Origin of the sequence: Fictibacillus sp. NRS-1165, from assembly GCF_050468105.1 — a bacterium.
In the GTDB taxonomy this organism is placed as follows: domain Bacteria; phylum Bacillota; class Bacilli; order Bacillales; family Fictibacillaceae; genus Fictibacillus_C; species Fictibacillus_C terrinigri.
On the sequence record NZ_JBDPNU010000004.1, the window covers coordinates 112,458 to 170,128 of the forward strand.

General features: G+C 44.3%; 54 protein-coding genes and 2 riboswitches (2 of these 56 cut by a window edge). Of the genes, 36 read left to right on the forward strand and 18 right to left on the reverse strand.

Annotated elements, in window-relative coordinates; genetic code table 11:
• The 4 genes from ABHN01_RS01810 to ABHN01_RS01825 form a co-directional block, all read left to right on the forward strand.
• On the forward strand, nt 1–524 hold the end of the coding sequence (locus tag ABHN01_RS01810; protein ID WP_290399868.1) for a metallophosphoesterase family protein. Its footprint begins 652 nt before the window's first position; the window shows 524 of its 1,176 coding nt (coding positions 653–1,176); its start codon lies off the left edge, out of view; it ends in the stop codon at nt 522–524.
• The gene (locus ABHN01_RS01815; protein ID WP_429874138.1) at nt 521–3,925 is read left to right on the forward strand and encodes an AAA family ATPase; all 3,405 of its coding nucleotides are present in this window, start codon (nt 521–523) and stop codon (nt 3,923–3,925) included. Before ABHN01_RS01810 ends, ABHN01_RS01815 begins: the two co-directional genes overlap by 4 nt.
• 171 nt (nt 3,926–4,096) lie before the next feature.
• Nucleotides 4,097–4,771, forward strand: a complete 675-nt coding sequence (locus tag ABHN01_RS01820) for a hypothetical protein (protein WP_429874139.1) — start codon at nt 4,097–4,099, stop codon at nt 4,769–4,771.
• Nucleotides 4,772–4,785: 14 nt separating this feature from the next.
• Nucleotides 4,786–5,943 (forward strand): efflux RND transporter periplasmic adaptor subunit, encoded by a 1,158-nt coding sequence (locus ABHN01_RS01825; RefSeq protein WP_429874140.1) that lies wholly within the window; start codon nt 4,786–4,788, stop codon nt 5,941–5,943.
• 16 nt (nt 5,944–5,959) lie between these two features.
• On the opposite strand, the gene ABHN01_RS01830 is transcribed toward ABHN01_RS01825, so the two are convergent.
• Nucleotides 5,960–7,735: a B12-binding domain-containing radical SAM protein gene (locus tag ABHN01_RS01830; RefSeq protein ID WP_429874141.1), complete on the reverse strand. Its 1,776-nt coding sequence runs from the start codon at nt 7,733–7,735 to the stop codon at nt 5,960–5,962.
• 149 nt (nt 7,736–7,884) lie between these two features.
• Between ABHN01_RS01830 and ABHN01_RS01835 the strand changes: the two genes are divergently transcribed.
• The 4 genes from ABHN01_RS01835 (at nt 7,885) to ABHN01_RS01850 (ending at nt 11,413) form a co-directional block, all read left to right on the forward strand.
• On the forward strand, nt 7,885–8,178 hold the full coding sequence (locus ABHN01_RS01835; RefSeq protein WP_290399863.1) for a 4a-hydroxytetrahydrobiopterin dehydratase: 294 nt from the start codon (nt 7,885–7,887) through the stop codon (nt 8,176–8,178).
• 24 nt (nt 8,179–8,202) lie between these two features.
• A complete protein-coding gene (locus tag ABHN01_RS01840) occupies nt 8,203–9,099 on the forward strand; it encodes a fumarylacetoacetate hydrolase family protein (RefSeq protein WP_429874142.1) in 897 nt (298 codons plus the stop codon).
• A 65-nt stretch (nt 9,100–9,164) separates the two neighbouring features.
• On the forward strand, nt 9,165–10,589 hold the full coding sequence (locus ABHN01_RS01845; RefSeq protein WP_429874143.1) for an NAD-dependent succinate-semialdehyde dehydrogenase: 1,425 nt from the start codon (nt 9,165–9,167) through the stop codon (nt 10,587–10,589).
• A gap of 35 nt (nt 10,590–10,624) precedes the next feature.
• A complete protein-coding gene (locus ABHN01_RS01850; RefSeq protein ID WP_429874144.1) occupies nt 10,625–11,413 on the forward strand; it encodes an SDR family oxidoreductase in 789 nt (262 codons plus the stop codon).
• A 256-nt stretch (nt 11,414–11,669) separates the two neighbouring features.
• Here the strand turns inward: ABHN01_RS01850 and ABHN01_RS01855 are convergent, their stop codons facing one another.
• Nucleotides 11,670–12,863: an ornithine--oxo-acid transaminase gene (locus tag ABHN01_RS01855; protein ID WP_429874145.1), complete on the reverse strand. Its 1,194-nt coding sequence runs from the start codon at nt 12,861–12,863 to the stop codon at nt 11,670–11,672.
• Nucleotides 12,864–13,012: 149 nt separating this feature from the next.
• On the opposite strand from ABHN01_RS01855, the gene ABHN01_RS01860 reads away from it, so the two are divergent.
• Complete coding sequence (locus tag ABHN01_RS01860; RefSeq protein WP_429874146.1) at nt 13,013–13,375, forward strand: DUF1516 family protein; 363 nt, start codon at nt 13,013–13,015, stop codon at nt 13,373–13,375.
• Between the two features lie 90 nt (nt 13,376–13,465).
• On the forward strand, nt 13,466–15,238 hold the full coding sequence (locus tag ABHN01_RS01865; protein ID WP_429874147.1) for an EAL domain-containing protein: 1,773 nt from the start codon (nt 13,466–13,468) through the stop codon (nt 15,236–15,238).
• A gap of 18 nt (nt 15,239–15,256) precedes the next feature.
• Here ABHN01_RS01865 and mtnA read toward each other — a convergent pair whose 3' ends face one another.
• The 3 genes from mtnA to ABHN01_RS01880 form a co-directional block, all read right to left on the reverse strand.
• Complete coding sequence (gene mtnA / locus ABHN01_RS01870) at nt 15,257–16,312, reverse strand: S-methyl-5-thioribose-1-phosphate isomerase (protein WP_429874148.1); 1,056 nt, start codon at nt 16,310–16,312, stop codon at nt 15,257–15,259.
• A 5-nt stretch (nt 16,313–16,317) separates the two neighbouring features.
• Nucleotides 16,318–17,529, reverse strand: a complete 1,212-nt coding sequence (gene mtnK / locus ABHN01_RS01875) for an S-methyl-5-thioribose kinase (protein WP_429874149.1) — start codon at nt 17,527–17,529, stop codon at nt 16,318–16,320.
• Nucleotides 17,530–17,610: 81 nt separating this feature from the next.
• A riboswitch (SAM riboswitch) is annotated at nt 17,611–17,768 on the reverse strand.
• A 175-nt stretch (nt 17,769–17,943) separates the two neighbouring features.
• Nucleotides 17,944–18,729, reverse strand: coding sequence for a carbon-nitrogen family hydrolase (locus tag ABHN01_RS01880; RefSeq protein WP_429874150.1), 786 nt, complete (start codon nt 18,727–18,729; stop codon nt 17,944–17,946).
• 97 nt (nt 18,730–18,826) lie between these two features.
• On the opposite strand from ABHN01_RS01880, the gene ABHN01_RS01885 reads away from it, so the two are divergent.
• The 5 genes from ABHN01_RS01885 (at nt 18,827) to ABHN01_RS01905 (ending at nt 23,384) form a co-directional block, all read left to right on the forward strand.
• Nucleotides 18,827–19,999 carry a pyridoxal phosphate-dependent aminotransferase gene (locus ABHN01_RS01885; RefSeq protein ID WP_429874151.1) on the forward strand — a complete coding sequence of 391 codons (1,173 nt, stop codon included), beginning with the start codon at nt 18,827–18,829 and terminating at the stop codon, nt 19,997–19,999.
• Nucleotides 20,000–20,083: 84 nt separating this feature from the next.
• Nucleotides 20,084–20,192, forward strand: a riboswitch (SAM riboswitch).
• An 88-nt stretch (nt 20,193–20,280) separates the two neighbouring features.
• A complete protein-coding gene (mtnW, locus tag ABHN01_RS01890; RefSeq protein ID WP_429874152.1) occupies nt 20,281–21,522 on the forward strand; it encodes a 2,3-diketo-5-methylthiopentyl-1-phosphate enolase in 1,242 nt (413 codons plus the stop codon).
• Nucleotides 21,519–22,181 (forward strand): 2-hydroxy-3-keto-5-methylthiopentenyl-1-phosphate phosphatase, encoded by a 663-nt coding sequence (locus ABHN01_RS01895; protein WP_429874153.1) that lies wholly within the window; start codon nt 21,519–21,521, stop codon nt 22,179–22,181. The genes mtnW and ABHN01_RS01895 overlap by 4 nt, the downstream gene beginning before the upstream one ends.
• Nucleotides 22,178–22,819, forward strand: a complete 642-nt coding sequence (locus ABHN01_RS01900; protein ID WP_429874154.1) for a methylthioribulose 1-phosphate dehydratase — start codon at nt 22,178–22,180, stop codon at nt 22,817–22,819. Before ABHN01_RS01895 ends, ABHN01_RS01900 begins: the two co-directional genes overlap by 4 nt.
• A 28-nt stretch (nt 22,820–22,847) precedes the next feature.
• The gene (locus tag ABHN01_RS01905; RefSeq protein ID WP_290399849.1) at nt 22,848–23,384 is read left to right on the forward strand and encodes a 1,2-dihydroxy-3-keto-5-methylthiopentene dioxygenase; all 537 of its coding nucleotides are present in this window, start codon (nt 22,848–22,850) and stop codon (nt 23,382–23,384) included.
• A gap of 104 nt (nt 23,385–23,488) precedes the next feature.
• Here ABHN01_RS01905 and ABHN01_RS01910 read toward each other — a convergent pair whose 3' ends face one another.
• Nucleotides 23,489–24,628, reverse strand: a complete 1,140-nt coding sequence (locus tag ABHN01_RS01910; RefSeq protein WP_429874155.1) for an AI-2E family transporter — start codon at nt 24,626–24,628, stop codon at nt 23,489–23,491.
• 148 nt (nt 24,629–24,776) lie between these two features.
• Here ABHN01_RS01910 and asnB point away from each other — a divergent pair, with 148 nt between their 5' ends.
• On the forward strand, nt 24,777–26,633 hold the full coding sequence (asnB, locus tag ABHN01_RS01915) for an asparagine synthase (glutamine-hydrolyzing) (RefSeq protein ID WP_429874156.1): 1,857 nt from the start codon (nt 24,777–24,779) through the stop codon (nt 26,631–26,633).
• A gap of 296 nt (nt 26,634–26,929) precedes the next feature.
• Here asnB and ABHN01_RS01920 read toward each other — a convergent pair whose 3' ends face one another.
• The gene (locus ABHN01_RS01920; protein ID WP_429874157.1) at nt 26,930–28,681 is read right to left on the reverse strand and encodes a glycoside hydrolase family 13 protein; all 1,752 of its coding nucleotides are present in this window, start codon (nt 28,679–28,681) and stop codon (nt 26,930–26,932) included.
• Nucleotides 28,682–29,021: 340 nt separating this feature from the next.
• Here ABHN01_RS01920 and ABHN01_RS01925 point away from each other — a divergent pair, with 340 nt between their 5' ends.
• The 4 genes from ABHN01_RS01925 to ABHN01_RS01940 all read left to right on the forward strand — a co-directional run bounded on the left by ABHN01_RS01925 (nt 29,022) and on the right by ABHN01_RS01940 (nt 33,874).
• On the forward strand, nt 29,022–30,287 hold the full coding sequence (locus ABHN01_RS01925; RefSeq protein WP_429874158.1) for an extracellular solute-binding protein: 1,266 nt from the start codon (nt 29,022–29,024) through the stop codon (nt 30,285–30,287).
• A gap of 130 nt (nt 30,288–30,417) precedes the next feature.
• On the forward strand, nt 30,418–31,698 hold the full coding sequence (locus tag ABHN01_RS01930; RefSeq protein ID WP_429874159.1) for a carbohydrate ABC transporter permease: 1,281 nt from the start codon (nt 30,418–30,420) through the stop codon (nt 31,696–31,698).
• A 5-nt stretch (nt 31,699–31,703) separates the two neighbouring features.
• Entirely contained in the window at nt 31,704–32,540 is an 837-nt protein-coding gene (locus ABHN01_RS01935) for a sugar ABC transporter permease (protein ID WP_429874191.1), read from the forward strand.
• A gap of 290 nt (nt 32,541–32,830) precedes the next feature.
• Nucleotides 32,831–33,874, forward strand: a complete 1,044-nt coding sequence (locus ABHN01_RS01940; RefSeq protein ID WP_290400433.1) for a LacI family DNA-binding transcriptional regulator — start codon at nt 32,831–32,833, stop codon at nt 33,872–33,874.
• A 252-nt stretch (nt 33,875–34,126) separates the two neighbouring features.
• On the opposite strand, the gene ligD (ABHN01_RS01945) is transcribed toward ABHN01_RS01940, so the two are convergent.
• From ligD (ABHN01_RS01945) to ABHN01_RS01960, 4 genes are all read right to left on the reverse strand, one after another.
• Nucleotides 34,127–35,044, reverse strand: a complete 918-nt coding sequence (gene ligD / locus ABHN01_RS01945; RefSeq protein WP_429874160.1) for a non-homologous end-joining DNA ligase — start codon at nt 35,042–35,044, stop codon at nt 34,127–34,129.
• Nucleotides 35,014–35,970, reverse strand: coding sequence for a non-homologous end-joining DNA ligase (ligD, locus tag ABHN01_RS01950; protein WP_429874161.1), 957 nt, complete (start codon nt 35,968–35,970; stop codon nt 35,014–35,016). The genes ligD (ABHN01_RS01945) and ligD (ABHN01_RS01950) overlap by 31 nt, the downstream gene beginning before the upstream one ends.
• A 6-nt stretch (nt 35,971–35,976) precedes the next feature.
• Complete coding sequence (locus tag ABHN01_RS01955; protein ID WP_429874192.1) at nt 35,977–36,804, reverse strand: Ku protein; 828 nt, start codon at nt 36,802–36,804, stop codon at nt 35,977–35,979.
• 98 nt (nt 36,805–36,902) lie between these two features.
• Nucleotides 36,903–37,772 (reverse strand): SDR family oxidoreductase, encoded by an 870-nt coding sequence (locus ABHN01_RS01960; protein WP_429874162.1) that lies wholly within the window; start codon nt 37,770–37,772, stop codon nt 36,903–36,905.
• Nucleotides 37,773–37,933: 161 nt separating this feature from the next.
• Between ABHN01_RS01960 and ABHN01_RS01965 the strand changes: the two genes are divergently transcribed.
• Both ABHN01_RS01965 and hmpA read left to right on the forward strand, forming a co-directional pair.
• Nucleotides 37,934–39,088 carry a histidine kinase N-terminal domain-containing protein gene (locus ABHN01_RS01965; protein WP_429874163.1) on the forward strand — a complete coding sequence of 385 codons (1,155 nt, stop codon included), beginning with the start codon at nt 37,934–37,936 and terminating at the stop codon, nt 39,086–39,088.
• Between the two features lie 159 nt (nt 39,089–39,247).
• Complete coding sequence (gene hmpA, locus ABHN01_RS01970) at nt 39,248–40,477, forward strand: NO-inducible flavohemoprotein (RefSeq protein WP_429874164.1); 1,230 nt, start codon at nt 39,248–39,250, stop codon at nt 40,475–40,477.
• Nucleotides 40,478–40,513: 36 nt separating this feature from the next.
• Here the strand turns inward: hmpA and ABHN01_RS01975 are convergent, their stop codons facing one another.
• Together ABHN01_RS01975 and ABHN01_RS01980 are read right to left on the reverse strand one after the other, a co-directional pair.
• Nucleotides 40,514–40,651: a DUF3941 domain-containing protein gene (locus tag ABHN01_RS01975; protein ID WP_290399838.1), complete on the reverse strand. Its 138-nt coding sequence runs from the start codon at nt 40,649–40,651 to the stop codon at nt 40,514–40,516.
• 45 nt (nt 40,652–40,696) lie between these two features.
• Nucleotides 40,697–41,563: a DegV family protein gene (locus ABHN01_RS01980; RefSeq protein WP_429874165.1), complete on the reverse strand. Its 867-nt coding sequence runs from the start codon at nt 41,561–41,563 to the stop codon at nt 40,697–40,699.
• Nucleotides 41,564–41,725: 162 nt separating this feature from the next.
• On the opposite strand from ABHN01_RS01980, the gene ABHN01_RS01985 reads away from it, so the two are divergent.
• Nucleotides 41,726–42,577 carry a YitT family protein gene (locus ABHN01_RS01985; protein WP_429874166.1) on the forward strand — a complete coding sequence of 284 codons (852 nt, stop codon included), beginning with the start codon at nt 41,726–41,728 and terminating at the stop codon, nt 42,575–42,577.
• Between the two features lie 43 nt (nt 42,578–42,620).
• Here the strand turns inward: ABHN01_RS01985 and ABHN01_RS01990 are convergent, their stop codons facing one another.
• Together ABHN01_RS01990 and ABHN01_RS01995 are read right to left on the reverse strand one after the other, a co-directional pair.
• Nucleotides 42,621–42,878 (reverse strand): NifU N-terminal domain-containing protein, encoded by a 258-nt coding sequence (locus ABHN01_RS01990; RefSeq protein WP_429874167.1) that lies wholly within the window; start codon nt 42,876–42,878, stop codon nt 42,621–42,623.
• 18 nt (nt 42,879–42,896) lie between these two features.
• Complete coding sequence (locus ABHN01_RS01995; RefSeq protein ID WP_429874168.1) at nt 42,897–43,349, reverse strand: GNAT family N-acetyltransferase; 453 nt, start codon at nt 43,347–43,349, stop codon at nt 42,897–42,899.
• 131 nt (nt 43,350–43,480) lie between these two features.
• Between ABHN01_RS01995 and ABHN01_RS02000 the strand changes: the two genes are divergently transcribed.
• Nucleotides 43,481–44,068: an SGNH/GDSL hydrolase family protein gene (locus ABHN01_RS02000; protein WP_429874169.1), complete on the forward strand. Its 588-nt coding sequence runs from the start codon at nt 43,481–43,483 to the stop codon at nt 44,066–44,068.
• Nucleotides 44,069–44,107: 39 nt separating this feature from the next.
• On the opposite strand, the gene ABHN01_RS02005 is transcribed toward ABHN01_RS02000, so the two are convergent.
• The 3 genes from ABHN01_RS02005 to ABHN01_RS02015 all read right to left on the reverse strand — a co-directional run bounded on the left by ABHN01_RS02005 (nt 44,108) and on the right by ABHN01_RS02015 (nt 45,466).
• Entirely contained in the window at nt 44,108–44,371 is a 264-nt protein-coding gene (locus tag ABHN01_RS02005) for a DUF3813 domain-containing protein (RefSeq protein ID WP_290399832.1), read from the reverse strand.
• Nucleotides 44,372–44,375: 4 nt separating this feature from the next.
• Nucleotides 44,376–44,519 (reverse strand): hypothetical protein, encoded by a 144-nt coding sequence (locus ABHN01_RS02010; protein WP_429874170.1) that lies wholly within the window; start codon nt 44,517–44,519, stop codon nt 44,376–44,378.
• A 128-nt stretch (nt 44,520–44,647) separates the two neighbouring features.
• Nucleotides 44,648–45,466, reverse strand: a complete 819-nt coding sequence (locus ABHN01_RS02015) for a Cof-type HAD-IIB family hydrolase (protein WP_429874171.1) — start codon at nt 45,464–45,466, stop codon at nt 44,648–44,650.
• A gap of 136 nt (nt 45,467–45,602) precedes the next feature.
• Between ABHN01_RS02015 and ABHN01_RS02020 the strand changes: the two genes are divergently transcribed.
• The 12 genes from ABHN01_RS02020 to ABHN01_RS02075 form a co-directional block, all read left to right on the forward strand.
• On the forward strand, nt 45,603–45,878 hold the full coding sequence (locus ABHN01_RS02020; protein WP_429874172.1) for a hypothetical protein: 276 nt from the start codon (nt 45,603–45,605) through the stop codon (nt 45,876–45,878).
• An 88-nt stretch (nt 45,879–45,966) separates the two neighbouring features.
• Nucleotides 45,967–46,731, forward strand: coding sequence for an alpha/beta fold hydrolase (locus tag ABHN01_RS02025; protein WP_429874173.1), 765 nt, complete (start codon nt 45,967–45,969; stop codon nt 46,729–46,731).
• 33 nt (nt 46,732–46,764) lie between these two features.
• Complete coding sequence (locus tag ABHN01_RS02030) at nt 46,765–48,045, forward strand: molybdopterin molybdotransferase MoeA (RefSeq protein WP_429874174.1); 1,281 nt, start codon at nt 46,765–46,767, stop codon at nt 48,043–48,045.
• Nucleotides 48,009–48,536, forward strand: coding sequence for a molybdopterin-guanine dinucleotide biosynthesis protein B (mobB, locus tag ABHN01_RS02035; RefSeq protein ID WP_429874175.1), 528 nt, complete (start codon nt 48,009–48,011; stop codon nt 48,534–48,536). Before ABHN01_RS02030 ends, mobB begins: the two co-directional genes overlap by 37 nt.
• Nucleotides 48,533–49,003: a molybdenum cofactor biosynthesis protein MoaE gene (locus ABHN01_RS02040; protein WP_429874176.1), complete on the forward strand. Its 471-nt coding sequence runs from the start codon at nt 48,533–48,535 to the stop codon at nt 49,001–49,003. Before mobB ends, ABHN01_RS02040 begins: the two co-directional genes overlap by 4 nt.
• Entirely contained in the window at nt 48,996–49,232 is a 237-nt protein-coding gene (gene moaD, locus ABHN01_RS02045; RefSeq protein WP_429874177.1) for a molybdopterin converting factor subunit 1, read from the forward strand. The genes ABHN01_RS02040 and moaD overlap by 8 nt, the downstream gene beginning before the upstream one ends.
• Before the next feature lie 268 nt (nt 49,233–49,500).
• Nucleotides 49,501–50,538, forward strand: coding sequence for an N-acetyl-gamma-glutamyl-phosphate reductase (argC, locus tag ABHN01_RS02050; RefSeq protein ID WP_429874178.1), 1,038 nt, complete (start codon nt 49,501–49,503; stop codon nt 50,536–50,538).
• Between the two features lie 16 nt (nt 50,539–50,554).
• Nucleotides 50,555–51,784, forward strand: coding sequence for a bifunctional glutamate N-acetyltransferase/amino-acid acetyltransferase ArgJ (argJ, locus tag ABHN01_RS02055; RefSeq protein WP_429874179.1), 1,230 nt, complete (start codon nt 50,555–50,557; stop codon nt 51,782–51,784).
• Between the two features lie 12 nt (nt 51,785–51,796).
• Entirely contained in the window at nt 51,797–52,546 is a 750-nt protein-coding gene (gene argB / locus ABHN01_RS02060; RefSeq protein WP_429874180.1) for an acetylglutamate kinase, read from the forward strand.
• Nucleotides 52,543–53,697, forward strand: coding sequence for an acetylornithine transaminase (locus ABHN01_RS02065; RefSeq protein WP_429874181.1), 1,155 nt, complete (start codon nt 52,543–52,545; stop codon nt 53,695–53,697). Before argB ends, ABHN01_RS02065 begins: the two co-directional genes overlap by 4 nt.
• A gap of 67 nt (nt 53,698–53,764) precedes the next feature.
• A complete protein-coding gene (locus ABHN01_RS02070; protein ID WP_429874182.1) occupies nt 53,765–54,841 on the forward strand; it encodes a carbamoyl phosphate synthase small subunit in 1,077 nt (358 codons plus the stop codon).
• Nucleotides 54,834–57,671: the 5' portion of a carbamoyl phosphate synthase large subunit gene (locus tag ABHN01_RS02075; RefSeq protein WP_429874183.1), read on the forward strand. The gene runs 309 nt beyond the window's last position; only the first 2,838 of its 3,147 coding nucleotides appear in the window; it begins with the start codon at nt 54,834–54,836; its stop codon lies beyond the right edge, outside the window. Before ABHN01_RS02070 ends, ABHN01_RS02075 begins: the two co-directional genes overlap by 8 nt.

Consider the following 57,671-nt stretch of genomic DNA (forward strand, 5'->3'; position numbering starts at 1 on the left):
TGGGGCATCTCCACCGGCCCCAGAACGTAAGGAGAGCCAAAACGGCCGCACGCTATTCCGGATCACCGCTGAGCTACAGTTTTTCCGAAGCAGGCCAATCAAAATCCGTGACCATAATTGATGTTGAACCGGATCAAGCTCCCGAGATCAAAGAGATTCCGCTGTCATGCGGAAGGCCATTGGTCGTTTATCAGGCAAATGGAGTCGCGGAGGTATACCGATGGCTGGATGAAGGGCTAAACAGAAATGCCTGGGTGGATCTTTCTATCTCCGTAAAGGACAGCATTGCGATGGAGGACATACAAAACATCCGAAAAGCCCATAAAGGCATCATTCATATCAAACCCCTTTTTGAAAACAGCCCTTCACAGGAAACGGCTGTTCAAAAGAAGCTGCCGATCGACGAGCTGTTCAGCAAGTTTTACGAACGCCAGACAGGGGGAGGAACACCGGACGAAAAGGTATTGTCCCTTTTTCTTGAGCTGATTTCCGATGAAGAAGAGGAAAGGAGTGCTGCAGAATGAGACCGATATTATTGCAGGTCGCAGGTTTGCAAAGCTTTCGCGAAAAACAGAGCATCGATTTTGATGCGCTTTGCGGCGGAGGGGTCTTTGGAATTTTTGGACCCACCGGCAGCGGTAAATCAAGCATTCTGGATGCCATTACTCTGGCTCTGTATGGAAAAGTGGAACGAGCAGCCGGCGGAACACAGGGGATACTGAACCATGCGGAGGACACTCTCTCTGTTTCATTTACATTTGAACTTGGAGGAGGTTCCGCTCCTTCCCGCTATAAAATTGAACGGAACTATAAACGGACAGGTGAACACACGATTCGTACGAGCACGTGCCGCCTGCTGGAAAAAGCGGCCGACGGCTGGGTTGTCCATGCGGACAAAGAACGTGATGTAACACATCAGGTGCAGCAGCTTCTGGGGCTGACCATTGAAGATTTCACGCGTGCAGTTGTTCTGCCACAGGGGAAATTTGCCGAGTTTTTATCGTTAAAGGGAGCAGAACGAAGACAGATGCTACAGCGGCTGTTCCAGCTTGAAAAGTATGGAGACCGTTTAAACCAAAAAATAAAAAAACGTGTGGAAGAAGCAAAAGGGGTCTTGGATCATCTGTCTGCAGAGCAGGCTGGTCTTGGCGATGCCTCCAAGGAAGCACTCAAGGATGCTGAGGCGGCCTGGAAGCAAGCTCAGCAGGATGTATTGGTAAAGAGGAAAGAGGCAGAGGCACAGGAACAAATCTACGAAACAAACAGAAAGATCTGGAGCGCACAGGAGCAGCTGAAAGCTTTGGAAGAGGAAGAAGCCCGTCTTAAAGCTAATGCGGCCAGGATCCATACCATTGAACATACTCTGGAGAACGCAAGGATCGCAGATCTGCTGTTGCCCTATGGTGACGCAGCCGAAAAGGCAGAACAGGAATCGGCGTACTATAAAAAAAGAGAAGTAGATCTGCGAGCTGAGACGTCACAAGCAAAAACGCGCTCGGATGAAATCGATCAAAAGTATGAAGAAACCAAAAAAGTAAAAGAAAATCAAGAACCGCTTCTGATCGCAAGAAAGGAACAACTGCTGACAGTCCTTGAAATGGTAAAAGAAGCGGCGCTGAAAAAGAAGAGTGCACAGGAAAAAGAGCGAATTCTATCTGAATACAAAGAGCAGCAGCGATCGGTTGAGAGCCGGCAAAAAGCGGCAGAAGATCTGCTGCATAAAGCCATTAACCGGCAAAATGAACTGCAAAAGCAGTTAAAAGAAAAAAGTTTATCCTCAGCAAGCAGAGAAAGGATTAACCGTGCTGCAGAGTATGCCTTTGAAATGGAACATACCGCCAAGCAGCTCAAGGAAGCGAAGGCAGCCCATGATAAAACCGCAAAGCTTCTAAATACGAGTGAAACCGAATCAGAGCGGCTGATAACAAAGAAAAAACAGCTTGAAAACAAGATTCAGCAAACAGCAGACCGTATTCTGGCGCTATATAATGAACTGTCTGACCTTGAGTATGTTCAGGAAATGGTCACTCAGACGGCGGAGGAAATGGAGGAACGGCTCGTATCCCAAAGAGAGCATGACCAGGTAAAAGTTCTGGCGGCCCAGCTTTCTGAACAGTTAATTGACGGCCAGCCCTGCATGGTTTGCGGATCTGAGGACCACCCCCATCCGATGCTGCATTTTAAACCGGACGAGGAGGCCGCGGCTCAAATTCAGCTGATAAAAATCGTACAGAAAAATTCGCGGGAACTAAAAAATGATATTTTATTGATGAAGAGCAGTATGGAACGGATGTCCGAGGACCTCCATCAATATCTGCCAGAGAAAACGGAGGCTGCTGCCGGCCTGATCTCTTCTCCATCAGAAAAGCAAATATCACTTCATACCCTCCCAGAACTGGATCAGCAGCTGCATGATGCAGAGGTGAGTGTTAAGGGATTACGCCAGGACATCCTTCAGATCGAAGAAGAAACAAGAAAGATTCGTTCTGAATACCATGAATTTACTTCCGCTCATTACACGGTAAATGCGCAGCTGGATAATTTAAAGAAGGAAGAAGAGGAACGCAGGAATAGACTTCAAGAGCTGGTATCCGTGATGAATCAGCAGCAATCCAATTGGCAGGAACGCTTTCCAGGCCTTCCTTTCGAACAGGTTAAAGAAGAGAAAGAACGGGTTCGGTCGCTGGATGCCCAAAGGGAGAAGATTGAAGAAGGTCTTCTAAAAGCGGTACCATTCATCGAGGAAAAAGAAAAAATCATCGAAAGCTGCCGTAACCAGAATAACGAGATCGACCGCAGCATAACAAAGCATGAAATAGAGCATAACAGCCTGCTTCAGGAGCATTTGCTTTTACGTGAAAAGGCAGAACGGATTACCGGTGGCCGCGATGCGGAGGAATTTCTTCAGCAGACGGAGCGAAAACTGAGCAGCCTTTCGGAACAATTGACGCAGCTCGAAGCACAAAGAAAAAAGGCTTTGGACCATTACCATACAAAAGATAAAGAATGGCGTTCCTGTTTGGATGCCAAAGAAAAAAGCGAGCAAAGAAAAGCAGAAATGTTCAGTGCCTGGGAAGAGAAAAGAAAGTCTTCACCCTTTGAATCGCTGGATCAACTTAGAAAATGCCTGGCATCAGAAATTGATCAGAAAACATGGAAGTCAGAAATCGAAGAGTATTATGATCAATCCAAGCGAACGGAATCTGAAAAGCAGAAGATGACGGCTTCGTTAAATGGACAATCGTTAACGAAGGAGCAATGGGAAGAGATCACTGCTGCATTACAGCTCGGCAAGGAAAAGCTCCAGGCCGCCATACAAAGGATGGGAGAAGCTGGACAGCATCATAAGACACTGGAAACGCGGCATGTCCGGTACAATGAGCTTGAAAAAGAAAAAAGAGAAGTAGAGGATCAGCTCAAAACGCTCGCTAAACTGCAGGCCGTCTTCAGAGGCAACAGCTTTGTTGAGTATGTTGCGGAGGAGCAGCTCGTTCAAGTAAGCCGCGATGCGTCAAACCGTCTAGGAACACTGACTCGCGGCAGATATGCCATCGAAGTTGACTCGTCTAATGGATTTGTCATTCGGGATGATGCGAACGGCGGTGTTAAACGGCCAGTTTCAACGCTTTCCGGCGGAGAAACTTTCCTGACTTCTCTTGCATTGGCACTTTCCCTGTCCACCCAGATCCAGCTCAGAGGAAAGTTTCCACTGGAATTCTTCTTTTTGGATGAAGGATTCGGCACGCTTGATCAGGAGCTGCTGGATACGGTGGTCACGGCTTTGGAAAAGCTTCATACAAACGCTTTATCTGTGGGCATCATTTCTCATGTGCCTGAACTGAAAGCAAGATTAACGAAGAAACTGATCGTGGCTCCTGCCAGCGCAGAGGGTAAAGGAAGCCGCACCGCTATTGAAAATTCGTAAAAGAAATGCGTTCCGATTTTGGAACGCGTTTTTTCGTTGATGATCCCATGATCGACTTTGTATTTTTGGCCGTGTAAAAAGAATCATACGACATTTCCAAAACAAGACAAACGAGATAAAAAAATTGTGATATGATGGAGAAAAAAGAAAGTAATGGAGGGGGACCATAAGTTGCCGGGTGAAGTGCATATATTAAAAAGTCTGGTTCAGCCCAGGGAGCAATTTGGTTATTTCCGCCGGTTTAACAAAGCGGAAGGATTTTTTCTGCGGTTTTTAATGATTTGTATCGTCAGTGCATTTTTGACTGCGTTCAGTTATTTTCTTTCAGCAGATCATCTGCTGGATATACCGATGGTAAAAGATGTTAAACTGACAGATAACAAACTGCAGGCAAGCAAATATTTATTGATGACCGCGGGAGGTTTGATCGGCTTCATAACGCCTGCTATTATCATCTCTTGCATGTCGATCGTTTTTCTTCCCTTTTTCAGGGAGGTTGGTTTTAAGAAACTATTTGTTCTCCAATCCATCGTTTATTGTGTTTTTTTGATGTCAACATTCCTGAAGCTTCCGTTTCAGGGAATGCTGAACACAAATGCAGTGCTCAGCCCGTTAAGTTTAGGTGCCATCGCCAACTATGCGACCAATAACGCGTTTATCATCTCCCTAAGTGGATTTATCTCTGTGTTTACCATTTGGGCGTTCTACCTGACATACGCCGGCTTAAAACAGGCGAGCTATAAATCGAAAGCCTATATCATCGCTGCTGTATCGCTTTTATACATAGGGTTCATTCTGTTGTCCTCATTGACCTATGCATTGCAATATGGCCAGCTTACTTTGTAATGGGGGCCCTCACCGTGAATAAAAAAATCATTTATTTAGGTATTGGACTGTTCTCCGCTTTTTTATTGGCGGTGAATGGCTGGATTTTCTCCAAAGACAAGAGCGCATTTGCCCGAGTCCAGAATGTTCACCTTGAGCCGGCAAAGGTGATGGATATTAAGCGGACCGTCATAACACAAGGGATCGTTGAACCGGCAGAAAATGAAAAATTTTATATCCAGGATAAGCTAGGCTATGTGAAAGAGATTGAAGTCAAGGCAGGAGATGAAGTTACTCCTGGAACTGTCCTTTATACGTATGAAAACCCGAAGCTTGAGAAAGAAATCCTCAGCCTGGAACAGGAAAAAGAAGAAAATACAGTCAAAGAAACATATTATAAGGATTTGCAAACAAAGCTTCAAACACAGTCTGCTGCCCTTGGTACGGATAAAAAAGAAGAGGGCAAAAAAAATCAGCTTGAAAAAGAGCAGTCCAAAGCAAAAATGGAAAGCGACATGGCCGCGGCAAGGAACTCATCCATAGATGAGCAGCTTACCAAGCTGAGAGAAGAAAAAGAGAACCTATCGATCAAGAGCAATACCCAGGGTGTAGTGAAGAACGTGAATCAAGGCGCATCTGCAGGTAATACACCGATCGTAGAGATTGTATCCAAGGATGATGTCCAGATCAAAGGAAATATGTCAGAGACAGTTTCCTTGTTGGTGGAGGCCGGTGAAAAGGCGGTCATCCTTTCACCTGTTATGGAAGACAAACAGTGGCATGGAACAGTGTCACAATTTCAAGAAGCAGTGAAAGGCAAAGAAGGTACGAAATTTCCCGTTATCGTTAAAGTGGACCAGCAGAACAACTTTAAGACCGGACAGCATCTGAAATTGAAGATGACACCGGTTTTAAAAGAAAAAGCAGTGGTTATCCCCATTTCATCACTTTTGAAAAGCAAAGAAAAACCGTTTGTTTACACCGTACAAGAAGGGTACTTAAAGAAGCGTGCTATCCGCACGGGCTTGACCTATGGGAAGTGGATAGAGGTTAAAGGAGGCATCACTACAGAAGAAATGGTTGTCTCAGATCCAACCCCATATTTAACTGAGAATACGGAAGTCAATGTTCCTAAAGCGAATAAACATAAAAACAAAACGGTTAAAGACAGTAAAAAGGATGCCCCTCAGTAAGGGCATCCTTTTTTATCTAAACAGAAGGCTGTTCTTCAAGTATAATTCGCTCGAGCGGAATGGTGTAATGTTCTGTTTCATGGGTCTTCGGATGGTAATAGATCAAAGAGAGAACGGGCTTTTCTATGATCTCACGTGTCTGCAGGTAATGCTGCAGATCAAATGATACGAGGTCAAGAACGGTATGCTTTACAAGGTCCTTCTCGCTCAAGCCGTATTCTTTAAACGTGTCTGAAACTTCTTCAGGATGATTTTTAATCCACCGGTTATACTGGTCTGTTTCTGCTTTGGAGAGTGTTTCTTTCCACCAGGATCGGTGCGGGCGGTGTTTTTTGCGAGAGAAATAATCGTATTTCATCAAGCTCTCGACCACTTCTTCATGAGCGGTTCCGCGATGCCGCAAGAACTCTTTTAGCCTGGAAAATAAATCCTCCAGCTGGTGCCCGATCCGCGACCAGCCCTTGCCTTCCCAATAATCTCCGTACTCTTGGAAAAAATCAAACGGTGATTCAAACACATGATGGATGAGAAAGTGTAGCGTCTCGTCCATTCGGTGGTCATTCCAGTATTTCTCCAAAACATCTTCTACACGTTTGATCTTGATGATTTCGTCGAAAGAAAGCACGTTGTTACCCAGAATCTCATACGGCGAATGGTTCATATAGACATAATCATGGCGATCCGCTGTCAGACGCAAGCCAGTTCCGCGAAGCATCTTCAAGAACCCGAGCTGCACTTCTTCGACTCCAAACGCGAAAACATCGTTAAACGTTTTACGGAAGGATGTATAGTCTTCCTCTGGAAGCCCGGCGATAAGGTCAAGGTGCTGTGCGATCTTTCCGCCTTCTTTCACAGTCATGACCGTCCTTGTCAGCTTTTCGAAGTTCTGTCTTCTTTGCACGAGTTCATTAACGTGATCATTGGTAGATTGGACTCCGATTTCAAATCGGAAAAGCCCTGACGGAGCGTGTTCATTCAAATACGCAATGACCTCCGGCCGCATGATGTCTGCCGTGATCTCAAACTGGAACACTACGCCTGGTCGTCTGTTTTCTATCAGGAACTGAAACATTTCCAGCGCATAGTCTCGTTTGATGTTAAAGGTGCGGTCGACGAACTTAATTGTTTTTGCTCCGTGATCCATAAGGAAGATCAGGTCTTCCTTAACTTTTTCGATATCAAAATACCGGACACCCACTTCAATGGAAGAGAGACAGAACGCACAGGAATATGGACAGCCCCTGCTTGTCTCAAAATAGGTCACACGCTTTGAGAGCTGATCCAGGTCTTCTTCAAAACGGTAGGGGCTAGCAACCGTTTTTAGGTCTAATTTTTCTCGCGGCGGGTTAATCGTTGGCTTTCCTTCTTTTCTCCAAGCCAAGCCCGCTACTTTTTCATAGCGCTTATCACCGTAGTGCTCGGAAAGGAAATGCTTAAATGAGATCTCGCCTTCATTCACGATTATAAAATCAGCATCAGGAATCCGTTCCAGCCAATGGGCCACGTCATAGGACACCTCAGGGCCACCAAGAACAATCGCTGTCTCCGGGCTGATCTTTTTGATCATTTCAATGACTTTAATCGTTTCTTCAATATTCCAGATGTAGCAGCTGAAGCCGAGTACGTCCGGCTTTTTCATATAGAGGTCACTCACGATGTTAATCGCGGGATCTTTTATTGTATATTCAGCCATTTCCACGTGAAAATCCGGTTCGCTATAGGCTTTTAAATACCTTAGTGCAAGGCAGGTATGAATATATTTTGCATTGAGTGTGCTCACTACAATGTTCACAGCAATCCCTCATATCTGTTATTTTTATTCAACATGTCATTTTATCATAAAAAAAGGGGTAAATAAAACAGGCATGTTAACCGAATATTTTGACGTTTCATCAATGGCTCAGTTATAGTTTTAATAAGAGGCGGAAAGGCGGAAAACGGATGAATGAAGTGCTTGCAGAGGAAGTAATTGAACGATTTATCGATAGGCATCCGGATTGGAAGCTGACGAACGGGAAATGGCTGGTTAAAAAATACCGGTTCGAGAATTTCTTGAACGGGATTGAATTTGTCAGTGAAGTGGGTCAGCTTTCAGAAAGTTTTCAGCATCATCCTTACATTACGGTCAATTACAAGCTTGTTACGATTAAGCTTACAACCTGGAGCTTGAGCGGGTTGTCTCAGACAGACCTGAAGATGGCCGTCCTTTTTGATGAAGCATTCAGCAAACTCTAGAGAATGAAATGGAAGGTGAACACGATGAAATTAGTCACAGCCCGCTACCAGAGAGAATTGTTTTTAGGCAGATTGATTGAAGACCAAAACGTTGTCTTTAACCTCAGTAAAGCTGCGAAAGAACAAGAGGCGTCCTTCCCTGAAACGATGCTCGAAGGTATACAGTCCGCCGATGCTTTTTTGGATCAAATCCAGCAATTATCAGAGGCATTTCAAGAAAACCTGCTCTTTACATACGGTCTTGATGATCCTGATCTGGAGTGGCTCGCTCCGATACCGCGGCCGGCTAAAAATATCTTTTGTGTAGGGAAAAATTATAAGGACCACGCCATTGAAATGGGCAGTGAAGCGGATATTCCCGAGCATGTCATGATGTTCTCAAAGGCTCCAACTTCTGTTATCGGCCATGAAGCAGAGATTCCGAGGCATGAAGGAGTGACAGACGAGCTGGATTATGAAGGAGAGCTGGCTGTTATTATCGGTAAGAAAGGAATCGGCATTCCTGCAGAAGGAGCGATGGAGTATGTGTTCGGCTATACGATCATCAATGATGTAACCGCCCGGGATTTGCAAAAACGGCACAAGCAATTTCTGATCGGTAAAAGCCTGGATGGATCGTGCCCAATGGGCCCATGCATTGTACCGAAGGAATACCTTGGTGATCCGCATGAACTGAAGCTTGTCACGAAAGTAAACGGAGAAGTGAGACAGGATGGCCATACAAAAGATTTTATCTTCACTATCCCCGAAATCATTAAGACGCTTTCTGCCGGAACCACGCTTGAACCTGGTGACATCATCGCCACCGGAACACCGGCTGGAGTCGGAAAGGGTTTTAAACCGCCTCGCCTTTTGAACAGTGGAGATCAAATTGAAATCACGGTAGAAGGCATCGGAACTCTCAGCAATAAAGTATTCTGATACGTTTTAAGATGCTTAAGAAAAGCAGGGTAGAATGAAATTCATTGATTGAGGAGGCAAGAACGATGGAAAAAGTACTGTATATTAATGGAGAATGGAGCGGCACTGAACTGAAAAAAATTGAGGTGCTGAATCCTGCAAACGGAGAGCTGGTTGGAACAGTGGCTTCGGCCGGCAAGGAGGAAACTCGTGCTGCGATTGAAGCCGCCCATGAAGCCTTTGGGCCGTGGTCCCGGTTGACTGCCTACGATCGTTCTTCCTATTTGGACAGACTTTATGATCTGATGATGGAACAGAAGGATGAGATAGCAGAAATCATGACGAAAGAAATGGGTAAACCATTGAAGGAGTCGCTCGGCGAGGTTCAATATGCAGCTTCCTTCATTCGATGGTATTCCGAGGAAGGCAAGCGGGTGTACGGCCGGTCCATACCTGCGTCTCACGAGAATAAACGTATGCAGGTGATCAAACAGCCGGTCGGTGTGGTCGCGGCCATTACACCTTGGAACTTCCCGGCGGCCATGATTACCCGTAAGCTCGGCCCAGCTTTGGCTGCAGGCTGCACATTTATTGTAAAACCACCGAAAGAAACGCCGCTTACGGCTATTAAACTGGTGGAGCTTTGCGAAGAAGCCGGGTTTCCAAAAGGCGTTGTGAATTTGCTTACTGGCCCGTCCTCAGTCATCGCAGAAGAGATCATGGACAGTGAAAAGGTAAAAAAGGTGACGTTTACAGGATCGACGGAAGTCGGAAAAATGCTGATTGAGCAAAGTGCAAAGACTGTCAAAAATGTTTCCATGGAGCTCGGCGGGCATGCACCATCGATCGTTTTGGACGATGCGGATCTTGATAAAGCAGTGAGAGGCATCATTGCTTCAAAATTTAGGAACGCCGGCCAGACCTGCATTTGCATTAACCGCGTCTATGTTCACGAGAATAAATATGAAGAGTTTACAAAATTGCTTGTTGAAGAGACTCGTAAACTGAAAGTCGGAAACGGGATGGATGAAGGGACTGACATCGGGCCGATCATCAACCGGGACGGCTATGAAAAAATCAAGCAGCATGTGGATAACGCGGTGGAAAAGGGAGCGGGTTGCGTACTTGGGGGAAAAGGAAAAGACGAAGGCAATGCCTGTTTCTATGAACCTACCATCCTAAAAGATGTTAACCATGATATGCTCATCATGAACGAAGAAACCTTCGGCCCTGTCCTTCCTGTGCAGAAGATCAGTACAGATGAAGAAGGAATCGAGCTCGCTAACAAAAGTCCCTTTGGGCTTGCTGCCTATGTTTACACAGAAAGCCTGTCACGCGGCACGCGGTTGATTGAGGGCCTTGACTACGGTATCATCGGCTGGAACGATGGAGTTCCTTCTGCTGCTCAGGCGCCGTTTGGAGGATTCAAGGAAAGCGGAATAGGCAGAGAAGGCGGCACCGAAGGTATGGAAGCGTATCTGGAAACGAAGTATGTAAGTATCGTCATTTAATCGATAAATAACAGAAAGCTAGGGGGAACTAGACGATGGATTTAGGTTTGAAAGGTAAAGCAGTGCTCATTCTCGCTTCAAGCAAAGGGCTTGGAAAGGCAACCGCCATGAAGTTTGCTGAAGAGGGAGCGAATGTCATGATCACCAGCCGTGATGAACAAGCTTTGAAGGCAACTGCTGATGAGATCCGAAGTAAGACTGGAAGCCGGGTAGAATATGCTGTCTGTGATATTACTCAAAAGGAGGAAATTACACAGCTCGTAAAAGCGGCCGCAACCGCATTCGGGAGAATTGATGTCCTCATAAACAACGCGGGTGGACCGCCAGCCGGAACTTTTGATTCGTTCGGTGATGGAGAGTGGGAGTTTGCGTTCAACCTCACTCTTATGAGTTTGGTCCGAACGGTCCGTGAAGTGCTTCCATACATGAGGGAGAATGGAGGCGGCAGAATCGTTAACATCGCTTCATCCTCATTTAAACAGCCGATCGATGGACTGATCCTGTCGAATACATTCAGGACGGCCATTAATGGCTTATCCAAAAGCTTATCTCAGGAGCTGGGCAAGGACGGTATCTTAATCAACACGATCGGGCCTGGACGCATCGGGACCGACCGGGTGGCAGAGCTTGACAGTAAAGTTGCAGATGCTCATTCAGTGAGCCCGGAACAGGTGAAGGCTCAGATGGAAAAGAGCATTCCGCTCGGCCGATATGGTACACCAGAGGAGTTTGCGAAAACCATCGTCTATTTAGGGTCAGATGCCAACACGTACATTACCGGCCAATCATTCCTGATCGACGGAGGTATGGTGAAAGCATTATAAAATGATGATAGATTCAGCTTCAGTATTGCGGATTAAGCGGTACTGAAGCTTTTTTTTGAGGTCTTTTTTAATGGGAATGAACCAAAAGTCCACGGAATTGAACCAAACTAGCGATAATTGAACCTATCTTCGAATAATTGAACCTAACTCCATGTTCTGTCTTTTTCACACCTTATTATTTCCCCGGTATCAATCAGGATCACCAACATAAAAAACAGGCTGCAAACTTCCAGCCTGTTTAAGCTTTTTCCCTCTATTAAACTGATAATACTTTTTTAATACGCTCGATTGCCCAGTTCAAATCCTCTTGAGAAATAATAAGCGGAGGAGCGAAACGGATCACGTCCTCGTGTGTTTCCTTGCAAAGAAGGCCTTCCTCTTTCAGCTTTTCGCAATATGGGCGGGCTGCTTCGCTAAGTTCAACCCCGATGAACAGGCCGCGTCCGCGAACCTCTGTAATGATCGGGTTATCGATGGATTTCAACTCTCTTAAAAAAAGTTCTCCCAGCTGGAAGGAACGCTCAACGAGATTTTCCTCTTCAATAACCTCAAGAGATGCTACAGAAACAGCAGAGGCAAGCGGGTTGCCGCCAAAGGTTGAGCCGTGGCTTCCGGGGTTAAATACGCCAAGAATATCTTTATCCGCGGCTACACAGGAAATCGGCATAACACCGCCGCCTAATGCTTTGCCAAGAATGTACATATCAGGAACAACATCTTCCCAGTCACACGCAAACAGCTTGCCTGAACGGCCTAGTCCAGATTGAATCTCATCTGCTACAAAGAGGACGTTGTTTTCTTTACATAGCTCGCGTGCTTGTTTCAAGAAACCTTCCGGCGGAATGACGATTCCTGCTTCACCTTGGATCGGCTCCATGATGAAGGCTGCCGTATTCGGTGTGATCGCTTGCTTAAGTGCTTCCAAATCACCATACGGAATCAGCTTTATGCCGGGAAGCATCGGTCCGAATCCGCGTTTGTATTCTTCATCAGAAGACATGGATACAGCTGTCATCGTGCGGCCATGGAAGTTTCCTTCACAGGCGATAACTTCAGCCTGATTGGCAGGAACACCTTTTACGTCATAGGCCCAGCGGCGGACCGTTTTAATCGCAGTTTCAACCGCCTCAGCCCCTGTGTTCATCGGAAGAACCATGTTCTTTCCTGTGAGTTCTGTTACTTTCTCGTAAAAGTTTCCAAGCTGATCATTATGGAACGCACGGGATGTCAATGTGATACGGTCCGCCTGATCTTTTAACGCCTGAATAATTTTAGGATGTCTATGCCCCTGGTTTACTGCAGAGTATGCGCTTAGCATATCCATATATTTGTTTCCTTCCGGGTCATAAACCCAAACACCTTCGCCCTTGGAAATGACTATTGGAAGTGGGTGATAGTTGTTCGCCCCGAATTGTTCTGTTTTGGAGATGATGTTTTCTGTTTTAATCATATCTCTCACTCCAATCTGTAGTTAATGGTGAATCCCTTAACATTATAGCAATGAAAAGGCTTTCTTCCTACTATAAATTCTTGTATTTCCCGGGCTGAAAACGTTCGTGGTATAGTAAAGTGGAGGATTATACATAGGAGGAAATAAATATGTTGCATTTGCATGTCTTTTCGTGGAGTATTGCGCTAGTTTTGTTCTTCGTGACTTATAGCCTATACACGAGAAAAAATAAAAAAATATCTAAAATTCTTCATATAATTCTGCGTTTGCTCTACATTGTGACCTTTTTTACAGGTGTTTCACTAATTTATTTATGGATTAAAGCAGGTGCAGTGAACCTGGGGCCGCTTATCGTTAAGGCAGTGCTTGGTCTGGCTGTTATCGGTCTTATGGAGGTCATGCTGAATAGTATAAAACGCAATGAACCGAAGAAGACCCGCTGGATCACTTTCATACTTGCATTGGCCCTTGTGTTCTATTATGGATATTCTGTATTGCCGATGAGCTTATGACGTCGATTCGTGTAAACAAATGAGCAAATAAGGCCGATAAAGAATACAGAGAACTGTAATTTGGCATTTGAATAAATCGAGGTGCTCATGATGAAGAACGATAACGAAGAAATAATGGCACTGTCCCATCTAGTGAAAGCATCGACCAATGAAATGATGAAGCTGAATGCTAGTCTTCAAGAATCGGAACAGCGCTATAAATCTCTGTTTGATCATAATCCTGATTTGATCTATTCCATGGATCTTGCCGGAGTGATTACGAGTGTGAACGCCTCGCTGACAAGACTGCTTGGATACAGACAGCAGGAAGTATTGAAAACATCGGCGATCACTTATGTTTTAGAGGCGGATCAGTTAAGCGTGATCAACTGCTTCAATCAAACGATACATGAACGGCCACAGAGTTTTACAGCCAAGCTTTTCCATAAAAAAGGGTACACCCTTGAATTCTGCATCACCAACCTGCCGATCATTGTTAACGGAGAGGTAGTCGGAGTCTATGGAATCGGTAAGAATGTTACAAAACAAAAGGAAGCAGAAGAAAAAATCGCTCATCTTGCTTTTCATGATCTGCTGACCGGACTGCCAAACCGAAATCTTTTTGAGCAGCATCTGGATAAGTGCCTTAGGAAAACCGTGGAGGCGGGGGAGAAGACCGCTGTTATTTTTATTGATCTTGACCAGTTTAAGATGGTGAATGAGAGCCTTGGTCATCAAGCAGGGGACCAGTTTCTTAAGTACGCGGCAAAACAGATGAAAAAACGAATTGGGCGTCAAAGCATGCTTTCGCGCTATGCGGGAGATGAATTCATGCTCGTTATCAATGGCCTTTCCGGTGCAGAGGAAGCAGGAAGGATCAGCAGGAAACTTTCTGAAGCACTGGCAGTGCCGCTGAGCTATCATGGCCAGGAATTTGTTTTGACAGCCTCAATGGGTATAAGCATCTATCCGGATGACGGATTAACATCAGATGTTTTAATCAAGAATGCGGGGTTCGCTCTTCACCGGGCAAAAGAAAAGGGAAGAGGAGAATGGGAGTTCTTTAAAGGCGAGATGAACGAATTTAAAGTGGAGAGGCTCACGATGGAGAGCTTTCTTCGGCATGCCATTTCCAAAGACGAACTGTCATTGTATTTTCAGCCGCAGATCAGCCTGGATGATGGAAAAGTCATTGCCCTGGAAGCGCTTGTCCGCTGGAATCACCCGCGTCTTGGTATTGTCTCGCCTGGGCTTTTCATCCCTCTTGCTGAAGAGACCGGACTGATCGGGCACATAGGGAGATGGGTACTGAATGAAGCATGCCGGCAGCTGAAAAAATGGCATGAAACGATCAACAGTGAACTCTCCATCTCTGTAAATGTTTCAGGCCGCCAATTTCAAAAGCTGGATTTTGTATACGAAGTGAAAGAAGCACTCCAGCGCTCAAAGATTGATCCAAGGTTCTTGCACTTGGAGCTGACAGAAAGCATGATGGTGGAGAATGTACAGTATGGGATTAACATCATGAGGGAATTAAAGGAGCTTGGCATCAAAATATCCATCGATGATTTTGGAACAGGATATAGTTCATTGAGCTATTTAAAGGATTTTCCGATTGATATTCTTAAGATTGATCAATCCTTCATCCGCAACCTTTCAAAATCTGATCACAATTCAACAGATGCTGCCATTGTCCGGGCGATCATCACGATGTGCAAAGGGCTGTCCGTAACGGCTTTGGCTGAAGGCGTAGAAACGAAACAGCAGCTTCTCGTGCTTAAGGATTACGGCTGTGACCATGTACAGGGATTTTTTATCGGAAAACCGGTCTGTGCTGCTGAAGTTGAAAATTTATTTCATACGTATCATACAAAAAGCTCGTGACCAAGAGGGTCGCGAGCTTTATTTCTTCGTATTAAAAAATTCTTTTAGCTGCTCCTTATAGTTGCCTGAGGCGATTCCCTCCTCTGTGATGATCGCGGTAATATACTCGTGCGGTGTTACATCAAAAGCGGGATTGAATACCTTTATGCCTTCAGGTGCGATGGGCGTTCCTTGAAAGTGAGTCACCTCTTCTGCAGGCCGTTCCTCGATCGGTATATCTTCTCCAGCAGGTGTGTTCAAATCAATCGTTGAAAGAGGCGAGGCCACATAAAAGGGGATGCCCAATGCCTTTGCCTGCAAGGCAAGACCGAATGTACCGATCTTATTTGCGGTATCTCCATTTGCAGCAATCCTGTCACATCCGACGATAACCGCAGCAATATTCTTGGTTTTTAATGTATGGGCCGCCATATTATCGGTAATGAGTGTAACGTCAATTCCCGCTTGCTGGAGCTCCCAGGCCGTCAGTCTTGCTCCTTGAAATACCGGCCTTGTCTCGTTGGCAAACACGGATAAGTTCCAGCCTTTTTCCTTTGCCAAGTACATGGGAGCAAGCGCCGTACCATAACGGGCAGTAGCGATTCCGCCTGCGTTGCAATGGGTCATCAGGCGGTCTCCGTTCTTTAGCAGAGTGAGGGCGTACTCTCCGATTTTACGGCATATTTCCTCATCTTCCTGTTGAATGAGGAGAGCTTCTTGCTCGATAAGCTGAACAGCCTCCTCAGTGTCTCCTGCTTGTATGGCAACGCTTGTCACCCGGTCGAGTGCCCAGAACAAATTAACCGCAGTGGGCCTGGATCCGGCAAGGTAATTTTTTTGCTGAAGCAGCTCGGACTTGAACTCGTCATAAGGAAGGGATTGGTTAGCCTTCGCCCACAATACAATCCCAAAAGCTGCGGCGATTCCGATGGCAGGTGCCCCTCTCACTTGCAATTTTTTTATGCATTCCCACACTTGTTCAATGGTCGTAACATTAATGTAGACAGTATGATGGGGAAGCTGCTGCTGATCAAGCAGCAGAAGATGATCCCCTTTATATCGTAATGAAGAAATCCATGTTTCTGTTGTACTCATAATGGTTAAACACTCCTGATGTAGGTAATAAATTCATCGATATTTTTTATGCTTTCAGCTTTCTTTACCAAATCGCTTCCAAGCTTCAGCACACGTTTTTTTAACTCGATCTGGCCATTGAAGTCTCCAATGGATTCAAGATCCTCGACATGGGCGAGTCCAATCGTGCGGCGGATTACTTCACAACCGGCAAAACCGATCATATCTGTAAAAAGGCCGCTGAGAATCTCTTCCTCAAATCCCGGGAGTTTTGTAGCGGCTTCCACACCTTCTTTTTTCCAAAGCTCCCGGTATTGGTCAGAGAAGGTTTCCCACGTATCTTTAATCACACCAAGCAAATAGCCCTGATAGTCGGACCTTTTTAGCGGATCAGAGATATGGAAGGACTGGGCGGCATAATTCAATGCAATATTGGCAAAAAAGTGGGCGATATCAAATCCTTGAGGCCCGTAATAAGCAAATTCGGGATCGATGATTTTTGTAGTTGTTTCCGTAACGAATATACTTCCGGTATGCAGATCCCCATGGAGAAGTGCTTCAGCCCTTGTCAAAAATTTATATTTAAGTGCCGCTGCTCTTTTTTTCAACTCGGTATCAGTCCATAGCTCGGAAACGGCATCCAGCAGCTCCGAAGGAAAATCGTTGGTGTCGATGTCATAAAACGGATCGGTAAACACAAGGTCTTCCGTAATCTTGCAAAGTTCAGGGTTTATAAACGTTTGGACAAGCTCTTTTTTCTCGTAAGGATGCAGATAAAGATCACTCGTATAAAACAAGCTTTTGGCAATAAACGTGCCGATGTGGTGAGCAAGATGAGGATATTGAATCCCTTCGATCAGGCCTTTTCGCAGAATGACGTGAGACGATAAGTCTTCCATGACAGTGAGCGCCAGATGATGGTCTGTATAATAAACCTCTGGAACATGCTCAGGAGCAAATTCTGCTGATTTCTTAAGAGAATGGCTCTCGATGCGCGCCCTGTCAAGGGTAAGCGGCCAGCTTTCACCAACAACCTTTGCATAAGGAAGAGCCTGTTTTACGATAATGGATTTACCGGTAACTGAATCAATGAGGCGGAAAACCAGATTAAGGTTCCCGTCACCGATCTCATGGACTTTGATGTGTTGATAATCTGTAAACAATTCTAGTTTTTTTGCAAGCTCCACCACGGTTTGTTCATTCAGCGGCTGGTATGCTTGTTTGAGCGTTGTGGCCATCTATTTTACCTCCGGAATTTTTTGTATTAAAAAAAGGCCTCTTTTCTGGAAGAAAAGAGGCCTGGATATATAATTCCACGCCTCTTATCTTGCAAAACAATAATCGTTTTGCTGGAATTAGCACCGTGCCATACTGGATCTCCAGGCTTCTAGTAGTAGACGCCCCATTTCACAATGGTATTACGGTCGGTTGCTGGGTTTCATCGGGCCAAATTCCCTCCACCTGCTCTTGATAAGAGACAATAAATATAAAGTTGTTAGAAAAGACAGAGTGCAATAATAATTTACAATGGCAATCATACAATCTTATCCATTGGCTGTCAAATTTTTTTGTGAGGATCCCTTTCATGCATCAGTATGTGATGCACGATATGAAAGAAAATCAAATAATATGCTTTTACATAGCTTCTAATTTTAATAAAATTCCGGACGCCTGTCTTCAAACACAGGAATTCTTGTTCTTACTTCTTCAACAAGATCAGTGCTGATCTCAGCATAAAGAATGGTCTCTTCCTCTCCTCCTGCCTCTGCCACAATTTCCCCCCAAGGGTCAATGACCATCGTGTGACCGGCGAACGTGTTGTTCTTATCACTGCCCACACGGTTGCAGCCCACAACATAGCATTGATTCTCAATGGCTCTCGTTATGAGCAGGTTGCGCCAGTGAGTCAGCCTCTGGGATGGCCATTCGGCGGGAACAAACAAGATGGAGGCGCCATCTAGAATATGGGCACGGATCCATTCGGGAAATCGGATATCATAGCAGATGACGCCGGCAGCAGGAACGTTTTCGAGCATGAAATTTCCTTTACTTGACCCCGGAGAAATAAACTTTTCTTCCTGCATGAGACGGATCAGATGGAGTTTACTGTATTCGCCGGTCATTTCTCCTTTTCGATTAAAGGCGTACAAGGTGTTAAAGATTCCTTTATCCGTTTTCTTAGCAACGGAACCTGCAACAATATTTACTTTGTATTGACGGGCAAGGGAGCTCATTATCCGTTTGATCTCCTCGCCGTTTGCATCTCCGATCACATCCAGCCTTTCGAGATCGTAGCCCGTAGTCCACAGTTCAGGTAGAACAATGACATCCGGTTTGTTCTCTGCCGCTTGCTCGATTCTTTTCGATGCCCTCTTTATATTTTCCTTGGGTTTGCCAAGCTCAATATCCATTTGTATCGCTGCAACAGTAAGTTTCATAAGATCCTCCATTAAAAAGTTTTGACAGATTTTTAATAAGCGTATAACATAATTCATTAGAATTTCAAGAAAATTACGAAAGACAGGATGTGTAACTGTGAAACAATTCCAGCAAGCAGAGGCTTTAACTCGTCTGCCTGAACAATTTTTTGCAAAGCTGGTTGGGAAGGTAACCGCTGTAGCTGCTCAGGGGCATGATATCATCAACCTTGGCCAGGGGAACCCCGACCAGCCAACGCCTCCGCATATCGTGGCTGCTTTGCAAGAGGCTGCCCTTAATACGCAATATCATAAGTATTCTCCCTTTAGAGGTTATGATTTTTTAAAAGAAGCGGTTGCTCAATATTACAAAAGAGAGTTTGGCGTTGGCCTTGATCCTTTAAAAGAAGTAGCTGTCTTATTCGGGGGAAAGGCAGGCTTGGTGGAAATCTCCCAATGCATTTTAAATAAAGGTGACTTGGCCCTTGTTCCAGACCCTGGTTACCCCGATTACTGGTCTGGACTTGCCATGGCGGAAGCTGAGATGTGCATGATGCCTCTAAGAGCAGAAAATGATTTCCTGCCGGATTACTCTGAAGTGTCTAAAGAGGATGCAGAACGGGCAAAGCTTATGTTCTTGAACTATCCTAATAACCCAACGGCCGGGGTGGCAACCATTCCTTTCTTTGAAGAAACATTGGCATTTGCACAACAGCATGATATCCTTGTTGTCCATGACTTTGCCTATGGAGCGATTGCATTTGACGGTGATAGACCGGTGAGTTTTCTTCAGGTTCCTGGGGCAAAAGAACAGGGGATTGAAATTTATACGATGAGCAAGACTTATAACATGGCTGGCTGGAGAGTTGGTTTTGCCATCGGGAACGAAAGTGTGATTGAAAGCATTAATCTCCTTCAGGATCACTTCTATGTCAGCCTTTTTCCGGCTGTACAGAACGCTGCAGCAAAAGCACTCCTAGGGCCGCAGGATTGCGTTGAGCACCTGGTCGATATGTACGAGAATCGGCGCGATGTGTTTATTTCAGGATTGAAGAAGATTGGCTGGGATGTGACTGCCCCTAAAGGATCTTTCTTTTGTTGGCTGCCTGTACCTTCAGGATTTACATCTGAAAGTTTTGCAGATTATCTTCTCGAGCATGCGCATGTCGTTGTTGCACCAGGAATCGGCTTTGGAAAAGAAGGCGATGGCTATGTGCGTGCAGGGCTCTTAACGGATGAGAACAGGTTAAAAGAAGCTGTGGACAGGATCGCAAAGCTTAAATTATTTTGAGAGATTCCTTTTTTAAGAGATTGACAGATTTTTTGTTACCTGTCATAATCACAAGTAATTCTAACTTTCAAACAATTGTATTTTCTCTTATCAAGAGCAGGTGGAGGGACTGGCCCGATGAAACCCGGCAACCGGCTTATCCTTTAGGATAAAAACGGTGCTAATTCTTGCAGCGTCAGCTGGCAGATGAGAGGAAGCGGTATCTTTGTGTATATTATGCCTCTTCCCTCGGGAAGAGGTTTTTTATTGGAATAAATCTATGCTTTCGGAGGGATTTCAGCATGGCGACAATAACAGCAACCTATCTGGTTCATGATCCAAAAGGCAACTTTGAGAAAAAAGCGGAAGGCATTGCACTGGGATTAACCGTAGGTTCTTGGACGGATCTGCCAGAATTGCAAAAGGAGCAGCTGCGAAACCATAAAGGACACGTAGTGGAAATTACGGAATTGCCCGAGGATGAAAGGGTCAATCAATATTTTGGCGCTCCCAGAAAACAGGCGCTTCTTAAAATTGCCTATCCTGCGGCTAACTTCACACCAGACTTACCCGCAATATTGACTACCGTTTTTGGAAAACTGTCACTGGATGGAGAAGTAAAGCTGATCGACCTGGATTTTTCCGGGCAGCTCGCTTCAGCTTTTCCCGGACCGGCTTTTGGAATTGAAGGGGTCCGTAATCAGCTTGGTGTATTTGAAAGACCTCTTCTTATGAGTATTTTCAAGGGGGTCATCGGGAGAGATCTCCAATATTTTAAGAACCAGTTAAGAGAACAGGCACTGGGTGGAGTAGATCTTGTCAAGGATGATGAAATTCTTTTTGATAATCCCTTGACCCCTTTTGAAGAAAGAATTAAAGCAGCTAAAGCGGTATTAATGGAGACAGAACAAGTGACAGGACATAAAACACTTTATGCCGTAAATCTGACTGGCCGAACGTATGACCTGAAAGATAAGGCGAAAAAAGCGGTGGAGCTTGGGGCAAGTGCATTGCTCTTTAACGTATTCGCCTACGGGCTTGATGTTTTGCAAAGCCTGGCTGAAGATCCTGACATCAGCCTTCCGATCATGGCTCATCCTGCTGTATCTGGGGCGATTACTCCATCAGAATTTTATGGGATCTCCAACCGGCTGCTTCTCGGCAAACTGCTCCGACTAGCGGGTGCGGATCTTGTCTTGTTCCCTTCACCATATGGCAGTGTTGCTCTTCGCAAAGAAGATGCAATCGGCATTGCAGGTGAGCTGACAGAGAAAGAACCTCACCTGAAAGGCGCATTTCCTGTCCCTTCAGCCGGAATTCATCCGGGTTTAACACCTCTTTTATTGCAGGATTTTGGAGTTGAATGCATCATTAACGCTGGAGGCGGGGTGCACGGGCATCCTGGCGGAGCAGTGGAAGGCGGAAGAGCTTTCCGTGATGCCATCAATGGGTTGCTTCTGAACAAATCGCTTGAGCAGATCAGCCAGGAAAGCAAACCGTTAAAGCAGGCGCTGGACCTATGGGGCAGGCTGGTAAAAGCATGAGCAAGAGGAAAATAATATTTTGTGATTTTGATGGTACCATCACAGAAAAAGATAACATCATCGATATTATGAAAAATTTTGCTCCTAGGGGCTGGGAATATACAAAAGATCAAATTCTTAAACAGGAGATCTCCATTCGCGAAGGAGTGGGTAAACTCTTTTCCCTTATTCCTTCGAATAAGAAAAATGAGATCGCGGACTATGTTCTCTCTACAGCAAAACTGCGTGAAGGATTTAAAGACTTTGTTGCTTATACGAAGGAAAATAACATTCCCTTATATATTGTCAGCGGAGGCATTGATTTTTTCGTATACCCTATGCTCAACGGAATCATTAACAAAGAGCAGATTTATTGCAACGGAAGCAGTTTTCAAGGGGAGAAAATACAGATCCTTTGGCCGCACTCGTGTGATTCAGGCTGCAATAATGATTGCGGCTGCTGTAAGCCTACTATACTGAGAGGCTTTGATTCCTCTACCTACGAAAAAATTGTAGTTGGGGATTCAATCACAGATCTTCAAGCTGCCAAGATTGCGGACAAAGTGTTTGCGAGGGATTATTTGATCGAGAAATGTAAACAACACCATATTCCCTTTATTCCCTTCTCTACTTTTTATGAAATCATAGAGTTTCTCGAGGAAAAGGAAGTGACAATTTGAGTACGCTTGAAGCACTGTGGACAGAACTGGCTGATATTAAGGATGAATTGGCGCTTAGGGACTGGTTTCCTGGAACAAGTGGAAACTTGTCCATAAAAGTGAGCAATGAACCGTTGAATTTTTTAGTTACCGCAAGCGGCAAGGATAAACGCAGAAGAACGAATGAGGATTTTCTTTTGGTAGATGCAGAAGGGATAGCGGTTGATCCAACGCATCTCCGTGCCTCAGCAGAAACCGGTCTTCATGCAAAAGTTTACCAGCTGACCGATGCGGGCTGCTGTCTTCATGTTCATACAGTAGACAATAATGTGATTTCAGAACTGTATGGAGACGAAGGTCAAATTACCTTCAGGGGGCAGGAACTGATAAAAGCCTTTAACATTTGGGAAGAAGACGGTGCCATTACGGTTCCCATTATTGAGAACTATGCCGATCTTAAAACTTTGGCGGAATGCTTTGGAACAGTGATCGGTCCTGATACAAGAGCGGTCCTTATCAGGAACCACGGCATCACCGTGTGGGGAAGGTCGGGATTTGAAGCGAAAAAACACCTGGAAGCATTAGAGTTTCTATTTTCCTATCATATTAAATTGAAATCGCTGCAGAAGCTTCACGATGGGCAACCATCACTTCTATAAAAATTGATTAAGCATAGGGGGATTCCAAATGGCACAATTACGTTTTCATGACAACAATGAAAGATATGAAGAGCTTGAGAAGGTCAGCCAATACCTTGAAAGCCAGGGAGTCATTTACGAAAAGTGGGACATTGAAAAACTTCCTTCTCACCTGAAAGAAAACTACTCTCTAAGTGATGAAGAGAAAGATGAAATTATCCAGGTCTTCAGAAAAGAGATTGATGATCTATCAGAAAGAAGAGGATACGTCACCGAAGACATCATTGCGCTGTCACCGGAGACACCCAATCTTGATGAACTTTTGAAAAACTTTTTGGCTGAACACCACCACTCGGATGACGAAGTACGGTTCATTGTAAGCGGGCATGGGATCTTTGCCATTGAAGGGCCAGAGGGCAGATTTTTTGACGTAGAGCTTGAGCCGGGGGATCTTATCTCTGTTCCCGAAAATTATCGCCATTACTTTACGCTCATGAATGATCGCAAAGTTGTAGCCGTACGTATCTTTAAATCAAAAGAAGGCTGGGTGCCGATCTACGAGAAACAGGAAGCTCAAGTTAAATAATGGTAGCAAACTGCAGCAAGGGATGTTCCCATGCTGCAGTTTTTTTAAATACAGGAGAACCGCAAAACAAAACAAATGACGTGCTGAACCAGCACGTCATTTGTTTATGAAATAATCTTATCTTCTTCTGGCTGCTGTTCGCCCGACTGCTCTCTGCGCAGCTTAATGAGGCTGTAGGTGTGAAGAACGATGACCTTGAGCACGGCATAAACGGGAACAGCGAGTATCAATCCAAGCAATCCACCAAGGCTTCCTGCAACGAGAAGGATCGATATGATGGTAAGAGGGTGAATATCCAGCTTCTTTCCCATCACCTGAGGGGAAATGATGTTGCCTTCGATCTGCTGAGCGATCACCATAACGATCAATACTTTTACAATCATAAATGGAGAATCAATCACGGCAACAATCAATGCGGGGATTACACCAATGATCGGTCCGAGAAAAGGGATTACATTCGTAAACATCGCAATCACAGTAAGCAGAAGGGAATAGTCAATCCCTATGATCAGATAGCCGATATAGAGAAGAATTCCTACACATACACTGACAAGAATCTGCCCTTGAATATATGAACTTAATGCCATATCCATATCAGCAAGGATTTTAATGCCGTTTTTTCTCTGTGCCGGCTGCAGGAGACGGAGCACCATACGAGGAGCTTTTTCTCCCTCCTTCAGCATGTAGTACAAGATAAAAGGGACCGTAACGAAAACCATAATAATACTTGTGATTACACTAATAAAATTGGTGACGCTCGTGCCGATTGTAGCTGCACTCTTTGAAAGGTATTTCGTAATCTTATCAGAGAGGTCATTCATACTGAACTGGCTGTTTTCCTGAAAACGGCTGATCCATTCATTGTTTTGCAGTTCAGCCACTTTTGTACGGATCGCATCAATAAGAAACGGTGTATTCTTGATCAGGCTGTTAACCTGATGCTGAAGAACAGGGCCGATGGAGTAAAACAAGAGAACGAACAGTCCGATGGCTGCTAAATAAATCAGCAGTATGGACAATGTTTTCGGTACTTTTCTTGCATGAAGAAAAGTAACGATCGGCCTGAACAGATAATAGAGAACACCGGCAAGCAAAAAAGGGAAAAACAAAGTTTGAACAAGCACGACAAAGGGACGGAACACAAAACTTATTTTTGTTCCTGCCAAAATGATTAAAAAGACAAGCAGAATAGCATAACCGAAACGAAAAGCTTTGGATTGAGGCATATCTTCACCTGCGATCATTAGAATATATCTCATTATACATGCTAGCTTGCTAGCTTTTCAATTGTGCATTGTTCCCTATCCTATACCGTGAACCATTATTACTTACCTGCATAAAGTAAGTATTGGGCACTTATGGAAGGATGAAACAGCATCCGTAAAGGAAAGGATGATGACTGTGTGCGGGATAACAGGGTGGGTAGACTGGGAGCACGACGTTTCACAAGAGAATAAAACACTAATTAAAATGGCAGCAACCTTATCGAAGCGCGGTCCGGATGCTTTAAACGTATGGAGCCGGACACATGCCGGCTTCGGCCACGCAAGGCTGGCAGTCGTGGATCTTGAGGGCGGCACACAGCCGATGACAAGAGGTGCCGGGAACGCGGCATGTACCTTATGTTATAACGGGGAGCTATACAACACGGAGGACTTAAGAAAAGAACTGCTGAAAAAAGGATACCGCTTTGAAGGGCATTCAGACACAGAAGTGCTGCTTGTTTCCTACTTGGAATGGGGCGAGAGCTGCATCGATCACATTAATGGAATCTTTGCTTTTGCAATCTGGGATTCGAAAAAGGAAAAGGTGTTTTTAGCACGGGACCGGCTTGGAGTTAAACCCCTCTTTTACTCTATAGCGGGAGGGCGTCTTCTATTCGGCTCAGAATTAAAGGCAATACTGGCCCATCCGGATATAAAAGCGGAACTGGAGAGAGAAGGGCTTCAAGAGGTTTTGGGGCTGGGGCCATCCAGAACACCAGGCCATGGCGTGTTTAAAGGTATCAGTGAACTTAGGCCGGGCCATGCGTTAACGTTTGATAGGAACGGCAAAACACTGTGGCGGTATTGGAACATTAAAAGTGAACGCCATTCTCATACGCTTGATGAAACAGTAGCCAATGTAAGAGGGCTTGTTGTCGATGCCGTTCAGCGGCAGCTTGTGGCTGATGTGCCGGTTTGTACTTTTTTATCGGGAGGACTGGATTCAAGCGTAATCTCAGCAATCGCGGCTGAACACTTTAAAACAGAGAAGAGAGGACCGCTCCATACGTTTAGTATTGATTATGTAGATAACGATAAATATTTTCAAGCGAGTGACTTTCAGCCGAATGCCGACGGCCCTTATATACAAAAAATGGTGGAGGCGACTGGCTCGGTCCATCACAGCTGTGTGATCGATACAGAGCTGCTCGTTAATCACCTAAGGGAAGCCGTCACAGTAAGAGACCTCCCGGGGATGGCAGATGTAGACTCTTCATTAATATGGTTCTGCCGGCTGATTAAAGAGCAGTCTACTGTAGCCCTTTCAGGTGAATGTGCAGATGAAGTCTTTGGCGGTTATCCATGGTTTCATAAACCTGAAGTCATGAACCGCCCTCTTTTCCCATGGATGAGTTCAACAGAGGAACGGGAAGATCTATTGCATGATCATTGGAAGAACAAACTTAATCTATCATCCTATGTAAAACAACGTTACCATGAATCGCTTGCTGAAATGCCAAGACTTGATGGAGAATCAGGAATGGAAGCAAAGCGGCGTGAGATTTTTTACTTAAACATGATCTGGTTTATGACGACATTGCTCGATCGTAAGGACCGGATGAGCATGGGGGCGAGCCTGGAAGTCAGGGTGCCGTTTGCTGACCATCGAATCGTTGAATATGCCTGGAATATACCATGGGAGATGAAAATGCTCGAAGGCCGGGAAAAGGGGCTCCTGAGAAAAGCGTTGACGGGAATTCTCCCGCATGAAGTTCTTTACCGAAAGAAAAGTCCTTATCCGAAAACACATAACCCGAACTATACAGAAAGTGTGAAAGAATGGCTTCAGTCGATCGTCGATAAGAAGAGTTCACCTATTCTGGAACTGATGAAGAAAAATAAAGTTCAGGAGATTATTGATACAAACGGCGAAGCATTTAAAGTTCCTTGGTTCGGGCAGCTTATGACCGGCCCGCAGCTCATGGCACATCTCTCACAGATCGATACGTGGCTGAAAGACTATAACATCAATATTGTGGATTAATAAAGAAACCGCGGAGCGTGTTCCGCGGTTTCTTTTAACTCATAAAAACGGGTGAAAACTCAACTTGAAACTGGGTGGATGAGGAAGCATTCGATCATCTTTAATAAGAACAGACTGCATCAAATGTTTGGCAATGTCACTGACATCGATTGGAACTAACCCTATAACCTGATCAAATGGAAAGCTAATGTCGCGGTGGTGTAAAGTCCTATCTATATGCTTAATAACTTAAAGAGCCATCATGAACTCATGCCAGGAGCAAAAGTCCATGAGGCGCTTTACAGATCGAGTGATTATTAACGTAATTTTAAAATGATAAAATCATTGGATTTCACAACTGCGAGTTCCGGGGAGATGATTTCACCTGTCCAAAGGTTAATCGTATTTGGGAATCCTTCAAAAAGTGCTTTTTCAAGTATTATGGATTGGCTCTCTGTATTAAAAGCAAATAAAAGGGTTTCATCCGAAGATGTCTTTTTAAAAGCAAGCATTCCAGGTGTATTGCTTGTTTTTATAAAAGAGAGCGATCCATCATTTCCAAAAGCAGGATGATCAGATCTTAACCTGATCAATTTGTGAATATCTTCAAATAAGGAGCGGTCCTGTTTTTCCTCATCCCACTCCATGCACTTTCGGCAGCCGGGATCCATATCGCCTGTCATGCCAACTTCATCTCCATAATAGATGCAGGGAGTTCCAGGGAAGGAGAGCATGAGTGCGTACAATTGACGGACTCTTTCCTTATTTTGCTTGGCAACGGTCAATACCCTTGGTGTGTCATGAGAACCGAGAAGATTAAAAGAAACTTTATTGACGTTGTCCGGATAGGACTGCAGAACGTTCGTCATCCTGTCAGCAAAATCGATTGCCGTGATTTTCTCTTTTGCAAAAAAATCCAGGGCAGCTGAAGTAAAAGGATAGTTCATTACTGCATCAAACTGATCTCCTTGCAGCCAGGGCATGGAATCATGCCAGATTTCTCCGAGGATATACACTTCAGGTTTTACACTCTTCACCGTCCTGCGGAACTCACGCCAGAACGGATGATCCACTTCGTTGGCAACATCCAGCCGCCAGCCGTCAATATTAAATTCTTCCACCCAATAGCGGGCTACTTTCAATAAATAATCTTTTACCTCAGGATTTTCCGTATTCAGCTTCGGCATGCTCTTTTCAAAGGCGAACGTGTCATAATTGGGTTTCGGCTCTGTAACTACTGGAAATCCATGAAGGTGGAACCAATTTTTATATGGTGAGTTTTCTTGGTTTATCAGAACATCCTGAAAGGGGCCAAAATAGAAGCCGCTATGATTAAACACGGCGTCCAGCATGACTTTTATGCCTTTTTCATGGCAAGCATCAACCAATCGGCGGAACGTTTCTTTTGTTCCAAACTGAGGATCGATTTCAAAATAATCAATCGTGTCATACTTATGATTCGATTTCGCTTTGAAAATAGGGGTGAAATAGATGCCGGTAATTCCGAGGTTCGAAAGGTGGTCCAAATGCTGAATAACACCCTCGAAGTCCCCGCCGAAAAAGTTTCCAGGTGTAGGTTCAGCAGAACCCCATGGGAGTGCTCCTTCAGGGTCATTGGCAAGGTCGCCATTCGCAAATCGTTCAGGGAAGATTTGATACCAGACCGTATTTTTTACCCAATCGGGTGCCGTGAACACATCTGATTTGTTCAGAAAGGGAAAGCAGAAGTAGTACGCTGTATCGTCAGTTGGAGCTTCTTCATAAAAACCTTTTTCCGTAAAGACAAGTTTTTCATAATCATTCATCAGTACAAATCCATAGCGAAGCCTTCTATACTCAGGAGTCACTTCAGCCATGTAATAATCAAACCATTGATCGGAACCGGATTTGATCATCTTACTTTTTTTCATCTGCCAGGTTCCATCTTTCCAATCATATGGATCGCCATAGATGAGCTCTACCGACTGCACATCATCTTTTTTCGTCCGCAGACGAATGTGAAGTGTGTTTTCGTCATAAGCATAGGCAAAGTTATTCTTTGGTCTGTGATACAGGACTTCTTTCTGCATATCATCACTCCTGACTTAATAACTGCAATCGGTTGCGCGCTCCGCATACAAAAAAGGCACAAACTCTTTTTGGAGGTTGTACCTGAGGTAGCATTGCCCCGATGCGATGATTTCACCATTAATTTAGTATATTTTGCAATTGATGTCAACGAATAATTTGCTGAAAGCGTTTTATAAAAGTGAATAAAAAGTGTTGTCAAAAATAAAAAGGCAGGTATAATGAAATTAAAGTATTGATGCAAGCGTTTTCACAACATACTTTAGGCGATGGCCTGATCTTTTTTTGAGTGAGTTGTGCAAACGGTTGTTCAAGATCTTAAACCAAATAGGGGGAACAAAAATGAAAAAGTTGATGGCCTATATGTTAACGCCAGTGCTTGCTTTTGGTGTTCTTTCTGCCTGTGGTCCAAAGGACACAAGCGGAGGCAGCAGCAATCAAGGAAAGGCAGAGGGAAAACCGGATAAATTAGTAGTCTGGGAAGATACAGATAAAAGTGTCGGCCTTGAACCAGCTGCGAAAAGCTTTGAAAAAAAATACGGAATTAAAATTCAATTCAAAGAAATGCCGATGCTGGATCAGCAGGATAAACTTCGTCTTGACGGACCGACACACAAAGGGGCGGACGTTATCACTACCCCTCATGACCGTGTAGGGCCTTTGGCTACTGAAGGTTTGATTGCACCTCTAAATGTCTCGGATAATATTACCAGCCAATATACGGATTCTTCAATCTCAGCTTTAACATTTAAAGGAAAGCTCTATGGTCTTCCTAAATCCACAGAAACACCGGTTTTCATCTACAATAAAAAATACATGAAACAAGCGCCTGCCACCTTCGATGATGTCTATACGTTCTCTAAAGGCGGAAAAGGCGGAGCACCATACGGTTTCTTGGCGAACTGGACAGATTTCTATTTCGCTCACGGCATCCTGAGCGGTTTCGGCGGCTATGTGTTTAAAGACAATAATGGAACACTGGATACGAAAGATCTTGGTTTAACAAACAATGGCTCTCTTGAAGGTGCGGATTACATTTCTAAATGGTACAAAGAAGGATTATTCCCTAAAGGTATCATCGGCAAAAAAGCAGGTCAAACCATTGATGGTCTATTCAATGAAAAGAAAGTCGCTTCTGTAATGAACGGACCTTGGTCTTTCCAAGGCTATAAAGATGCAGGGATCGATATTGGTGTTGCACCAATGCCGAAGCTTCCTAACGGTGAGTATGTTAAAACATTCATCGGTGTTAAAGGCTGGAACGTAAGTGCGTATTCTGAGCACAAAAAATGGGCTCAAAAATTCGTAGAGTGGATCACAAACGAGGAGAACGCGAAAATCCGCTACGAAAAAACTCAGGAGATCCCTCCGATCAAAGCTCTAATGAAAGATCCGATCATTGCTGACAACGAAGCAGCAAAAGCAGTTGCCCTTCAATCAGAACGAGGTGTTCCAATGCCAAATGTACCTGAAATGGCCGAAGTTTGGGTGCCTGCAGGGAACGCGCTGCAGCTTGCTGCCACAGGCAAACAAGATTCCAAGAAAGCATTGGAAGACGCATCCAAAACGATCGAGCAGAACATTAAGGCAAAACACACCGATAAATAATATAGAGGAAGGCGGTACCCGGTAACTTCCGGGTACTGCTTTCACTATAGGTGCATCTTTTAATATCTGAAAATCAGACATTGGAAGATGCATCTATAACACGTGTATTAGAAAGGGGACAGCCTACAGCATGGAGGCGTTAGCATATCAATCCAATCATCGAAAAACCGCGGCCTTGCTCTCTATCATTCCTGGGATCGGCCAGTTATACAATAAACAAAGAATCAAAGGGGCTATATTTCTTATCCTCGCAGCGTCCTATTTCATCGTTTTTGGCAATCTGCTGAACATGGGACTGTGGGGATTCTTTACCCTCGGAACCGAACTTCCGCGTGACCATTCCATCATCCTTCTCGTACAAGGGGTCATCGCATTTATCGTGATCGGCTTCGGCATCGTTTTTTATGTGTTTAACATTTATGATGCGTTTCAAAATGGCAAGAAGAGAGATCAGGGCTTTGCGGTCACAAGCATTAAAGAACAATATCAAAATGTGATCGATAAGGGATTCCCCTATCTTTTAGCAGGACCTGGATTTTTTATCCTGATCTTTGTGGTTGTGTTTCCTATTCTGTTCATGGTGTTCCTTTCGTTTACAAACTATGATTTGTACCATTCACCGCCTGCCAAGCTTGTAGACTGGGTAGGAATTCAAAACTTCACCGACATGTTTACGATGGATATCTGGAGAAATACATTTGTTTCTGTATTCGCCTGGACGATTATCTGGACATTTACAGCGACTACGCTGCAGGTAGCAGCAGGAATTTTTCTTGCGGTTATTATTAATCAGAAGGACCTTAAATTCAAAGGAATCATTCGGACACTGTTAATTCTTCCTTGGGCAGTGCCTGCTTTTGTTTCCATACTTGTGTTCAGTGGAATGTTTAACGACTCGTTCGGAGCAATTAACAACGATATTCTGGCAGCCTTTGGAATCGATCCCATACCGTGGCTCACCGATCCGCAATGGACGAAAGTTGCAATCATCTTCATCCAGACTTGGCTTGGCTACCCGTTCATCATGGCGATGACAACAGGAGTGCTCCAATCTATTCCTGAGGAATTGTATGAGGCAGCGACCGTCGATGGCGCGACGGTTTGGGATAAGTTCAAATCGATTACACTTCCGATGATTTTGGCTGCTACCGCACCGATTATCATTACACAGTATACGTTCAACTTTAACAATTTTAACGTTATTTATCTCTTTAACGAGGGTGGCCCTGCCGTTGCCGGACAAAGTGCGGGAGGAACAGATATTCTAATTTCATGGATTTACAATCTGACCATGACCTCTGCACAGTACAGCAAAGCCTCAGCTGTTACCGTACTGCTTTCTGTAGTTATCGTTACTGTTGCGCTGATTAACTTTAAGCGGACCAAAGCATTTAAAGAGGAAGGAATGTGATGCAGATGAGCATAAAGCAAGAAAAAATAATACGTCTCACCCTGTCTTATCTGGTCCTTCTGGCTGCAATTACTATCGTGATCTATCCGATCCTCTGGGTGATTGGTTCATCAATGAATCCCGGGGACAGCTTAACGAGTTCCACCATTATCCCTGAGAATGCAACATTGCAGCATTATAAAGACCTGTTTACAAAAACACAATATTTAACCTGGTATTGGAACACATTGAAGATTTGTATCAGCACCATGATTCTTTCCGTTATTTTTATCGGGCTGACAGCCTATGCATTTTCCCGCTACCGTTTCTTCGGACGCAAAAATGGTTTGCTCCTATTTCTTGTATTACAGATGATTCCTCAGTTCGTAGCGATTCTTGCAATCTATATTCTGGCGAACCTAGTGGGGCTGCTTGGCACGCATTTCGGTCTTGTTCTGGTATATGTTGGCGGATTAATCCCCATGAACACCTGGCTGGCAAAAGGTTACTTTGACACGATCCCAAGAGAACTGGATGAATCTGCACGCATCGATGGCGCGGGACATTTCCGTATCTTTTGGCAGATCATTCTTCCTCTCGCGAAGCCAATCCTGGCTGTAGTTGCTTTATTCAGCTTCATCTCGCCATTTGCAGATTTTATCCTGGCATCCATCTTGCTTCAGTCAGATGAGAAAAAGACATTGGCTGTTGGTCTATTCAATATGGTATCCGATGAGTTTGGCAATTCCTTTACGCTGTTTGCAGCTGGATCGGTTTTAATCGCTATACCGATCGGACTCTTGTTCCTTTCGTTGCAGCGTTTCTTCGTTTCTGGGCTGACGGCAGGAGGTACCAAAGGCTAACATGAATATACCAGGTGCCATATAGATCTTGACAATGGATATGGTTTATTAATGGATGAATCCACCTATACTGGAATGAAGAAGCGGGCTTTTGGGAGCATCTGGCGATGACTTTGGCGATCGTTATGCATATGTAAGGAATCCATTCGCAGAAAATCAATCTCAGCTGTTCTTTTTCAAAAGATTTGATTAAAATAGAGCTTAGCGACGAAAGCAGCGGTGAAAACGCAATCATACAGCAGCTATTGAATGAATGCTGCAGCATGATAAAACAAGAGAGGAGGATGATGATGACCGTTACGATTAAAGATGTAGCAAAACTGGCAAATGTAGCTCCATCCACCGTTTCCCGGGTCATAGCCAACAATCCAAGAATTTCTGAAAAAACGAAGCATAGAGTAAGAGAAGCGATGGAGCATCTAGGGTATCATCCTAATTTCAATGCAAGAAGTCTGGCGAACCGCTCCACACAAGCCATTGGTCTCGTAATGCCAGGCTCTGCTGACAAGGCCTTTCAAAATCCATTTTTCCCTGAAGTGATCCGCGGAATCAGTACGATCGTGCATGAAAAGGAATACGCACTGTTCATGTCCACGGGCCAGACAGAAGATGAAATTCATGATGGTGTCGTTCGCATGGTTCAGGGCGGAAGAGTAGACGGGATCATCCTCTTGTATTCCAGTGTAGATGACAAGGTAATGAACTATCTCATTGAAAAGAAGTTTCCATTTACTGTGATCGGTAAGCCGTTTAAGAATGAAGACGCCATTACACACATTGATAATGATAATTTCAAAGCAGCAAGAGAGATGACAGACTATTTAATCTCCCTCGGGCACGATAAGATCGGATTTGTTGGGGGAAGCTCACATTTGGTCGTAACCATCGACCGTCTTCTTGGCTATGAAAAATCGTTGAGAATCCACCACATCCCTTATCGTGACGAATACATTATCCATGAAGAATTCTTAAAAGAAGGCGGCCAGGAAGCCATCAGAAAACTGATGGCATTGGAGGAACCGCCGACTGCTCTCCTCGTCATGGATGATTTGATGGCCTTCGGGGTTCTCAGTACATTAAGCGAAATGAACATCTCTGTTCCCTATGATATATCCGTGCTGAGTTTTAACAATGTGATGCTCGCAGACTTCTCAACACCTGCATTAACTTCGGTGGACATCAATATTTTTCAACTGGGATATGAGGCTGCGGATTGTCTTATGGATCTTATTGCAAAGCCGGATCTCACACCTAGAAGGATAGCAGTACCATACAAGCTTGTCGAAAGGCAATCTTGTATGGCACTCTCCGCTCCAAAGGAGAAAACCATATAAGGGAAAGCGAAACAGCCGGTTTAGAGTTTATAAACCAGGCTGTTTCTTTATATACCAGTTGCTTATTAGTTATGTAATCGTATACCATGGAATTGGCGGCAGGACAAATGTTTGCACAAACTCCTTGTTTCGAATTATGAGTTCGATGGAAAAGGACTGGTAACAGTGAACTTCAACCGTTCGAGGTCCGGGTATTCCATACTAAATAAGCAAATAATGAAAGCTCTGGCTGATGCCGGAGCTTTTTATGATTCACAGTTTTTGCTCTTTCAGCCAATCGAGAACGGGACCGAAGCGCTGCACGGACTTTGTCTCTTCGAATTCAGCAAAAGGATCGCCTGTTTTTTCAAGCCGCTGCTGGATGGTATCTAACGGAAAGGTTTCGGGACGAAGGTCTCTTTCTAATTCATCCCACCAAAGCGGCGTAGCGACAAGTGCCTCTTCGTTCCCCCGAACAGAGTAGGGAGCGATGATTGTTTTGCCTTCTGCATGCTGAATGAAATCGATATAGCATTTGTTTCCACGGTTCTTTTTCAGACGCTCGATCGTAAACCACCCGGGTTCTTTTGTGATAAGGAATTGAGCGAGAAACTGGGTAAACCTTCTCGTATCATCAAAGGTATATTCATTTTCTGGCAATGGAACATACACTTGAAGCCCTTTGTTACCGCTCGTTTTCACGAATGCCTTCAGCTTTAGTTTGTCACAGACTTCTTTTATAAGAAGAGCAGCTTCCACTGAAAGCACAAACTCATCCCTGGATGGAGGATCAAGGTCCATCACGATTTCGGATGGTCTTGAGGTGCCATTCTTACGAAAGGGGATATGAAGCTCGAACGCCAGCTGATTTCCAAGCCAAAGGAGGGATGGAAGGGTGTTGCAGACAATATAGTCAATCTGGTCCTCCCGAACGGTCTCAATAAAGTCAGGTGCATAATCGGGGCAATTTTTCTGATAAAAGCGCTCATCGTTCACGCCGTGCGGATAGCGGATCACCGTAAGTGCACGGTTTCTTAAAAAGGGAAGCAGGTAGGGGGCAACACGTGTTAAATATTCGAGATAGTGGATCTTCTTTAATCCCTTTTTTGGCCATAGCGGCTTATCAGGAGAAGTAACGGCAACTTTTACACCGTTGATGTTCAGTTCTTGCTGCTGACTGCTTTTTCCCATGTGCAATCCTCCCACCTGACATCCAGACGAAAAGCAACAAAACGGGGATGTCTCAACTGATCCTTATACAGCTCTAAATACTGCAGTTCCACACAAATGGAAGGTGTAACGATGATAAAGTTACGGTCTTCCCCTGTTTTATTCTTTTTAATTACCTCAATCAGCACACTGCGTTCTTCCGGAGTCAGCCCGTGTGAAAAAAGTCCGGCTGAAACCGTCTTGCCATCACGTAGTGCACCGACATGAAAATAGCCATTATTTTTATCGTAGGCAGTAATAAAAAATACTCCGCTCTTCGGATTTTTTATTTTTACCCATTGGTCTGTACGTACTCCAGGTATATATTTGCTTTTGCACCTTTTCGCAATCAAGCCCTCGCTGTGCTGTTTTTGTGCAAGCTCCCAGTACTCACTGCCGTTGGAATGAAAATCAATACAAGCCAAAGGTTTGCTCGCCTTATTTTCTGCTGTGGCAAGTGTTTTAAAAATCTCTTTGAGTTTTTTCTTCCGCTCCTTCAAGGGAACTTCGGTGATCTGGACTCCTCTTTCACTCAATACATCAAAAACAAGGTAAGTGGAAGGGCGGTCGACCGCTGCCTTTTTAATTCTCTGACCCTCTTTAAGTCTTCCTCTTTTCTGCAAGGCTTCAAATGATGCTTTATAGGGGGACTCCAATATACATAGTTCACCATCTAAAACGAGCGGTAAAAAAGGCTTCATCTGCTCGGTCTTCACCATGAACGCATTAACAACCTCAGGAAAAGAATGATTTAATGAATGACCGTTTCTGCTGAACAGCTGAACGCCAGATTCAGACCATAAAGCAATGCAGCGATAACCGTCGTATTTTATTTCAAAAATCCAATCGTGCCCGTCAGGCAGATCACTTGCTAAGGAAGCGAGCATTGGTTTGAACGGCAGTTGCATTTTCTGTTAGGCTTTCTTTTTCTTTGGTTTGGCCTTTTTGGCCGTTGTTTTAGGTTTTGTTTCTCCTGTCTTCGACTGGTCGATACTCGCCTGTAATGCTTCCATCAAGTCGACCACATTGGTCCGTGGACGTTCTTCAGATACTTTAATCTCCTCGCCAGAAATCTTGCTTTGTATGATGTTCAGAAGCGCTTCCCTGTATTCATCTTTATATTTTTCAGGTTCGAACGCAGTAGAAAGTTGTTCGATTAATTGTTTAGCCATTTCAAGTTCTTTGTCATTCACTTGTATATCTTCATCCAGTCCAGGAACGTGATCAACATTCCGGACTTCATCGGGATAATAGATCGTTTCCATAACAAGCCCTCTATCATAAACTCTTACGGCAGCTAAGCTCTCTTTAGAGCGGATGGTAATTTTGGCTAGTCCGATCTTTCCGCTTTCTTTCATGGCCTCTTTCAATAAAGTGAATGGCTTTCCTCCGTTTTCTCCCGGTCCGATGAAATAGGAACGGTTAAAGTAAATCGGATCGATCTCTTCCAAAGAAACGAAATCAATGATTTCAATCGCTTTATTTTTCAATCCGGCGATTTTGTCGAGGTCTTCTTTTTCTACGAGCACAAATTTTCCGGGCTCGTATTCATACCCTTTAACGATGTCTTCCTGTTCCACATGCTCGTCACAAACTGGACAGGATTTTTCATATTTTATCGGATTATGGCATTTTTTATGAAGATATCTCATTTTAATATCTTTGTCTTCGGTTGCAGCAAACAGTTTAATTGGAATATTTACGAGTCCAAAGCTAATGCTGCCCTTCCACATGGTATGCAATGTCATACACCCTTTCCTAGCGTTCTTTTCTTAGTGTGTGACAATTGCCTGCTCTTTTATCCAAATAAAAAAAGCCGATGCAGATCGGCTTTTCAAAACTATCCGTTTACCACTGTCCCACCGTTAATGTGAATGGTTTGCCCTGAAACATAAGAAGAGTCATCACTTGCCAAATACACATAGGCAGGTGCCAATTCGTCCGGCTGCCCCGGGCGTTTCATAGGTGAGTCCTTTCCGAAAACATCCACTTCGTCTGCCGTAAAGGTTGACGGGATCAACGGCGTCCATATTGGACCTGGGGCTATAGCATTCACCCGGATTCCTTTTTCAACAATTGAATTGGACAATGCCCGTGTAAACGATACGATCGCTCCTTTTGTCGAGGAGTAGTCGATCAGCTTGGGATGGCCTTTATAAGCAGTAATGGAAGCTGTATTAATGATCGAGCTTCCGGCTTTAAAATGTTTTAACGCCGCTTTTGTCAGATGAAACATGGAAAAGATGTTCGTGCGGAACGTTCTTTCCAGCTGTTCAGCCGTAATATCTTCGATGCTGTTCTGCGGATGCTGTTCACCAGCATTGTTTACGAGAATGTCAAGCCTTCCAAACTCAGCCACTGTTTTCTCCACTGCATCTTTACAGAAGTTTTCGTCTCCGATATCACCGGAGTATAGCAGGCAGCGTACCCCTTCTTGTTCGATCAAAGACTTTGTTTCTTCCGCGTCTTTTTGTTCGTCGAGATAGATGATTGCCACATCTGCCCCTTCTTTTGCAAAGGCGATAGCGGCTGCTTTTCCGATTCCGCTGTCGCCCCCAGTCACCAGGGCAGCTTTTCCTTTCAGCTTTCCGCTCCCTTTGTAGGCTTTCGTCTGTGATTGAGGGGCCGGACTCATTTCTGTTTCAGTTCCCGGCTGGCGATCCTGGTGCTGTGCGGGCGGATCAATTTTTCTTCCTTGCTGGTCGCTCATGATTTTCATCCACTCCTTTGTCATTGGGTTGAATACGATTTTATTCTTCCACAACATTTAATTGCTCAAACCTTTATAAAAAAAGGGTAGACAAATATTGTTCATCATTTCAAAGTGTTGCATAATGAAAGAAACATGACAAAGAGAGAGGCAGTGGTTTCATGGTTGATGTTGAAACGTTGTCCAGCAAACAGATGAATCAGGTGATTGATCATCTTCGATCACAGCATACGGGGATCGTGAAAGAATGGCTGGACCACGCCTTAATAAAGAAGGAAGACCCCTTTTATAAAGAGGTCGCAAAAAACGGGAGCTTCACACTTGATTTGTTGTATCAATATATCGAAAATCCGGATATTGCTCTTGTTAAAAGCCTTACAAAAAAAATTGCACCTGAACGGATTGAAGCGAAGACAGATATCAGCGAATTTGTATACAACATTAACATTGGAAGGCAAATCGTAAACGAAAAAGCACTCAATCCGCTTTTTCGCCCTGAAGAACAGAAGTGGATCATCCTCATGATCAATCAGTTTTTTGACCATCTTCTCTACTATGCGATTAAAGAATTTTCGTCGCTGAATGATGTGATCATCGAGAACAAAAACCAGTTTATTCAGGAGATGCATAGTGACAGGCTTACGATACTTGGGCAGATCGCGGCAAGCTTTGCCCATGAATTTAGAAATCCATTAACTGCGATCAAGGGATTCATCTATCTATTGGAAACTGAGCTCGTTCCTAATGATAAAACTGATCATTATATCTCTATCATCAATGATGAAATGGAAAATTTGCAGGACAAAATCAGCCAATTTCTATTGCTTTCAAAAATGAAAGGGCTCGATGACCTCATTGCCGTCTTTGATCTTACTGCCTGCATGCATGAAATGATCGACTTTATGTATCCTCGTTTTTTGGAAGCGAAAATCAACTTAATGGTAGAAATCTCTTCAGATCTGAAGGTTGAAGGGGATAAAAATCAGCTGAAGCAAGTGATCTTGAATATATTGAACAATGCGGTAGAAGAACTTTGTGATCTTCCGGAAGAACGGGTCATTAAAGTTAAAGCATACAGGTCTTCTGGCATGGTTAAATTAAAAATATCGAACAATGGTTCACAAATTCCGGCCCATCTCCTTGAAAATATATTCGAACCCTTCATCACAACGAAAGAACTCGGGACAGGCTTGGGATTATCCGTATGCAAACAAATTGTTGAAAAGCATAACGGCCAAATCCTTGTGGATTCAAATGCTTCCTATACCACTTTTACGATAAATATTCCTGAGGCCGTTGAAAGAACATCTTTATAAGGTGTTTTTTTTTTTGCAGAATGAATGCCTGTTTTGGCAGGAGCGTCTTTTTATTTTTCACAAATAAGACATGAGAAAAGTGATTGTAATCACAATGAGGAGCGTTCCGCTTTTTTATAATTAGCGTGTAATCGATACTAAAGCAAAGGGGACTTTGTCATGCTGGACCAAGAGACAATTAAAGTGATTAAATCAACCGTACCCGTTCTTAAAACTCACGGAAAGGAGATTACTACCTGTTTTTATAAAAATTTGTTCACCAAACACCCTGAACTTTTAAATATTTTTAATCATGCGAATCAAAAGAAGGGCCGTCAGCAGACAGCACTGGCCAACGCCGTCTATGCTGCAGCAGCCAATATTGACCAGCTTGAAGCGATCATACCGGCAGTGAAGCAGATTGCCCAGAAGCACAGAAGCTTAGGTGTTCAGCCTGAGCATTATCCGATCGTAGGGGAGCATCTTCTTATCGCGATCAAGGAGGTGCTTGGGGATGCAGCCACCCCAGAGATTATAGAGGCATGGGGTAAAGCATATGGTGTGATTGCTGATGCATTTATCGGGATAGAGAGTGAAATGTATGCTGAATCGGAACAGCAGCAAGGAGGCTGGGAAGGATTTCGGGACTTTATCGTGGATCGTGTCGAGGCAGAGAGCTCTGTCATTACGTCTTATTACCTGGTGCCAGCAGATCAAAAACCAATCGCTGATTTTAAACCGGGACAATACATCAGTATCAAGTTTAACATCAGCGGGGAAGAGTACAGCCACATCCGCCAATACAGCTTATCAGATGCATCTGGCAAACCATATTACCGGATCAGTGTTAAGAAAGAGGGGGAGGGAGCACATCCAGGGAAAGTTTCGACATATCTCCATGATCATATCAAACAAGGGGACATTCTCCCAGTCAGTGTTCCAGCAGGGGAGTTTTATCTTGATACAAAAAGAGAGAACCCGGTTGTGCTGCTGAGCGGAGGGGTTGGTTTAACCCCGATGATCAGTATGCTAAATACGCTGTATCAAGCTCCCCATGAAAGGGAAATAACGTTTATTCATGCGGCCATCGACAGCTCACATCACGCGTTTAGAGAACATGTGAAAAAAGCGGCTGAATTGGATCATATTCACAGTTATGTGGTGTATGAAAAGCCATCTGATGCAGACAAAGAACAAGCTTTATTCCATAAAGAGGGGTATATTGACCTGGAGTGGCTTAAGGAGCTCAATCTGGATATTAAAGCTGATTATTATTTTTGCGGGCCGGTGCCTTTTATGAAGGCTATATACAAGTACCTTGGGGAATTAGGAGTCTCCAACAGCCATATTCATTTTGAATTCTTTGGTCCTGCAGCGGAACTTACAGAACCGGAAACTGTACAGTTATAATAAAAAAGCATCCGCATAGGATGCTTTTTTATGTTCTTAAAGATGATCGGCCTCTTTTGAATAAGAATGTTTACCAGCCATTTTGTTCTCGTGTTCTGCCTGGTTCTTAAGCTGTCGATCCGCTTGGTGATCGTGTTTCTTTTTATTATCATCTTTCGTGTACTTATGAGTCATGCATCTCGCCTCCTCATGATTTAACATGGGCGTGCGGGATGAAAGTTATGCATCGGAATACGGCTTTGTTAAAAAGAACATGGCAATCGTTCCCGGACCTGCATGTGAGCCTATGGCACACCCGATCATCGAAATCATAATCTGCTCACATCCTGTTTCTGCCCTGATCATTTCTTTAAGTGTATTAGCGGCTTCTTGATCATCCGCATGGCTGATCCCGATAATCTGATTTTCAAAGGAAGTGCCGCGTTCCTTCATCAACTCAATCATCCGGCCAAACACTTTCTTTTTTCCCCGAATCTTTTCGATAGGATAGAGTTTGCCTTCCTTCATATGAAGAACCGGCTTGATTTTCAGCAGGCTTCCCATGACAGCTGCTGTTCGGCTTACCCGTCCGCCCCGCAGTAAATATTCCAGGTCATCTACAGTAAAAATATGCTCAGAATGGCTGAGGTAATATTCCGCAGCTTTGATCACTTGTTCTAGACTCTTTCCTTCTTTCGCAAGCTTCGCTGCTTGATAGACGACAAGTCCAAAGCCCAGTGAAGCACATTTGCTGTCTACAACAGCAATGCTGGCATGAGGAAATTCCTCAAGCACCTCCTGGCGGATCAGCTCAGCTGTCTGAAACGTCCCGCTTAAACCTGAGGAAAGAGTGATGTATAGGCAAGGGGTACCAGACTTTGCGCATTTTTGAAAGGCTTCCCTAACAAGAAGAGGAGGAACCTGGGATGTTTTCGGAGCCGCTCCTTCGCGCATCTGGTTATACAGCTGGAGAGGCTGTATGGTTTTCCGGTCATATTCTTCACGGTCATGAATGGTTACCACTAAAGGAAGCATATTAATCTCAAGCTCGTCTATGATGTGCTGCGGCAAATCGCAGCCGCTGTCTGTTATGATCTGGACTCCCATATCAATCACCTTCATTTATGTAAGATACTCTAAGTGTATACTTGAGCAATGGCAAAGGCAATAGAATGTTTGAGTTTAAGAACTTTGCACCTATTGACTCCCGAAGTTAATTCTGATAAAAATGTATAGTTGGGAAGCTATGAATCGAAAGGAAATTGAATAATGAATTACACACCCTTGCAGGAAATCAAGAAAATTGTTGTGATTATTTTTGGTGCAGCATTGAATGCCGTTGCCCTAAATTTATTCTTAATACCAGCCAAGGTCTATGCGAGCGGGTTTACTGGTGTAGCGCAGCTCGTATCGAATCTGCTCGTCCATTCACCAATCCCAATTTCAACAGGGATGCTGTTGTTCGCACTAAATGTCCCGGTTGCTGTTTTAGGCTGGCTGAAAGTAGGAAAATCCTTTACGATCTACAGCTTTTTTTGCGTTTTTATGATGACATTTTTCCTCGAAATTATCCCTATTGTTGAGATCTCAAAGGATATCCTGCTAAATGCGGTGTTCGGCGGGGTTATTGCGGCGATCGGAGTGGGCTTTACGCTGAAATATGGTGCCTCAACAGGGGGTCTCGATATTGTAGCTATGATTTTATCCCGCAAGCATAATCGCCCGATTGGAACCTATTTCTTGATCTTAAACGGGAGTATCATCCTGGCGGCCGGATTGCTTTTCGGATGGGAAAAAGCACTTTATACACTTGTAGCGTTATATGTGAGTACACGTGTCATCGATGCCATCCATACCCGCCATGAAAAGCTGACAGCAATGATAGTTACGAAAAAAGGAAACGAATTGAAAGAGGCCATCCATTCCAGGCTAGTCCGCGGGATCACGATCGTACCCGCAAAAGGAGCTTTCTCAAATGAAAACAAAGAGATGCTGGTCATTGTAGTCACCCGCTATGAACTATATGATCTGGAACACATCATTAAAGAGGTCGACCCGAGTGCCTTTACCAATATTGTAAACACTACTGGGGTATTCGGCTTGTTCCGTAAAGATGATTAATGAAAAAACGTACCTGCTGAATCATTGCAGGTACGTTTTTTGATTAGAGCGTTTCTAATACTTTTTGAATATGTGGCACAAGTTCGTCCCAATCACTTTCAGGGAATTTATTTACGGTAATGAAATCCTGAAAACCGAAAATCGATTCGACACCTTCAATGGCAAGAAGCGAATTTGCCAGATCTGAATCAGTTGCCTCTCCTGCCCGAGCGGATAGTCTGCCTTCCAAAAAGGGCTGGCTCGCTGAAAACTTCAAAGAGTTCGGGTTGGGAGTTGGTTGTATTCCGAAATCTACAGCCATACTTATCATCTCCTGTAATTAGAAATTAAATTGATACCTCTGTGAAACGATATCATGAAAATCAAGGGAATTATACAAATGTTTTGTGACTGAATTGTTGATCCCGGTTTCAAGTTCGATGGACTTAATGCCTTCGCGTTCTGCCCAATGGATCAAATGAAGCAAAATTTTTCTGGCGATCCCTTTGTTTCGCGAGTTTTCCCTGACAAAAAGTTCATTCAGCCAAAGGTAGGGCCCGCCGAGCGGCAAGCTGATTCCAAGGTTGTAAAAAGCTATTCCATGAACTTCTCCTGCTTCCTCAGCAATAATGACACCCGAGTTCGAATCTTTCTGAATGGCCAAAGAAATGCCGCTTAACACTTTTTGATAACTGCCATCATCTTCTGACCGCGTTCGCTGCTGAGAGACCAAATCGGCTATTTTTTTCTTTAAATCGTCGGTGGCGTCAGCCGGTACTTCATAGACAAACATTGAAATCCTCCATGCAAATAGGTATTGTAGCTACATTATAACAAAATATTCACGTTGCGACTGTGAGCAAATCAAATTTACGATCGAATAATTATGTTAGTGGAACGACAAAAGTGGCTAGGGGGGAGTTCATGAAAACATTGGTCTGCTTCGGTGACAGTATTACATCCAGGGAAAAAAGCGATGATGGTTCACTTAGACTGACGTCGCGCGTTCGTTTATCCCTGCAGAAATGGAATGTTATAAATGCCGGGGTTCCTGCTGAAACGACAAGGGTCGCATTAACCCGTTTCCAGGAAGATGTGCTACGGCATAACCCTGATCTGGTGACCATCCTTTTTGGTGCGAATGATGCGAGCAGCCACCGCTTGATCGAAGTCGAAGAATATAAGAATAATCTCGAATATATGATAGAAAAGCTGGGCCCATCAAAGGTGATCCTTGTTTCTCCATCTCCCGTCAATGAGCGGTTTCAGCACGCGAGGTCAAATGAGGGCTTAAAACACTATGCGAAAGCGGTAAGAGAACTGGCAAAAAAGTACAATACTCATTTTGTTGATTTGTGGGCAGAGATGATCGGCAAGGATTATTGCCAGATGCTGAACGAAGATGGCCTGCATTTTAATAAAAAGGGGTATAAGCTGTTGGCGGACCTCGTCATCCGAAAAATGGAAAAGCTTACAAAAGCATGTTCTACAAAGCCCATGTTACAGCAGTAAAAAAGTACAAAAAAAGGCTGAGAGAAAACTCTCGGCCTTTTACAGTTGATCTTTGGTGCTGTTTTTTGTCTGGTCAAGCTCTTGTTGAAGCTCAGCAAGCTGCTGGCGCTCTGCGTCAGATGAGTCCGCCATGGCAGATGAGATAATGTTTTCCGCTACAGAAATGTCGTCGTTGCTGAAATCATTTTTTTGCTGGCTGATTTGTTCATCCTGGCGCTGCTGCTGAGTGTGCTGCCCTTCTTCATTTTTTCCAACAAGATTGGAAACCGCTTCTTTTGCTCTTTGAAAAATATTGTTACCCATAGCCTTAATTTCCTCCCAGCGTAATTTCTTTTTGAACCTCTTGTTTCGTTTCTTGAATATCTTCATTCAGCTGCTGCTGAACGTCATTATTCCTTGCTTCATCGGCGCCATGCTGTACGGCTCTTTTTGATTTGCTGTGCTTGCTCATGTATGTTCGCCTCCTAACGGGGTTTACTTTAGTTTTTACACAAGCACGAGTTTTATGTAGAAAGGCCACTCTTCCAAAATTTATAAAAAAGCCCGGCAGAAGGTTCTCCTTTTGCCGGGTTTTTGGAATCAACTGTATTTTAATGACAATACATTTTCTAGATAAAGAGCGATGCCCTCTTCTTCGTTCGTTGCTGTAACGCAGTTTGCGATGTTTTTCAGTTCAGATATCGCGTTGCCCATTGCGATGCCATGCCCTGCGTACTCAATCATTTCAAGGTCATTGTCTTCATCTCCGAACGCAATGACCCTTTCTTGAGGAATATTGTAGTATTCAGCGATTTTTTTTAATCCGACGGCCTTGTTTAAACCAGCACGGATGATTTCAATGATGCTCCATGGAGCAGCCCAAACTCGCTGGTCAATCACTTCCGCGTGTTCCTGTTTCAGCTGATCCCGTAATTCAGCCACATGATGGTCCTGGGGGTGAATCAGGATGGAGGTAGGATCCTTTTGGAGCATGTATTGAAGATCTCCAGTCTGAGCAGGATTTTCACCCATCATAAAAGTATTAACGATGACTTCATCATCTTTATGCAAATACACATCATCCAATACTTCAGCCATAATATTTTTAACTAGAAAATCTTCAGCAGTTTGAATGACTTTTTTAGCGGTGGAAAGTTCCAAAGGGCTATGATATACACCAAATTTTTTATCGTGAGGGTGATGGACAAACGCGCCGTTAAAGTTTACGATCGGTGTCTTTAACCCAAGCTCGTCATAATACATCGTGCTCGCCCGGTATGGACGTCCGGTTGAAATGCAGACAATGTGGCCTTCCTCTTTAGCTTGAAGAACGGCTTTTTTGGTTCGGTTGGAAATCGTTTTTTTATCATTCAATAAGGTGCCGTCAAGATCTAGCGCGATTAAATATGGTTTCTTCATTCAGATTCCTGCCTTTTCTACGGTTCTCAAGTTTAGTGTAATGCTTTCCTTAATCACTGTCCAATATAAGGAAGTTTTACCTTTCGTGGTCGAGGGTAATCCTACTACATATCCATGATAAGAAGGAGGAGTTTCCATGAAGAAAAAATATTTGCTGCTATCCGGATTTGCATTGTCCGCTGCTGGGGTAACATCCTACCTCTTACGAAAAGGTTCAAACCGGGTCATGGCTAAAATGATGGTTAATGAGATGAAAGATAAAGTCCTTCCATTTCTTACAAAAGAGGATAAACAAGGAAAACTTCCAGTCAATAAAGCGGGTCATCCCGATCCGTTCGATATTAGAGACAATGAAATGGTTTCGGAAGGAAGCATGTATCCCGTTGATTACTACAACGAAAAGAAACAGTAAGGCAAAGACCCGTGCAAACGGGTTTTTTTATCGGCAAATTTCAATTAACTTGTTATGATAGAGAAAACGGTAAGCAAAGGAGAAGGATATGGTAACCATAGAAACACGAACAATCGAAAATATTCCGGTGCTGCATGCCTTTGAAGCAGGGAAAGAGAATGAGAAGCTTCCACTAATGATATTCATCCATGGGTTTACAAGTGCGAAGGAGCACAACCTTCATTTTGCCTATGCCCTCGCAGAAAAAGGCTATCGAGTCGTTCTTCCCGATATGCTCCATCATGGTGAACGAATAACGGACGTTTCCGGAGATAAAAGGATGTATTCCTTCTGGGATATTGTTGTTCAAGGAATAACGGACGTACATACACTGGTTCAGTCTCTTGACCGGGAAGGCTTGATTGACAAGCAGCGGGTAGGGCTTTCGGGCACTTCAATGGGAGCGATAATTACCTTCGGTTCATTGTCTCAATATCCTTATGTTAAGGCTGCTGTAACACTTATGGGAACGCCGAGTTATGAAAATTTCGCCTATTGGCAGATCGAAAAAATAAAACAGCAGGAAGTATCTTTTCCTTTTTCAGAGGAAGCGCTGGCAAAGGTGATCTCCATCATCAAGCCTTTTGATTTAACATCCTGCATGGAGAAGCTTGATAACCGCCCTCTTTTATTATGGCACAGCAAAATTGATGAAGTGGTGCCGTTCAGCCAAAGCTATGATTTTTATCGAAAAGCAAAGGCTGTTTATAAAAATCCTGAGAAGATTCAATATATCGCAGATGAAACTTCAGGCCATAAAGTATCGAGAACAGCCTACCTTGAAACTGTAAAATGGTTTGCTAAATATTTATAAATGATGGAAAAATAAATGAAAGAGGTGAGCATCGTGCCAATTGAAAAACGAGAGATCATTCCTGTCTGGGAAGCGGCAAGCAGAATCCTTGAACAAACCATTACATTGCCGACAGAAACGGTTCCTCTAGAAGAATGTGACAACCGTTATTTAGCCGAGGACATTATAGCCACGCATGATGTGCCTCCCTTTGACCGTTCTCCTTATGACGGTTTTGCCGTTCGAGCTGAGGATACACAGTGTGCATCGAAGCAGGCACCTGTCCTGTTAAAAGTTATCGATTCCATTGGAGCTGGACATGTTTCTGAAAAAACGGTTCAAGAGGGTGAGGCCGTCAGGTTAATGACGGGGGCTGCAATCCCCAAAGGTGCGGATGCGGTCATCATGCTTGAACTTGTAAAGGAGATCGGCAGCGGGAAAATTGAAATAGGAAGAGTTTTTTCCCCCGGTCATAATATTTCACAACAAGGAGAAGACACGAAACAGGGTACTCTCATTCTGAAAAAAGGGTCAAAAATTCATCCGGGTGCTGTAGCTCTTCTGGCTACTTTCGGCTATGAAAGAGTGCAGGTCATGAAGAAGCCGGTGGTCGGTATCTTGGCGACTGGTACCGAACTGCTTGATGTGGGGGAGGAGCTTGTTCCCGGAAAGATCAGAAACAGCAACGCGTACATGATTGCTTCCCAGATAAAAAAAGCCGGCGGTGAACCCCGTTTGCTCGGGAAGATGCCGGATGATCTGGAGCAAACGTATAATGGTATCATCGCCGCCTTACAACAATGTGATATGTTGATTACTACTGGGGGGGTTTCAGTAGGAGATTTTGATCATCTGCCGGCGATTTATAAAAAAATGGAAGCTGAATTGCTTTTTAATAAGATTGCGATGAGGCCTGGGAGCGTGACTTCCGCAGCTGTGTATGAAGGGAAGCTTTTATTTGGCCTCTCCGGAAACCCATCAGCCTGCTTTGTTGGCTGTGAGCTGTTCGTGCGGCCGTTTCTTTTAAAAGCGCTGAATGCTGATAAGGTTCATCTCGGCGTTTTAAAAACAGAACTGCAGGAAGATTTTCTAAAGCCCAATCCATTTACAAGGTTTGTTCGGAGCCGGGTGGAGTGGGAAGGCTCCGTACCAGCTGCGGTTCCAGTTGGTTTGGATAAGTCGGGTTCGGTAACCTCATTAGCAGACGCCAATGCACTCATCGTTCTGCCCGGCGGTACCAGAGGCTGGGAAAAAGGTTCAGAAGTGACCACACTCCTATTAGATGGGGAAGGCAGTGTATGGCCATGGGATCTGGCAGTAAAGTCCAAGTCATAGGGTACAAAAACAGCGGTAAGACCACGTTGATTACCAATCTGTTGGAGGCGGCAGCAAAGGGTGGAACCAGGACCGGAACGCTTAAGCATCATGGACATGGCGGCCGGGTAGAATTCCGAGATGAAGAAACGGATACTTCGGCCCACCGAAATGCAGGAGCTGTTGTTTCTGGAATAGAAGGAGGAAATGCATTTCAGCTTTGCCTGAATATGAAGGTAACCTTCACCCAGCTACTGGCTTTTTACGACCCCTTAAATCTTGATCTTCTTCTCATTGAGGGATTTAAAGAACATCAGCTGCCCCGCATCGTCATTCTGAAAGATGATGAAGACGTAAAGCTGATTGAAGACAGCGAGAAGGTCCTTGCGGTCATTGCCTGGCCGCCTGTTTCGAAAGAGCTTATATCAGCCGATCTTCCTTTTTTCAGGATTGGAGAAAAGGATCGGTACATCGAATTTCTGGTGGATTTGTTAAAGGGGATGAATACATGAAATCATTTGAAATCGTCACTGAACCGATTTTGGTACAGGACATTATCGATAAAGTCATCAGAGCCGACGCAGGTGCCATTAATACGTTTATTGGTACGGTGAGAGAAATGACTTTGGGTAAAAGAACAACCTACCTGAAGTATGAAGCCTATGTTCCCATGGCGGAAAAACAGCTTGAGAAAATAGGTGATGAGATATCTGCCCGATGGCCAGGATCAAATACAGCGATTACCCACCGGATCGGCAGCCTTGATATTTCGGAGGTTGCGGTTGTCATTGCGGTTTCTACACCTCACCGCGCAGAATCATTTGATGCCTGCCGCTACGCGATCGAACGCATAAAAGAAATTGTCCCAATCTGGAAAAAAGAGCATTGGGATAATGGAGAGATGTGGGTGGGAGATCAGCTGGAAAAAATGTCCTATTCAAAAGGCCATCCCGAAAGCGAGGAAGATAAGAATGATTAAAGTGTTGTTGTTTGCGGGAATGCAGGAGCGAGCAGGCACGAACGAACTTGAATTGGATGAAGAACGGCTCCTCATTTCTGAAATAAAAAACGCATTGCAAAAGAAGTATGATTTTCCCCAGATGTTTCAAGGCTGCCTCTCAGCGGTCAACGAAGAATTCGCTGATGATGATACAGAAGTGACATCTGGTGATACGGTCGCTTTTATTCCTCCGGTAAGCGGGGGGTAATCTGCTCTTTTGCACAAGTAAAACATAATAATACGGATTGATTCACATGAATGCCATTTAAGAAGCCCTCTAAACAATAGACGGGCTTTTTGCATTTACTGCATTCTCCTACGAATTCCTTCATGCTATCCACTCCTTTTCTTTATATTAAACCTATCAAATTGTCCATTCAACTCAGAAAAAATTAAAAATTTATAAATATACAGTTGAATTTATCTTTATACATACATATAATGAAACATACATTAAGGATAACGAGGTGGAAGTATTGAATGTCGGAATAGTAGGAGCAACAGGCTTCGGAGGGCTTGAATTAGTGCGCTTGCTGAAAAATCATCCCCGTATAAAGAAGCTTACGTTGTACTCGTCAAGTAAAAAGGGAGACTCGATTGATAGAATCTATCCTCATCTGAACGGGATTGAGGAAGGAAAGCTGGAAGACATTGATAAGTACAATATTCCAAAGCAAGTTGACTTTTTGTTTTCTTCAGCACCTACGGGAGTATCTGCAAGTTTGCTTCCGCCCATTCTTGAGCAGGGGATGAAGGTGATCGACCTTGCTGGTGACTACCGCTTAAAAGAAAGCGAGACGTATAAACAGTGGTACCAAAAAGAGCCGCCAGATGCAAAATGGGTGGATCGAGCCGTTTACGGACTATCAGAATGGAATACCGATCAAATTACTCACGCTCAGATGATCGCCAACCCTGGATGCTACCCGACGGCCGCTTTGCTCGGTCTATTGCCGCTCGTTAACAAGAGATTACTTGATGTCAGCACGATTATAATTGATGCCAAATCTGGGGTATCAGGAGCAGGAGCAGTTCCTTCCGTTTCATCACATTTTCCTTTTGCTAATGATAATCTTCAAATCTATAAAGTGAATAAGCATCAGCATATTCCTGAGATCGAACAGATGCTCCACCAGTATTCAGAAACGAACAAGCCGATTACATTCAGTACACACTTGGTACCGATGACAAGGGGAATCATGAGTACGATGTATGCGAAAGTAAAGGACGGCGTCAGTGCGATGGAGATTGAAGAGACGTATACAGAGTATGCGGAACAGCATGAATTTATCAGGCTTTCTCCTGCTCAAGGTCTTCCTTCAACAAAACACGTGATGGGGAGCAACTATTGTGACATAGGCTGGTCCTTTGACCCTCGTACACAGCGCATAACGGCTGTTTCGGTGATTGATAATCTCATGAAGGGTGCAGCCGGCCAGGCTGTACATAACTTTAATCTGATGAATGGATTTCCAGAGACTGCCGGTTTGCCGGCAAGTCCGGTTTTTCCATAAAGAAAGGAGAGCCGATGTGGCTTCTATCATTTCATCTCAACTAAAAAAAATAACAGGATCAAACATTACGTTGCCCAAAGGTTTTACCGCTGCAGGTATAAACTGCGGCATTAAATTTAAGAAAAAAGATCTAGGCATAATTTTGAGTGAGAAACCCGCTTCAGCCGCTGCGGTGTATACAACAAGCAAAATAAAAGCAGCTCCACTGGAGGTCACGAAAGAAAGCATTGAAACAGAAGGATTGCTGCAAGCGGTAATTGTTAATTCTGGGAATGCCAATGCATTTACAGGAGAACAAGGCAGGATGCATGCGTATGCCATGTGCCGCGAAGTAAGTGAACGGTTTGGGCTGCTGGACCATCATGTCGGTGTGGCATCGACGGGAATTATCGGTGAGACAATGCCGATCGAAAAAATATTACAGGGTATCCAGCAATTAACCCCCGCAGCCCAAGTCGACCGTGCGATGGAGTTCAGCCAATCCATTTTAACGACGGATACGAAGACAAAAAATGCCTGTTATTCTTTTAATATCGGTGAATCAGAAGTTATTCTGGCAGGTACAGCGAAAGGATCAGGAATGATTCACCCAAACATGGCGACCATGCTGTCATTTTTAACAACGGATGCTAATATATCATCCGAAAACCTGCATCTTGCCTTGAAAAAAGTGACGGATCAAAGTTTTAACTGCATCACCGTGGATGGGGAGACGTCGACCAATGACATGGTACTCATTCTTGCAAACGGATTGGCAGGGCATGAAGAGCTGAGTCCTGAACATCCTGACTGGGGAACGTTTCTTCAGGCACTGACATTAACCTGTACCGAACTTGCGAAGTCCATTGCCAGGGATGGAGAAGGAGCCACAAAGCTGATCGAGGTGACAGTGGAGGGCGCAGCAACCGGCGACGAGGCCAGAGCTGCAGCAAAATCAATCGTTGGCTCACCTCTTGTCAAATCGGCCATCTTTGGGTGTGATCCAAACTGGGGCAGGATAGTCGCTGTTCTTGGATATGCAGGTGTTGAAATATGTCCGGATTCCATTGATCTTTCCATCGGGAATTTTCCGGTTTTAAGACAAAGCAAAATCGAGGACTTTAACCATGACGAAATCTCTGATTATCTGACGGGAAGCGAAATTTCAATAACGGTTAATCTTCATAAAGGAAACGGTAAAGGAAAAGCATGGGGATGCGATCTGACCTATGACTATGTACAAATCAATTCCAGCTATACGACTTGAGGAGGAGACCGGATGGAACAAACGGTAATTATTAAGTGCGGCGGAAGTGTTTTACAAGCGCTTGAACCTTCATTTTTTGAAAGATTAAGAGATATGCAGAAAGATGGTAAACACATCATACTCGTTCATGGCGGCGGTCCCGCTATTACGAAGTACATGAATGTTCTCTCCATTCCTACTGAATTCATTAATGGAGTGAGGCGGACTTCCGTACGTGCGGCCGAAACAGCGGAAATGGTACTTGCCGGCCAGTTGAATCCCTGGTTTGTGTATCAGCTTAATCAGCTGGGGCTTAAAGCGATTGGCATAAACGGAAATGATGGGGCGCTGCTGGAATGTGATTATCTTAAAAAGGAAGAATGGGGCCATGTAGGCAAAATTCTTAAGGTCAACAGAGGAACGTTAACTCAACTGATCAAAGCCGGATTCGTTCCTGTGATTGCCTCGGTTTCCCGGAATCTTTCCGGAGAGATTTTAAACTTAAATGCAGATACTGTAGCTTTTGAAGTGGCATCAGCGATGGAAGCTGAGTCGTTGATATTTGTCACCGATGTCGATGGAATCATGGCAGAAGGAAAGACCGTACAAAAAGCAACGATTGATTCGATCAATGAACTGATTGACGGAGGTATTATTACAGGTGGCATGATCCCGAAGGTACAGGCCGCGATAAACTGCCTTAAATCAAAAATTAAAGAAATCCAGATTGTCGGAAAAGAGATGAAGGGTACGTTGATTGTTAAAGAGGAGGTACTATCTTGAGTACATTATTTCCAAACTACAGCCGATGGAGCCTGCAGATTGATAGTGGCAGCGGAAGCAAAGTAGTCGATGACGCAGGTAAGTCTTACCTTGATTTTACGAGTGGAATCGGTGTTTGCAATCTGGGCCATGTTCACCCGGCGGTAACAGCTGCGGTAGAAAAACAATTGAATAAAGTCTGGCATACCTCCAACCTGTTTCAATCTGCTCTGCAAGAGGAAACAGCAAGTCTTTTGGTGGGACCGACTCACCTTAAGAAGGTGTTTTTCTGCAATAGCGGAGCGGAAGCGAATGAAGCAGCGATTAAACTGGCAAGAAAGTTTACGGGTAAATCAAAGATCATAACGTTTGAACAGTCCTTCCACGGAAGAACGTATGGAGCGATGGCGGCAACAGGGCAGGAAAAAATAAAAAAAGGATTCGGCCCAATGCTCGAAGATTTCCAAAATATACCATTTAATGATAGTAACGCATTGTCCAAACATGCTGATCCACAGACCGCCGCGGTTATGCTTGAGGTGGTTCAAGGAGAAGGCGGGGTCATTCCCGGAAGTGAAGCTTTTTTACAAAAGGTTCAGCAGCTTTGCAAGAAAAACAGCATACTCTTGATCATTGATGAAGTGCAGACAGGAATCGGCCGAACCGGTAAACCATTCGCCTTTCAGCATTATGGATTAGAACCGGATATCGTTACAGCCGCCAAAGGGCTGGGCAATGGTTTTCCAGTAGGTGCGGTCATTGGAACAGAAGAGGTGAGCGAAGCGTTTGGACCAGGAAGCCATGGAACAACCTTCGGAGGCAATCCTCTGGCTATGGCTGCAGCAAAGGCCGTTCTTAAAGAGGTGTTCACACCCTCATTCTTGGATGAGGTCATTGAAAAAGGTCAATTGTTAAGGGAAGAGTTGAAGAAGGAGCTTCATCCCTACGAGGATATTTTAGAAATTAGAGGGTTGGGGTTAATGGCTGGGATTGAGTGCCGTTATAAGATCGCTCCGCTCATTCAGGAACTCCAGAATGATGGACTGCTGGCACTGCCGGCAGGAGAATATGTTCTCCGTCTTCTTCCGCCGTTAAACATGAGTAAGGAAGAAGTAGCAGAGGGTGTAAAAAAAATCAGCAGAGCTGTAAAAAAACAAAGTATTCTAGTATAAGTATTTTTTTTACAATGAAATGTATAAAAATCCGTAATTATAAATTAATATACAAAGGAGTAGAAGGATGAAAGGATACCTGCAGCTTTCGAATGGTGAAAGCTTTGAAGGAGACTGGCATGGAAAGCCGCAGCACACGAGCGGTGAAGTTGTTTTTTTTACCGGGATGACAGGATACCAGGAGGTGCTTAGCGATCCTTCCTATCACGGGCAGATCGTCGTATTTGCTTATCCACTGATCGGGAATTATGGGATTAATAAAGAAGACTTTGAATCTATCCTTCCGCAGCCGGCAGGAGTGGTCACTTGCTCAACAGATGAGGAAGGCCACCATTTCCAAAGGGAGGAGTCCTTTTCGGCACTGCTTAAGAAGCATAGCATACCTCATTTGAGCGGAGCGGATACACGTTCTCTGATTAAATTGATCCGTTCCGAGGGGGATATGAAAGGAGTATTAACCAGCAGTGTACAGAACATTCAGGTTAAAGAAGGAAAAGGAATGCAGGGAAGGCTTGTCAAAGAAGTGGCAGTGAAAACACCGGAGGTTCATGGAAAAGGAAAGACCCATATCGTGCTGCTTGATTTCGGTTATAAGAAGTCTATCCTGGATGCTTTAGTTTCGCTCGGATGCAAAGTGACCATCGTTCCTTTTGATACGAAAGAAGAAATTCTCCATAAATTAAAACCGGATGGCCTTCTATTTTCAAACGGACCCGGAAACCCGAAAGAACTCGCACCCTATATGCCGTTGTACAAAAGGCTGGCCGAACTCTACCCTTCATTTGGCATTTGTCTCGGGCATCAGCTTTTGGCATTGGCATTTGGGGGAAACACAAAAAAATTAAAATTTGGCCATCGGGGAGCCAATCATCCTGTTATTAATGTGAAATCGAATAAAGTGGCGATGAGCTCACAGAATCACGGCTATGTCGTTGAAGAGAGCAGTTTACTTCAGACCGGCTTTCAAGTGCTCTATAAAAATATCAACGACGGCAGTGTGGAAGGGATGTTTCATGAAACTTATCCCGTCATAACGACTCAATTTCATCCGGAAGCCAATCCCGGCCCGGAGGATCATGCCTATTTGTTCAACCATTTTATTGACTTGATTCAAGAAAAGAGGAGCGAAAAGATTTATGCCTAAGCATCAAGAGATTCATAGTGTCCTTGTGATCGGTTCAGGACCAATCGTCATCGGGCAGGCAGCTGAATTCGATTATGCAGGAACACAAGCCTGCGCAGCACTGAAGGAGGAAGGGATCCACGTCATTCTGGTGAATAATAATCCGGCAACCATCATGACAGATGAAACATATGCCGATAAGGTTTATTTTGAACCTCTGACTGTCCGGTCCTTGGCAAGCATCATTAAAAAGGAGAAACCTGATGGGCTGCTGGCTTCAGTCGGGGGGCAGACCGGGTTGAATTTAGCCATGGGGCTGCAGGAACAAGGAATCCTAGAAGAACATGAAGTAAAGCTGCTCGGAACAAATTTGGAGTCCATTAAAAAAGCAGAAGACCGTGAACAATTCCGTACACTGATGCACGAGCTGAATGAACCTGTACCCGACAGTGAGATTGTAACAACCGTTGAAGAGGCTGCTGCGTTTTCAGAAAAAATAGGATTTCCAGTCATAATCCGACCAGCTTATACGCTCGGTGGGTATGGCGGGGGGACCGCAAATTCAGAGCATGAGCTGAGTGTGATCGTCAAAAAAGGTCTTTCAGCAAGTCCGATCGGGCAGTGTCTGATCGAGAAAAGCATTGCCGGATTTAAAGAGATCGAATATGAAGTGGTACGCGACAGCAATGATACGTGCATTACGATTTGCAACATGGAAAACATCGATCCGGTAGGCATACATACCGGTGATTCAATGGTTGTAGCACCTAGCCAGACGATGACAGACCATGAGTACCACATGCTTCGTTCGTCAGCGATAAAAATCATCAGGTCCCTCGGGATCATCGGCGGATGCAATATTCAATTTGCACTCGATCCGGAAAGCAAAACCTATTATCTGATAGAGGTGAATCCGCGGCTGAGCCGTTCTTCTGCACTGGCTTCAAAAGCAACAGGATATCCTATCGCAAAAATAGCCGCCAAGTTAAGCATTGGCTATCTGCTTCATGAGCTTAAGAACCCGGTGACCGGTTCAACGTTTGCAAGCTTTGAACCGGCTTTGGATTATATTACCGTAAAAATGCCGCGCTGGCCGTTTGATAAATTCCCGGAAGCTGAAAGAAAACTCGGTACGCAAATGAAGGCTACCGGAGAAGTGATGGCCATCGAAAGAAATCTTGAATCAGCCCTGCAAAAGGCTGTACGTTCGCTGGAACTGGATACAGAAAGTATTTTTTTGAAGGAACTGAAGGATTGGCACAGCGATGAACTGAAGCAGCTCTTAATCGAAGCCGATGACCGCCGCTTCTTTGCGATCATGGAACTGCTCATCCGGGGTGTTTCAGTTAAAGAGATCCATGAAGCCACGAAGATTAATTCCTTTTTTCTTGCATCATTTAAAAAATTAGCGGACCTTGACCAGCAGATCAAGAACAGTTCAATGGAATCCGTAGAATTAACCGAGCTTTCTGTATGGAAGGCTGCGGGGTTCTCTGACCTGACGATCGCTGCGGCCTGGGGCATGACTGAAAATGAAGTAAGACAAAAAAGGATTCAATCAGGAATTGTGCCATCTTATAAAATGGTGGACACATGCGCGGCAGAGTTCACTGCAGATACGGCCTATTACTACTCAAGCTGGAAAGGGAAAAACGACAAACTCCCGGGAAACAAAGAAAAGATTGCCATCATCGGATCGGGACCGATACGGATCGGCCAAGGGGTAGAGTTCGACTATTGCTGTGTTCATGGGGTGCTGGCACTGCAGAAGGAAGGCTATGAGACCATACTGATCAATAATAATCCGGAGACCGTAAGCACTGATTTTGAAGTGGCGGATACGCTTTATTTTGAACCTCTCTCTTTCGAGGACATTATGAACGTACTTGATTTTGAAGGAGCAGAAAAAGCAATATTGCAGTTTGGCGGACAGACAGCCATTAACGTAGCAAATCAGCTGGAGGATGCGGGCATCCAAGTCCTTGGTTCAAAAGCCGACCTGATCGATGAGATGGAGAACAGGGAGAGGTTTTATCACTTTTTGAAAAAATGCAGCATCCCTCATGTGCCAGGTGAAACCGCATATGATCATCAAGAGGTGTTGACGTTCGCGCAAAAGATCGGATATCCTGTACTGCTGCGTCCTTCCTATGTAATCGGTGGAGAAGGAATGTTGATTGTTCATGGCGAGCAGGAACTGAAGAACTATTTGAACACGCAGAATATCGAGTTTCCTGTTTTAGTCGATCGTTACATTTCAGGAAAAGAAGCAGAAGTTGATGTCTTAACTGATGGAGACGAAGTATTTATTCCTGGAGTATTTGAACATATTGAGCCGGCAGGCATCCATTCTGGAGACAGCACAGCTGTTACACCTCCAGTTAGTCTGCAAAAGAAAACGATCGATCTTATCGTCTCTTGCACTCATACGATTGCCCGCTCAATGCCGTTCAAAGGGATCTTCAATATCCAGTTCGTCATCGATGGAAACGACGTCTATGTCCTGGAGATCAACCCGCGCGCATCAAGGACCGCACCTATTTTTAATAAAATCACCGGTGTGAACATCATTCAGTCGGCGGTTCAAGTTATGCTCGGCAAGACGCTGGCAGAGCTTGGCATACAAGCAGGGCTGAACGAAAGCCAATTTTTTGCCGTAAAGACACCGGTGTTCTCAAATATTAAGCTCCCGGGCCTTTCGCCAAAAACTGCTCCAATCATGCGTTCCACTGGTGAAGTGCTTGGAATCGGCAGCACTGTAGGAGAGGCCGTTCAAAAGGTTTTTGCCGGCTGCAACCCCGCTGCCCGGACAGGGGATGGTTCTTTGCCAGCCAGCCTGTTTGCAGACGTA

Bases quoted from the DNA above. Each gene is read 5' to 3' on its own strand.
- ABHN01_RS01815 (WP_429874138.1), top strand. From the start codon at position 521: ATGAGACCGATATTATTGCAGGTCGCAGGTTTGCAAAGCTTTCGCGAA.
- ABHN01_RS01835 (WP_290399863.1), top strand. From the start codon at position 7,885: ATGAATGAAGTGCTTGCAGAGGAAGTAATTGAACGATTTATCGATAGG.
- ABHN01_RS01840 (WP_429874142.1), top strand. From the start codon at position 8,203: ATGAAATTAGTCACAGCCCGCTACCAGAGAGAATTGTTTTTAGGCAGA.
- ABHN01_RS01845 (WP_429874143.1), top strand. From the start codon at position 9,165: ATGGAAAAAGTACTGTATATTAATGGAGAATGGAGCGGCACTGAACTG.
- ABHN01_RS01850 (WP_429874144.1), top strand. From the start codon at position 10,625: ATGGATTTAGGTTTGAAAGGTAAAGCAGTGCTCATTCTCGCTTCAAGC.
- ABHN01_RS01855 (WP_429874145.1), bottom strand. From the start codon at position 12,863: ATGATTAAAACAGAAAACATCATCTCCAAAACAGAACAATTCGGGGCG.
- ABHN01_RS01860 (WP_429874146.1), top strand. From the start codon at position 13,013: ATGTTGCATTTGCATGTCTTTTCGTGGAGTATTGCGCTAGTTTTGTTC.
- ABHN01_RS01865 (WP_429874147.1), top strand. From the start codon at position 13,466: ATGAAGAACGATAACGAAGAAATAATGGCACTGTCCCATCTAGTGAAA.
- mtnA (WP_429874148.1), bottom strand. From the start codon at position 16,312: ATGAGTACAACAGAAACATGGATTTCTTCATTACGATATAAAGGGGAT.
- mtnK (WP_429874149.1), bottom strand. From the start codon at position 17,529: ATGGCCACAACGCTCAAACAAGCATACCAGCCGCTGAATGAACAAACC.
- ABHN01_RS01880 (WP_429874150.1), bottom strand. From the start codon at position 18,729: ATGAAACTTACTGTTGCAGCGATACAAATGGATATTGAGCTTGGCAAA.
- mtnW (WP_429874152.1), top strand. From the start codon at position 20,281: ATGGCGACAATAACAGCAACCTATCTGGTTCATGATCCAAAAGGCAAC.
- ABHN01_RS01895 (WP_429874153.1), top strand. From the start codon at position 21,519: ATGAGCAAGAGGAAAATAATATTTTGTGATTTTGATGGTACCATCACA.
- ABHN01_RS01905 (WP_290399849.1), top strand. From the start codon at position 22,848: ATGGCACAATTACGTTTTCATGACAACAATGAAAGATATGAAGAGCTT.
- ABHN01_RS01910 (WP_429874155.1), bottom strand. From the start codon at position 24,628: ATGATCGCAGGTGAAGATATGCCTCAATCCAAAGCTTTTCGTTTCGGT.
- asnB (WP_429874156.1), top strand. From the start codon at position 24,777: ATGATGACTGTGTGCGGGATAACAGGGTGGGTAGACTGGGAGCACGAC.
- ABHN01_RS01920 (WP_429874157.1), bottom strand. From the start codon at position 28,681: ATGCAGAAAGAAGTCCTGTATCACAGACCAAAGAATAACTTTGCCTAT.
- ABHN01_RS01925 (WP_429874158.1), top strand. From the start codon at position 29,022: ATGAAAAAGTTGATGGCCTATATGTTAACGCCAGTGCTTGCTTTTGGT.
- ABHN01_RS01930 (WP_429874159.1), top strand. From the start codon at position 30,418: ATGGAGGCGTTAGCATATCAATCCAATCATCGAAAAACCGCGGCCTTG.
- ABHN01_RS01935 (WP_429874191.1), top strand. From the start codon at position 31,704: ATGAGCATAAAGCAAGAAAAAATAATACGTCTCACCCTGTCTTATCTG.
- ABHN01_RS01940 (WP_290400433.1), top strand. From the start codon at position 32,831: ATGACCGTTACGATTAAAGATGTAGCAAAACTGGCAAATGTAGCTCCA.
- ligD (WP_429874160.1), bottom strand. From the start codon at position 35,044: ATGGGAAAAAGCAGTCAGCAGCAAGAACTGAACATCAACGGTGTAAAA.
- ligD (WP_429874161.1), bottom strand. From the start codon at position 35,970: ATGCAACTGCCGTTCAAACCAATGCTCGCTTCCTTAGCAAGTGATCTG.
- ABHN01_RS01960 (WP_429874162.1), bottom strand. From the start codon at position 37,772: ATGAGCGACCAGCAAGGAAGAAAAATTGATCCGCCCGCACAGCACCAG.
- ABHN01_RS01965 (WP_429874163.1), top strand. From the start codon at position 37,934: ATGGTTGATGTTGAAACGTTGTCCAGCAAACAGATGAATCAGGTGATT.
- hmpA (WP_429874164.1), top strand. From the start codon at position 39,248: ATGCTGGACCAAGAGACAATTAAAGTGATTAAATCAACCGTACCCGTT.
- ABHN01_RS01975 (WP_290399838.1), bottom strand. From the start codon at position 40,651: ATGACTCATAAGTACACGAAAGATGATAATAAAAAGAAACACGATCAC.
- ABHN01_RS01980 (WP_429874165.1), bottom strand. From the start codon at position 41,563: ATGGGAGTCCAGATCATAACAGACAGCGGCTGCGATTTGCCGCAGCAC.
- ABHN01_RS01985 (WP_429874166.1), top strand. From the start codon at position 41,726: ATGAATTACACACCCTTGCAGGAAATCAAGAAAATTGTTGTGATTATT.
- ABHN01_RS01990 (WP_429874167.1), bottom strand. From the start codon at position 42,878: ATGGCTGTAGATTTCGGAATACAACCAACTCCCAACCCGAACTCTTTG.
- ABHN01_RS01995 (WP_429874168.1), bottom strand. From the start codon at position 43,349: ATGTTTGTCTATGAAGTACCGGCTGACGCCACCGACGATTTAAAGAAA.
- ABHN01_RS02000 (WP_429874169.1), top strand. From the start codon at position 43,481: ATGAAAACATTGGTCTGCTTCGGTGACAGTATTACATCCAGGGAAAAA.
- ABHN01_RS02005 (WP_290399832.1), bottom strand. From the start codon at position 44,371: ATGGGTAACAATATTTTTCAAAGAGCAAAAGAAGCGGTTTCCAATCTT.
- ABHN01_RS02010 (WP_429874170.1), bottom strand. From the start codon at position 44,519: ATGAGCAAGCACAGCAAATCAAAAAGAGCCGTACAGCATGGCGCCGAT.
- ABHN01_RS02015 (WP_429874171.1), bottom strand. From the start codon at position 45,466: ATGAAGAAACCATATTTAATCGCGCTAGATCTTGACGGCACCTTATTG.
- ABHN01_RS02020 (WP_429874172.1), top strand. From the start codon at position 45,603: ATGAAGAAAAAATATTTGCTGCTATCCGGATTTGCATTGTCCGCTGCT.
- ABHN01_RS02025 (WP_429874173.1), top strand. From the start codon at position 45,967: ATGGTAACCATAGAAACACGAACAATCGAAAATATTCCGGTGCTGCAT.
- mobB (WP_429874175.1), top strand. From the start codon at position 48,009: ATGGCCATGGGATCTGGCAGTAAAGTCCAAGTCATAGGGTACAAAAAC.
- ABHN01_RS02040 (WP_429874176.1), top strand. From the start codon at position 48,533: ATGAAATCATTTGAAATCGTCACTGAACCGATTTTGGTACAGGACATT.
- moaD (WP_429874177.1), top strand. From the start codon at position 48,996: ATGATTAAAGTGTTGTTGTTTGCGGGAATGCAGGAGCGAGCAGGCACG.
- argB (WP_429874180.1), top strand. From the start codon at position 51,797: ATGGAACAAACGGTAATTATTAAGTGCGGCGGAAGTGTTTTACAAGCG.
- ABHN01_RS02070 (WP_429874182.1), top strand. From the start codon at position 53,765: ATGAAAGGATACCTGCAGCTTTCGAATGGTGAAAGCTTTGAAGGAGAC.